The organism is Pseudorhodoferax sp. Leaf265, assembly GCF_001422365.1.
Lineage (GTDB): Bacteria > Pseudomonadota > Gammaproteobacteria > Burkholderiales > Burkholderiaceae_C > Pseudorhodoferax.
Genome location: NZ_LMMT01000040.1, coordinates 499,560 through 544,575, shown reverse-complemented (window position 1 = coordinate 544,575; position 45,016 = coordinate 499,560). Strand labels below are relative to the sequence as shown.

At 68.5% G+C, this 45,016-nt stretch carries 62 protein-coding genes and 1 pseudogene (1 of these 63 running past the window's edge); 16 read left to right on the top strand and 47 right to left on the bottom strand.

Going from position 1 to position 45,016, the window contains the following annotated elements; genetic code table 11:
- From ASF45_RS34025 to soxR, 5 genes and pseudogenes are all read right to left on the bottom strand, one after another.
- Positions 1-303: pseudogene (locus ASF45_RS34025) on the bottom strand (superoxide dismutase [Fe]); the annotation flags it as partial.
- A gap of 33 nt (positions 304-336) precedes the next feature.
- On the bottom strand, positions 337-1,752 hold the full coding sequence (locus tag ASF45_RS34020) for an efflux transporter outer membrane subunit (protein WP_056674334.1): 1,416 nt from the start codon (positions 1,750-1,752) through the stop codon (positions 337-339).
- Complete coding sequence (locus ASF45_RS34015) at positions 1,745-4,897, bottom strand: efflux RND transporter permease subunit (protein WP_082551422.1); 3,153 nt, start codon at positions 4,895-4,897, stop codon at positions 1,745-1,747. The genes ASF45_RS34020 and ASF45_RS34015 overlap by 8 nt, the downstream gene beginning before the upstream one ends.
- On the bottom strand, positions 4,894-6,057 hold the full coding sequence (locus ASF45_RS34010; protein WP_056674331.1) for an efflux RND transporter periplasmic adaptor subunit: 1,164 nt from the start codon (positions 6,055-6,057) through the stop codon (positions 4,894-4,896). Before ASF45_RS34010 ends, ASF45_RS34015 begins: the two co-directional genes overlap by 4 nt.
- Positions 6,058-6,212: 155 nt before the next feature.
- Positions 6,213-6,677 (bottom strand): redox-sensitive transcriptional activator SoxR, encoded by a 465-nt coding sequence (gene soxR, locus ASF45_RS34005; RefSeq protein ID WP_056674328.1) that lies wholly within the window; start codon positions 6,675-6,677, stop codon positions 6,213-6,215.
- 150 nt (positions 6,678-6,827) lie between these two features.
- Between soxR and ccoN the strand changes: the two genes are divergently transcribed.
- The 7 genes from ccoN (at position 6,828) to ASF45_RS33970 (ending at position 12,066) form a co-directional block, all read left to right on the top strand.
- Positions 6,828-8,264 (top strand): cytochrome-c oxidase, cbb3-type subunit I, encoded by a 1,437-nt coding sequence (ccoN, locus tag ASF45_RS34000; RefSeq protein ID WP_056674325.1) that lies wholly within the window; start codon positions 6,828-6,830, stop codon positions 8,262-8,264.
- 21 nt (positions 8,265-8,285) lie between these two features.
- The gene (gene ccoO / locus ASF45_RS33995; RefSeq protein ID WP_056674323.1) at positions 8,286-8,909 is read left to right on the top strand and encodes a cytochrome-c oxidase, cbb3-type subunit II; all 624 of its coding nucleotides are present in this window, start codon (positions 8,286-8,288) and stop codon (positions 8,907-8,909) included.
- Between the two features lie 11 nt (positions 8,910-8,920).
- Positions 8,921-9,058 carry a cbb3-type cytochrome c oxidase subunit 3 gene (locus ASF45_RS33990; protein WP_056674321.1) on the top strand — a complete coding sequence of 46 codons (138 nt, stop codon included), beginning with the start codon at positions 8,921-8,923 and terminating at the stop codon, positions 9,056-9,058.
- 9 nt (positions 9,059-9,067) lie between these two features.
- Positions 9,068-9,967, top strand: coding sequence for a cytochrome-c oxidase, cbb3-type subunit III (gene ccoP / locus ASF45_RS33985; RefSeq protein WP_056674318.1), 900 nt, complete (start codon positions 9,068-9,070; stop codon positions 9,965-9,967).
- 166 nt (positions 9,968-10,133) lie between these two features.
- On the top strand, positions 10,134-11,552 hold the full coding sequence (gene ccoG / locus ASF45_RS33980; RefSeq protein WP_056674315.1) for a cytochrome c oxidase accessory protein CcoG: 1,419 nt from the start codon (positions 10,134-10,136) through the stop codon (positions 11,550-11,552).
- A gap of 11 nt (positions 11,553-11,563) precedes the next feature.
- Positions 11,564-11,809 (top strand): hypothetical protein, encoded by a 246-nt coding sequence (locus ASF45_RS33975; protein ID WP_056674312.1) that lies wholly within the window; start codon positions 11,564-11,566, stop codon positions 11,807-11,809.
- Positions 11,810-11,820: 11 nt separating this feature from the next.
- A complete protein-coding gene (locus ASF45_RS33970) occupies positions 11,821-12,066 on the top strand; it encodes a hypothetical protein (protein ID WP_056674309.1) in 246 nt (81 codons plus the stop codon).
- Here the strand turns inward: ASF45_RS33970 and fnr are convergent.
- Positions 12,044-12,763 (bottom strand): fumarate/nitrate reduction transcriptional regulator Fnr, encoded by a 720-nt coding sequence (fnr, locus tag ASF45_RS33965; RefSeq protein ID WP_056674306.1) that lies wholly within the window; start codon positions 12,761-12,763, stop codon positions 12,044-12,046. The genes ASF45_RS33970 and fnr overlap by 23 nt on opposite strands.
- A gap of 115 nt (positions 12,764-12,878) precedes the next feature.
- On the opposite strand from fnr, the gene hemN reads away from it, so the two are divergent.
- From hemN to ASF45_RS33930, 7 genes are all read left to right on the top strand, one after another.
- Positions 12,879-14,288: an oxygen-independent coproporphyrinogen III oxidase gene (gene hemN, locus ASF45_RS33960; protein WP_056674303.1), complete on the top strand. Its 1,410-nt coding sequence runs from the start codon at positions 12,879-12,881 to the stop codon at positions 14,286-14,288.
- A 7-nt stretch (positions 14,289-14,295) separates the two neighbouring features.
- On the top strand, positions 14,296-15,006 hold the full coding sequence (locus tag ASF45_RS33955; protein WP_056674300.1) for a sulfite exporter TauE/SafE family protein: 711 nt from the start codon (positions 14,296-14,298) through the stop codon (positions 15,004-15,006).
- Between the two features lie 375 nt (positions 15,007-15,381).
- On the top strand, positions 15,382-16,587 hold the full coding sequence (locus ASF45_RS33950; RefSeq protein ID WP_082551421.1) for a porin: 1,206 nt from the start codon (positions 15,382-15,384) through the stop codon (positions 16,585-16,587).
- A gap of 12 nt (positions 16,588-16,599) precedes the next feature.
- Positions 16,600-17,022 (top strand): hypothetical protein, encoded by a 423-nt coding sequence (locus ASF45_RS33945; protein WP_056674293.1) that lies wholly within the window; start codon positions 16,600-16,602, stop codon positions 17,020-17,022.
- A gap of 34 nt (positions 17,023-17,056) precedes the next feature.
- On the top strand, positions 17,057-18,634 hold the full coding sequence (locus ASF45_RS37005; protein WP_056674291.1) for a methyl-accepting chemotaxis protein: 1,578 nt from the start codon (positions 17,057-17,059) through the stop codon (positions 18,632-18,634).
- A 32-nt stretch (positions 18,635-18,666) separates the two neighbouring features.
- A complete protein-coding gene (locus ASF45_RS33935) occupies positions 18,667-19,968 on the top strand; it encodes an HD-GYP domain-containing protein (protein WP_056674288.1) in 1,302 nt (433 codons plus the stop codon).
- A 77-nt stretch (positions 19,969-20,045) separates the two neighbouring features.
- Positions 20,046-20,366 carry a hypothetical protein gene (locus ASF45_RS33930; protein WP_156473296.1) on the top strand — a complete coding sequence of 107 codons (321 nt, stop codon included), beginning with the start codon at positions 20,046-20,048 and terminating at the stop codon, positions 20,364-20,366.
- A gap of 188 nt (positions 20,367-20,554) precedes the next feature.
- Here ASF45_RS33930 and ASF45_RS33925 read toward each other — a convergent pair whose 3' ends face one another.
- A complete protein-coding gene (locus ASF45_RS33925) occupies positions 20,555-21,421 on the bottom strand; it encodes a pirin family protein (protein WP_056674280.1) in 867 nt (288 codons plus the stop codon).
- Positions 21,422-21,540: 119 nt separating this feature from the next.
- On the opposite strand from ASF45_RS33925, the gene ASF45_RS33920 reads away from it, so the two are divergent.
- Entirely contained in the window at positions 21,541-22,443 is a 903-nt protein-coding gene (locus ASF45_RS33920; protein WP_056674277.1) for a LysR family transcriptional regulator, read from the top strand.
- 33 nt (positions 22,444-22,476) lie between these two features.
- Here ASF45_RS33920 and ASF45_RS33915 read toward each other — a convergent pair whose 3' ends face one another.
- The 21 genes from ASF45_RS33915 to ASF45_RS33825 all read right to left on the bottom strand — a co-directional run bounded on the left by ASF45_RS33915 (position 22,477) and on the right by ASF45_RS33825 (position 35,438).
- Positions 22,477-22,971 carry a flavodoxin family protein gene (locus ASF45_RS33915; protein ID WP_056674274.1) on the bottom strand — a complete coding sequence of 165 codons (495 nt, stop codon included), beginning with the start codon at positions 22,969-22,971 and terminating at the stop codon, positions 22,477-22,479.
- Entirely contained in the window at positions 22,968-24,416 is a 1,449-nt protein-coding gene (locus tag ASF45_RS33910) for a UdgX family uracil-DNA binding protein (protein WP_235581111.1), read from the bottom strand. The genes ASF45_RS33915 and ASF45_RS33910 overlap by 4 nt, the downstream gene beginning before the upstream one ends.
- Complete coding sequence (locus ASF45_RS33905; protein WP_056674268.1) at positions 24,403-25,677, bottom strand: putative DNA modification/repair radical SAM protein; 1,275 nt, start codon at positions 25,675-25,677, stop codon at positions 24,403-24,405. Before ASF45_RS33905 ends, ASF45_RS33910 begins: the two co-directional genes overlap by 14 nt.
- A 33-nt stretch (positions 25,678-25,710) precedes the next feature.
- Complete coding sequence (locus ASF45_RS33900) at positions 25,711-26,670, bottom strand: glycerophosphodiester phosphodiesterase family protein (protein ID WP_056674265.1); 960 nt, start codon at positions 26,668-26,670, stop codon at positions 25,711-25,713.
- A 44-nt stretch (positions 26,671-26,714) separates the two neighbouring features.
- Positions 26,715-27,680, bottom strand: coding sequence for a choice-of-anchor A family protein (locus ASF45_RS33895; protein WP_056674261.1), 966 nt, complete (start codon positions 27,678-27,680; stop codon positions 26,715-26,717).
- A 215-nt stretch (positions 27,681-27,895) separates the two neighbouring features.
- Positions 27,896-28,738, bottom strand: coding sequence for a cyclopropane-fatty-acyl-phospholipid synthase family protein (locus ASF45_RS33890; RefSeq protein ID WP_056674258.1), 843 nt, complete (start codon positions 28,736-28,738; stop codon positions 27,896-27,898).
- The gene (locus ASF45_RS33885; protein WP_056674256.1) at positions 28,735-29,544 is read right to left on the bottom strand and encodes a sulfite exporter TauE/SafE family protein; all 810 of its coding nucleotides are present in this window, start codon (positions 29,542-29,544) and stop codon (positions 28,735-28,737) included. Before ASF45_RS33885 ends, ASF45_RS33890 begins: the two co-directional genes overlap by 4 nt.
- Before the next feature lie 155 nt (positions 29,545-29,699).
- Positions 29,700-30,833 carry a tyrosine-type recombinase/integrase gene (locus ASF45_RS33880; protein ID WP_056674253.1) on the bottom strand — a complete coding sequence of 378 codons (1,134 nt, stop codon included), beginning with the start codon at positions 30,831-30,833 and terminating at the stop codon, positions 29,700-29,702.
- Positions 30,833-31,036, bottom strand: a complete 204-nt coding sequence (locus ASF45_RS33875) for an excisionase (RefSeq protein WP_056674251.1) — start codon at positions 31,034-31,036, stop codon at positions 30,833-30,835. The genes ASF45_RS33880 and ASF45_RS33875 overlap by 1 nt, the downstream gene beginning before the upstream one ends.
- A gap of 46 nt (positions 31,037-31,082) precedes the next feature.
- The gene (locus ASF45_RS33870; RefSeq protein ID WP_056674450.1) at positions 31,083-31,445 is read right to left on the bottom strand and encodes a hypothetical protein; all 363 of its coding nucleotides are present in this window, start codon (positions 31,443-31,445) and stop codon (positions 31,083-31,085) included.
- A 61-nt stretch (positions 31,446-31,506) separates the two neighbouring features.
- Positions 31,507-31,785 (bottom strand): hypothetical protein, encoded by a 279-nt coding sequence (locus ASF45_RS33865; RefSeq protein ID WP_056674248.1) that lies wholly within the window; start codon positions 31,783-31,785, stop codon positions 31,507-31,509.
- Complete coding sequence (locus ASF45_RS33860; protein WP_056674246.1) at positions 31,782-32,126, bottom strand: hypothetical protein; 345 nt, start codon at positions 32,124-32,126, stop codon at positions 31,782-31,784. The genes ASF45_RS33865 and ASF45_RS33860 overlap by 4 nt, the downstream gene beginning before the upstream one ends.
- Complete coding sequence (locus ASF45_RS35775; protein WP_156473295.1) at positions 32,123-32,275, bottom strand: hypothetical protein; 153 nt, start codon at positions 32,273-32,275, stop codon at positions 32,123-32,125. Before ASF45_RS35775 ends, ASF45_RS33860 begins: the two co-directional genes overlap by 4 nt.
- The gene (locus tag ASF45_RS33855) at positions 32,275-32,976 is read right to left on the bottom strand and encodes a hypothetical protein (protein WP_056674242.1); all 702 of its coding nucleotides are present in this window, start codon (positions 32,974-32,976) and stop codon (positions 32,275-32,277) included. The genes ASF45_RS35775 and ASF45_RS33855 overlap by 1 nt, the downstream gene beginning before the upstream one ends.
- Complete coding sequence (locus ASF45_RS33850; RefSeq protein WP_056674238.1) at positions 32,966-33,184, bottom strand: hypothetical protein; 219 nt, start codon at positions 33,182-33,184, stop codon at positions 32,966-32,968. Before ASF45_RS33850 ends, ASF45_RS33855 begins: the two co-directional genes overlap by 11 nt.
- Positions 33,181-33,855 (bottom strand): hypothetical protein, encoded by a 675-nt coding sequence (locus ASF45_RS33845; protein ID WP_056674234.1) that lies wholly within the window; start codon positions 33,853-33,855, stop codon positions 33,181-33,183. Before ASF45_RS33845 ends, ASF45_RS33850 begins: the two co-directional genes overlap by 4 nt.
- 4 nt (positions 33,856-33,859) lie before the next feature.
- Positions 33,860-34,087, bottom strand: coding sequence for a hypothetical protein (locus tag ASF45_RS33840; RefSeq protein ID WP_056674232.1), 228 nt, complete (start codon positions 34,085-34,087; stop codon positions 33,860-33,862).
- A gap of 34 nt (positions 34,088-34,121) precedes the next feature.
- Complete coding sequence (locus ASF45_RS33835) at positions 34,122-34,667, bottom strand: DNA N-6-adenine-methyltransferase (protein ID WP_056674230.1); 546 nt, start codon at positions 34,665-34,667, stop codon at positions 34,122-34,124.
- Between the two features lie 11 nt (positions 34,668-34,678).
- The gene (locus ASF45_RS35770; RefSeq protein WP_156473294.1) at positions 34,679-34,852 is read right to left on the bottom strand and encodes a hypothetical protein; all 174 of its coding nucleotides are present in this window, start codon (positions 34,850-34,852) and stop codon (positions 34,679-34,681) included.
- Between the two features lie 26 nt (positions 34,853-34,878).
- Positions 34,879-35,232, bottom strand: coding sequence for a hypothetical protein (locus ASF45_RS33830; RefSeq protein WP_156473293.1), 354 nt, complete (start codon positions 35,230-35,232; stop codon positions 34,879-34,881).
- 5 nt (positions 35,233-35,237) lie between these two features.
- A complete protein-coding gene (locus ASF45_RS33825) occupies positions 35,238-35,438 on the bottom strand; it encodes a hypothetical protein (protein WP_056674223.1) in 201 nt (66 codons plus the stop codon).
- Between the two features lie 97 nt (positions 35,439-35,535).
- On the opposite strand from ASF45_RS33825, the gene ASF45_RS35765 reads away from it, so the two are divergent.
- Entirely contained in the window at positions 35,536-35,736 is a 201-nt protein-coding gene (locus ASF45_RS35765; RefSeq protein WP_156473292.1) for a hypothetical protein, read from the top strand.
- Here ASF45_RS35765 and ASF45_RS33820 read toward each other — a convergent pair whose 3' ends face one another.
- The 19 genes from ASF45_RS33820 to ASF45_RS35750 all read right to left on the bottom strand — a co-directional run.
- Positions 35,737-36,318: a hypothetical protein gene (locus ASF45_RS33820; RefSeq protein ID WP_056674220.1), complete on the bottom strand. Its 582-nt coding sequence runs from the start codon at positions 36,316-36,318 to the stop codon at positions 35,737-35,739.
- Entirely contained in the window at positions 36,311-36,532 is a 222-nt protein-coding gene (locus ASF45_RS35760; RefSeq protein ID WP_156473291.1) for a hypothetical protein, read from the bottom strand. The genes ASF45_RS33820 and ASF45_RS35760 overlap by 8 nt, the downstream gene beginning before the upstream one ends.
- Positions 36,532-37,158, bottom strand: coding sequence for a DUF551 domain-containing protein (locus ASF45_RS33815; protein WP_156473290.1), 627 nt, complete (start codon positions 37,156-37,158; stop codon positions 36,532-36,534). Before ASF45_RS33815 ends, ASF45_RS35760 begins: the two co-directional genes overlap by 1 nt.
- Positions 37,155-37,466: a hypothetical protein gene (locus ASF45_RS33810; protein WP_056674215.1), complete on the bottom strand. Its 312-nt coding sequence runs from the start codon at positions 37,464-37,466 to the stop codon at positions 37,155-37,157. The genes ASF45_RS33815 and ASF45_RS33810 overlap by 4 nt, the downstream gene beginning before the upstream one ends.
- Before the next feature lie 58 nt (positions 37,467-37,524).
- Positions 37,525-38,004 (bottom strand): helix-turn-helix transcriptional regulator, encoded by a 480-nt coding sequence (locus tag ASF45_RS33805; protein WP_056674213.1) that lies wholly within the window; start codon positions 38,002-38,004, stop codon positions 37,525-37,527.
- Positions 38,004-38,669 carry a lambda exonuclease family protein gene (locus ASF45_RS33800; RefSeq protein WP_056674210.1) on the bottom strand — a complete coding sequence of 222 codons (666 nt, stop codon included), beginning with the start codon at positions 38,667-38,669 and terminating at the stop codon, positions 38,004-38,006. Before ASF45_RS33800 ends, ASF45_RS33805 begins: the two co-directional genes overlap by 1 nt.
- On the bottom strand, positions 38,669-39,427 hold the full coding sequence (gene bet, locus ASF45_RS33795) for a phage recombination protein Bet (protein WP_082551420.1): 759 nt from the start codon (positions 39,425-39,427) through the stop codon (positions 38,669-38,671). Before bet ends, ASF45_RS33800 begins: the two co-directional genes overlap by 1 nt.
- Positions 39,428-39,434: 7 nt before the next feature.
- The gene (locus ASF45_RS33790; RefSeq protein WP_056674207.1) at positions 39,435-39,689 is read right to left on the bottom strand and encodes a hypothetical protein; all 255 of its coding nucleotides are present in this window, start codon (positions 39,687-39,689) and stop codon (positions 39,435-39,437) included.
- Positions 39,686-40,006 (bottom strand): hypothetical protein, encoded by a 321-nt coding sequence (locus tag ASF45_RS33785; RefSeq protein ID WP_056674205.1) that lies wholly within the window; start codon positions 40,004-40,006, stop codon positions 39,686-39,688. The genes ASF45_RS33790 and ASF45_RS33785 overlap by 4 nt, the downstream gene beginning before the upstream one ends.
- 3 nt (positions 40,007-40,009) lie before the next feature.
- Positions 40,010-40,165: a hypothetical protein gene (locus ASF45_RS35755; protein ID WP_156473289.1), complete on the bottom strand. Its 156-nt coding sequence runs from the start codon at positions 40,163-40,165 to the stop codon at positions 40,010-40,012.
- Positions 40,162-40,431 (bottom strand): hypothetical protein, encoded by a 270-nt coding sequence (locus tag ASF45_RS33780; RefSeq protein WP_056674201.1) that lies wholly within the window; start codon positions 40,429-40,431, stop codon positions 40,162-40,164. Before ASF45_RS33780 ends, ASF45_RS35755 begins: the two co-directional genes overlap by 4 nt.
- On the bottom strand, positions 40,431-40,658 hold the full coding sequence (locus ASF45_RS33775; protein ID WP_056674198.1) for a hypothetical protein: 228 nt from the start codon (positions 40,656-40,658) through the stop codon (positions 40,431-40,433). The genes ASF45_RS33780 and ASF45_RS33775 overlap by 1 nt, the downstream gene beginning before the upstream one ends.
- A complete protein-coding gene (locus ASF45_RS33770) occupies positions 40,655-40,936 on the bottom strand; it encodes a hypothetical protein (protein ID WP_056674195.1) in 282 nt (93 codons plus the stop codon). Before ASF45_RS33770 ends, ASF45_RS33775 begins: the two co-directional genes overlap by 4 nt.
- 60 nt (positions 40,937-40,996) lie before the next feature.
- On the bottom strand, positions 40,997-41,188 hold the full coding sequence (locus tag ASF45_RS33765) for a hypothetical protein (protein ID WP_056674192.1): 192 nt from the start codon (positions 41,186-41,188) through the stop codon (positions 40,997-40,999).
- Between the two features lie 450 nt (positions 41,189-41,638).
- Positions 41,639-41,914, bottom strand: coding sequence for a hypothetical protein (locus tag ASF45_RS33760; RefSeq protein WP_056674189.1), 276 nt, complete (start codon positions 41,912-41,914; stop codon positions 41,639-41,641).
- Positions 41,915-42,287: 373 nt separating this feature from the next.
- Positions 42,288-42,638 carry a helix-turn-helix transcriptional regulator gene (locus ASF45_RS33750; RefSeq protein ID WP_056674183.1) on the bottom strand — a complete coding sequence of 117 codons (351 nt, stop codon included), beginning with the start codon at positions 42,636-42,638 and terminating at the stop codon, positions 42,288-42,290.
- Entirely contained in the window at positions 42,628-43,020 is a 393-nt protein-coding gene (locus tag ASF45_RS33745) for a DUF551 domain-containing protein (RefSeq protein ID WP_056674180.1), read from the bottom strand. Before ASF45_RS33745 ends, ASF45_RS33750 begins: the two co-directional genes overlap by 11 nt.
- 532 nt (positions 43,021-43,552) lie before the next feature.
- Positions 43,553-44,158 carry a PEP-CTERM sorting domain-containing protein gene (locus ASF45_RS33740; RefSeq protein ID WP_056674177.1) on the bottom strand — a complete coding sequence of 202 codons (606 nt, stop codon included), beginning with the start codon at positions 44,156-44,158 and terminating at the stop codon, positions 43,553-43,555.
- Positions 44,159-44,473: 315 nt separating this feature from the next.
- Positions 44,474-45,016 carry the 3' portion of a hypothetical protein gene (locus ASF45_RS35750; protein WP_156473288.1) on the bottom strand. The gene runs 120 nt beyond the window's last position, so the window shows 543 of its 663 coding nt (coding positions 121-663); its start codon lies off the right edge, out of view; its stop codon occupies positions 44,474-44,476.

The window sequence follows — 45,016 nt, the reverse complement described above, 5'->3', positions numbered from 1 at the left end:
CCACTTGGCGTTGATGGCATCGGCCAGCTTGCCGCTGGGCTCGCCACCGCCGGCGGGCTTCATGCAGTTCCAGAAGAAGGTGTGGTTCCAGATCTGGGCTGCGTTGTTGTAGATGCCGCCGCTGGACTTCTTGACGATCTGTTCCAGCGTCAGGTTCTCGAACTCCGTGCCTTTCTGCAGGTTGTTCAGGTTCACGACGTAGGCGTTGTGGTGCTTGCCGTGGTGGAACTCCAGCGTTTCCTTGGAGTAGTAGGGCGCCAGCGCATCGATGGCGTACGGCAGAGGGGGAAGTTGGTGTTCCATGGGGTTTCCTTTCAGGGTGGTGGGACAAGGGATTCAGGAAGGGACCGCGGCCTGCCAGCCGCCGCCCAGCGCGCGGAACAGCGTGGCCAGCGCGACCTGGTGCGCGGTGTGCACCGCGATCCAGTCCATCTGCGCCGCGAGCGCGCTGCGCTGGGCATCGAGGTAGCGCAGGTGGTCGTCGGCGCCGGTCTGCCAGCGCGCCTGCGCCAGGCGCAGGGCTTCGCGGCTGGTGTCGGCCAGCGCGCGCTGCGCGGCCTCCTCGCGCCGCAGCGTCTCGGTGGCCGCCAGCGCGTCGGCCACCTCGCGGAAGGCCGTCTGGATGCTCAGCTCGTAGGCGGCCACGGCCTGGTCCTTGCGCAGCAGCGCGAGGTCCAGGTTGGCGGCGTTGCGGCCGCCGTCGAAGAGCGGCAGCACGAGCTGCGGCGCGAACGACCAGCTGCGCTGCCCCGCGCCGAACAGGCCGGACAGGTCCGCGCTCGCGCTGCCGAACAGGCCGGTCAGCGCGATGCGTGGGAAGAAGGCCGCGCGCGCCGCGCCGATGTGGGCATTGCGCGCACGCAGGTGGTGCTCGGCCGCGCGGATGTCGGGCCGCTGCGCGAGCAGCTCCGAGGGCAGGCCCGCGCATAGATCCTGCCGCAGCAGCGGGCCGTCGCCGGTGGCCGGCACGCCGCCCGGATCGCCCACGAGCAGCGCGAGCGCGTGGCCGGCCTGGCGTTCCTCGCGCGCGATGCGCTCGTGCTGGGCTGCCACCGCATGCACGAGGCCCCGGGCCTCCTGCACGTCGAGCGCGGTGGCCGCGCCCGCCGCCTGCCGCTGCAGCACGAGGTCCAGCGCGCGCTCGCGCGCCTGCAGCGTCTGGCGGGCTAGCTGCAGGCGCTGTTGCGCGCCCTGGCGCGCCACAGCGGCCTGGACGACTTCGGCCACGAGGCTCACGCGCGCGCCGAGCGCGGCCTCCTCGGTGGCCAGGACCTCCTGCAGCGCAGCGTCGGACAGCGCACGCACGCGGCCGAACAGGTCCAGCTCGAACGCGGCCAGGCCCACGCCGGCCTGCAGGCTGCTGTGCACGGCGGGCGAGCCCGGCGCGCGCAGCTCCTCGCTCTGGCGCTGGCGCAGGCCCCCGGCCTCGGCCTGCAGGCCGGGCAGCTGCTCGGCGCGTTGCACGCGGTACAGCGCGCGGGCCGCCTGCACGTCCAGCAGGGTCTGGCGCAGGCTGCGGTTGTTCGCGAGCGCCCGCGCCACCAGCGCGCGCAGCTGCGGGTCGACCACGAAATCCTGCCAGGTGGGCGTGGCTGCACGGGAGGGCGGCGCGGAGGTCGCGGCCGCAGCCTGCCTGTCCCAGTGCGCGGGCAGTGGCGTGGCTGGGCGCTCGTAGGCCGGCGCGAAGGAGCAGCCGGCGGCCAGCAACGCGATGGCCAGGGCGGCGGAACGCAGCAACGGGTGCTCAGACATGGCGCATCTCCGCCTGCGTTGCTGCCAGCGCGAGCGCGCGGGCGCGCGGCGAGGCCGCCTGCACGCCATGGTCGCGCGCCAGCAGCGCGTAGACCGCGGGCAGAACGAACAGCGTGAACAGCGTGCCGACCAGCATGCCGGACACCACGACCACGCCGATCGCGAAGCGGCTCGCCGCGCCGGCGCCGCTGGCCACGAGCAGCGGCAGCAGGCCGGCCACCATCGCGGCCGTGGTCATGAGCACGGGCCGCATGCGGATCACGGCCGCCTTGTGCATGGCCGCCAGCGGCCCGAGACCGTCCTGGCGCTGGATGTCGTTGGCGAACGAGACCATCAGGATGCCGTGCTTGGAGATCAGGCCGATCAGCGTGACCATGCCGATCTGCGTGTAGATGTTCATCGTGGCGTAGCCCAGCCACAGCGGCAGCAGCGCGCCGCAGATGGCCAGCGGCACCGTGACCAGGATCACGAGCGCGTCGCGCAGGCTCTCGTACTGCGCGGCCAGCACGAGGAAGATCACCACGAGCGCGAAGCCGAAGGACACCAGCAGCCGGTTGCCTTCCTGCACGAACTGCCGGCTGTCGGACAGCCAGTCGATCTGCGCGCCCGCGGGGAGCGGCTGCTTGCGCAGAAAGTCCACGGCCTGGCCCATGGTCACACCGGGCATGGGCACGGCCGACAGTGTGACGGCGTTCATCTGGTTGAACTGCGGCAGCCGGTTGGCCTGGGGCCGGACCTGCACCTGCACCAGCGTGGCCAGCGGCACGAGCTGGCCCGACGCCGCGCGCACGTAGTAGCCCGTGAGGTCGCCAGGGGTGCGGCGCTGCGCGCGCGGCACCTGCGCGATCACGTCGTAGGAGCGGTCGAACCAGTTGAAGCGGTTGATGACGTTCTCGCCGACCAGCACGGCCAGCGTGTCGGCGATGTCGCCCATGGTCACGCCCATCTCGCCGGCTTTGGCCGCGTCCACCGTCAGGCGCGCCTGCGCGCTGTCGAAGGCCAGGTCGCTGTCCACGTAGGCGAACAGACCGCTGCCGCGGGCCGCGGCCTGGAGCGTCTGCAGGGCCTGGTGCAGCTCGGTGAACGCGACCGGCGCGCGCAGCACCATCTGCACGGGCAGGCCGTCGCTGCCGGCCGGCAGCGGCGCGGGTTGGAAGGCCGTGACGGCCGCCGCCGTGATGCTGCCGGCCTGCGCGTTGAGCTGTGCCTCGACCTGGCTGGCCGCCATCTCGCGCTGCGCCCAGGGCTTGAGCACCACGCCACCGAAGCCGTTGTTCTGCCCGTTCGTGCCGCTCGTGAAGAAGCTGTTCTGGTAGTCCGGCAGCTGGCGGAACAGGGCCTCGACCGCATGGCCCGCGCGCTCGGTGTAGTCCTTGCTGGCGTACTGCGGCGCGCGCGCCGCGACGAACACATAGCCCTGGTCCTCGGCCGGCGCGAGTTCGCGCTGCACGCCCAGGAACATCACCACGATGCCGCCGCACACGAGCACGCAGGCCAGCAGCACCGCCGCGCGCGCCGCCAGCGCATGGCCCAGCAGGCGCCCGTAGCGGTCAGCCAGCGCCTGCATGGCCTGCTCGATCCGGTGCGCGAGCCGGCCTCCCGACAGATCACGGCGCAGCAGAAAGCTGCTCATCATCGGCGACAGCGTGAGCGCCACCACGCCCGACACGATGACCGCGCAGGCCAGCGTGAACGCGAACTCCTTGAACAGCGCGCCGGTCAGCCCGTCCATGAGGCCGATGGGGGCGTAGACGGCGGCCAGCGTGACCGTCATGCCGACCACGGGCCAGACGATCTCGCGCGCGCCGACCAGCGCCGCGTGGGCGGGCGACAGTCCGTCCTCGATGTGGCGGTGGATGTTCTCCACCACGACGATGGCGTCGTCCACGACCAGCCCGATCGCCAGCACCATGGCCAGCAGCGTGAGCAGGTTCAGCGAGAAGCCGAAGGCCAGCATCAGCGCGGCCGTGCCGACCAGCGACAGCGGGATTGTGACCACGGGGATGGCGACCGCGCGCAGCGAACCGAGGAACAGGAAGATCACGACGACCACGATGAGCACGGCCTCCAGCAGCGTCTGCAGGACCTCGTCGATCGAGGCGTTGACGAAGCGCGCCGTGCCGAACACGTTGCCGACCGTGAGCCCGGGCGGCGCGGCGCGCTGCAGGTCGGGCAGCAGCGCGTTGACGCCGCGCACGATCTCGAGCGGGTTGCCGTCGGGCGTGGGGGCGATGCCGAGCGAGACCGAGCGTTGGCCGTCGCCCAGGAAGCTGCTGTCGTCGTTCTGGCCGCCGAGTTCCACGGTGGCCACGTCGGCCAGGCGCACCACGCTGGCAGGGCCGCGCTTGAGCACCATGTCGCGGAAGTCCTGCACGCTGCGCAGGTCGGTCGCGGCCGTGATCGGCACCAGCGTGTCGGCGCCGCGCAATGCGCCTGGCGCGGCCTGCACGTTGTTGGCGCGCAGCGCGGAGGCCAGGTCTGCGGCCGTGAGCCCGCGCGCGGCCAGCCGCACGGGGTCCACCCACAGCCGCATGGCATAGGTTTGGCCGCCCAGGATCTCGGCCGAGGCCACGCCTGGCACGGCCGTGACCATGGGCTGCACCACGCGCGCGATGAAGTCCGTGATCTCGGGGATGCTTTGCCGCTGGCTCGCGAAGTCCAGGTATTGCACGGCCGAGACGCCGTCCGTGATCTTGCGGATCTCCGGGTCGAAGGCGCCCTGGGGCAGTCGGTACTTGACCTGCTGCACCTTGGCCAGCACCTCGGTCATGGCGCGGTCGGCGTTGGCGTTGAGCACCAGCTTGGCCTTGACCTCGCTGCGCCCTGGTGTGGAGGTGGACGACAGGTACTCGATGCCGTTCGCGCTCGCGATGGCCTGGGCCAGCGGCGTCGTGACGAAGCCCTGCATGACCTCCTGCGAGGCGCCCGGGTAGCTGGTCGCCACGACGATGGTGGCGCTCTCCATCTGCGGGTACTGGCGGATCGGCAGCGAGAACAGCGCGGCCAGGCCGGTCAGCAGGATCAGGGCCGAGAGCGTGACCGACAGGATGGGTCGGCGGATGAACAGGTCGGTGAAGCCTGTGGATGAACCTTCGCGCCGCGCGCTGCGGTGCTGAGCACCTTGGGGCGGCCCGGCGGTGCTCATGGCTGGCCTCCGCCATGCGCGGCCGGGGCGGCCTGAGCTGACGCAGCCGCCACCACGCGCAGCGCGCTGCCGGGCTGCACGCGCAGCTGGCCCTCGGTCACGACCACGTCGCCGGCCGCCAGGCCCTGGGCCACGACCACGCGTTCGCCGATGCGCCGGCCCAGCGTGATGGGCACGAACTCGGCCTGGCCGATGCCGTCGGCCGACAGCGTGCGCACGCGCAGCGCCTGGTCGCCCGAGGAGGAGGTCATGACGGCGGTGGCCGGCAGCAGCAGCGCGCCGGCCTCGGGCGGCAGCTCCAGCGCCACCGTGACGTACATGCCGGGCCGCAGGCGGTGCTGTGCAGCGGACGCAGGGAACATGGTCGCCTGCACGGTCGCGCTGCGCGTGTCGCGGCCGACCTGGGGCTCGACCGCGCTGACGCGGGCCCGCACGGGCGCGGTGTCCGACGCGCCGCTGTGCAGCAGCAGCGACTGGCCCACGCGCACGTGTGCCAGCTCCTGCTGCGGCAGGTCGAAGTTCACCTGCAGGCTGGACAGATCGGTCAGGCTTGCGGCGGCGTCGCCGGGCTGCAGGTACTGGCCCAGGTCGATGCGGCGCAGGCCGAGCTCGCCCGCAAACGGCGCCTCGATGCGCTTTTGGCGGATGCGTGCCAGCAGCTGCAGCACCCGGGCCGCGCTCTGGTCGTGCTCGGCCTGGCGCTGCTGCAGAACCTCCTGCGCGAGCGCGCCCGTGGCCGCCAGCGCCTGGGCCCGCGCGAGCTGCTGGCGTGCGAAGACTTCCTGGGCCTGGGCCGCGGCGAGGTCGGCCTGCTCGGTCGCGTCGTCCAGCTGCACGAGCAGCTGGCCGGCCTGCACCGTGCGGCCGGCCTCGAAGCGGATCGCGGCCACGCGGCCCGCCACCTCGGCCGGCAACATGACCTGGCGCACGGCGCGCAGCTCGCCCAGGGCCTGCAGCGTGCGGGGCGCGACCTCGGCCTGCAGCGTGGTGGCCGCCACGTCGACCGGGGCGCCGCCGGACCAGGCGGGTGGGGTGGGTCGGCTGGCGCGCCAGGCGGCCAGCGCGGCGGCCACGAGCGCCGCCGCGACCGCGACGGTGGCCAGCGCCCTCCACGCGGCCGGCTTGCGGACGCGTGCGGCGTCCGGCAATGGTTCTTGCATGCGTTTCTCCCTGCCGCTGCAGGCGGGGCAACGGGCCCGGCACCTGGCGGTCGACCGCGTTTGTAAGACCTCAAGTGAACTTGAGGTCAAGCGACAAGGTTATTCGCTGTGGTGCCGTCGCGCCAGTGGCGCGTCGCCCAACGGATTGGCGCGACTCAACGCAGAGGGCGCTCCAGGATGCGCGGCCCCGGCCCCTGCTGGGCCAGCGCGTCGCCCGGGTTGCGCAGCGGGCAGTCCTTGAGCGAGAGGCAGCCGCAGCCGATGCAGCTGTCCAGCTCGTCGCGCAGACGCTGCAGTTGGAGGATGCGTTCGTCCATGGCACGGCGCCAGCGCGAGGCCACGGCGCGCCATTGCGCGGCCGTCACACGCACCTCGGGCCGGTACTCGCCCAGGGCCTGGCGCACCTCCTCCAGCGCAATGCCCGCGCGCTGCGCGACCTTGACGATGGCGATGTAGCGCAGCACGCCGGGCGTGAAGCGGCGCTGGTTGCCCTCGGTGCGCACGCTGCTGATGAGCCCCTTGGATTCATAGAAGTGCAGCGTGGACACCGCCACGCCGCTGCGCAGTGCGACCTCGCCCACGCTGAGGTAGCGCGGCTGGTCGGTGTGGGTTGTGGGCATGCCGTCGGTTCTCGGATCGGGCCCGCAGTGTAGGGCGCGGCCCGCGTGCCGCGCGGCACCTGCATGTCGCTTGACTTGCATCAAAGCGACCCTGCAGGCCCCGTCCGACACTGCCCCGCAGTGCTGAAAAAGCGTTCAAGAGAGGCAGCGATGAATCAATCGAGAAGCCCGGCCACGGTCTACAACGACGCCGTCGTGCGCCAGTTTTCCGTCATGGCCGTGGTCTGGGGGGTGGTGGGCATGCTGGTGGGGGTCGTCATTGCCGCCCAGCTGACCTGGCCGGAGCTGAACCTGGGCATTCCATGGCTCAGCTATGGCCGGCTGCGGCCGCTGCACACCAACGCGGTGATCTTCGCATTCGGCGGTTCCGCGCTGTTCGGCACGGCCTACTACGTGGTGCAGCGCACCTGCCAGACACGGCTGTTCGGCGGCTGGCTCGCATCGTTCACGTTCTGGGGCTGGCAGGCCGTGATCGTGGCCGCGGCCATCACGCTGCCGCTGGGCTACACCACGGGCAAGGAATACGCCGAGCTGGAGTGGCCCATCGACGTGCTGATTGCCGTGGTCTGGGTGTCCTACGCCATCGTGTTCTTCGGCACCATCGCCACGCGCAAGGTGCGCCACATCTACGTGGCCAACTGGTTCTACGGCGCCTTCATCATCGCCGTGGCGCTGCTGCACATCGTCAACAGCGCGGCCATGCCCGCGGGGTTCTGGAAGAGCTACTCGGCCTATGCCGGCGTGCAGGACGCCATGGTGCAGTGGTGGTACGGCCACAACGCCGTGGGCTTCTTCCTCACGGCCGGCTTCCTCGGGATGATGTACTACTTCATCCCCAAGCAGGCCGAGCGCCCGGTCTACAGCTACCGGCTGTCCATCGTCCACTTCTGGGCGCTGATCTTCACCTACATGTGGGCCGGCCCGCACCACCTGCACTACACGGCCCTGCCGGACTGGACGCAGTCGGTCGGCATGGTGTTCTCGCTGATCCTGCTGGCGCCTTCCTGGGGCGGCATGATCAACGGCGTGATGACGCTGTCGGGCGCCTGGCACAAGCTGCGCGACGACCCCATCCTGCGCTTTCTGATCGTGGCCCTGTCGTTCTACGGCATGAGCACCTTCGAGGGCCCGATGATGTCGATCAAGACCGTCAACGCGCTCAGCCACTACACCGACTGGACCGTGGGCCATGTGCACTCGGGCGCGCTGGGCTGGGTCGGGCTCATCACCATGGGCTCGCTGTACTACCTGATCCCGCGGCTGTTCGGCCAGAAGCAGATGTACAGCGTGAAGGCCATCGAGCTGCACTTCTGGACCGCCACCATCGGCATCGTGCTGTACATCGCCGCGATGTGGATCGCCGGCGTGATGCAGGGTCTGATGTGGCGCGCCGTGAACGCCGACGGTACGCTGACCTACACCTTCGCCGAGTCCGTCAAGGCCACGTACCCGTTCTACGCGGTGCGGCTGCTGGGCGGCCTGCTGTACCTGGGCGGCATGCTGGTGATGGCCTGGAACATGGTCATGACCATGCTCAACGCGCGGCCCGCCACAGTCGTGATTCCGCAGCCTGCGGCGGCCCACTGATCCCCACGCACGAGAACAACCATGTCGCAGAACCTCGACAAGCCCGGTGCGCACGAGCGCATCGAGACCAACAACTTCCTGATGATCGTGCTGATCCTGCTGGTGCTGCTGGTCGGCGGCCTCGTGGAGATCGTGCCGCTGTTCTTCCAGCGCACCACCACGGTGGCCATCGAAGGCGTCAAGCCCTACGCCGCGCTGCAGCTGGCCGGCCGCGACGTCTACCTGCGCGAGGGTTGCTACAACTGCCACTCGCAGATGATCCGTCCGCTGCAGGCCGAGACGCTGCGCTACGGCCACCATTCGCTGGCCGGCGAGTTCGTCTACGACCACCCGTTCCAGTGGGGCAGCAAGCGCACCGGCCCCGACCTGCACCGCGTGGGCGGCAAGTACAACGACGAGTGGCACCGCATCCACCTGATGAACCCGCGCGACGTGGTGCCAGAGTCCAACATGCCGGCCTACGCCTGGTTGGACAAGGCCGCCATCGACGGCGCGCAGCTGGCCGCCAACATGCGCGCCCTGCGCCGCCTGGGCGTGCCCTACACCGACGAGGAGATCGCCAAGGCGCCCGCGGACGTGAAGGGCCGGACCGAGATGGAGGCCACGATCGCCTACCTGCAATCGCTCGGCCTGGCCGTCAAGTGAGGAGCTGGACCATGGACATCAACACCCTGCGTGCCGTGGCCACCGTGGCCTCGTTCGTCGCCTTCGTCGCGATCTGGGCCTGGGCCTGGTCGCGCGCCAACCAGCAGTCGTTCGAAGAGGCGGCGCAGCTGCCTTTCGACCAGGAGTAAGAGGACACCATGAGCGATTTCACAAGCGGCTTCTGGTCCATCGCGATCATTGCCGTGACCCTGGGCGGCATCCTCGGCTGCATGCTGCTGCTGTGGGGCGCCGGCAAGGCGCGCGTCTCGCCGACCGGCGACAACACCACCGGCCATGTCTGGGACGGCGACCTGCGCGAGATGAACAACCCGCTGCCGCGCTGGTGGGTCTGGATGTTCGTCATCACCGTGGTCTTCAGCCTGGTCTACCTGGTGCTGTACCCCGGCCTGGGCGACAAGCCCGGCACGCTGAACTGGAGCTCGGTGGGCGAGCACGCGGCCGACGTGGCCAAGCACAAGGAGGTCACGGCGCAGGTCTACGCGAAGTACGCCGGGATGCCGGTGCCCGAGATCGCCAAGGACCCTCAGGCCCGGGCCATCGGCGAGCGCCTGTTCATGAACAACTGCGCCCAGTGCCACGGCTCGGACGCACGCGGCAGCAAGGGTTTCCCGAACCTCGCGGACGGTGACTGGCTGTGGGGCGGCGAGCCCGACAAGATCGCCGAGACCATCGCCAAGGGCCGCATCGGCACGATGCCGCCCATGGCCGCGGCGGTGGGCACGCCCGACGACGTGCGCAACGTGGCGCACTACGTGCTGAGCCTGTCCAATGGCCCGCACGACTCGGTGCGCGCCGCCTTGGGCAAGGCCAAGTTCACCGTCTGCGCCGCCTGCCATGGCAGCAACGGCAAGGGCAATCCGTTGCTGGGCGCGCCCAACCTGACCGACAACATCTGGCTGCACGGTTGGGGCGAGGAGGCCATCGTCGCGATGGTCAACAACGGCAAGACCAACCAGATGCCGGCGCAGGAAGGCAAGTTCAGCGCGGAGCAGATCCGCGTGCTGGCGTCCTACGTCTGGGGCCTGTCGAGCCGATGACCACCCCCAGTCTGCGCGCTGCGTGCTCCGCCAACCCCCTCAAGGGGGCGCCGCCAGCGGCCTGGCAGAGCCAGTTCCGCGGCGGCCGCTGGCACGGCCTGCTCCGCGGCCTTCTGCCCTGTGCATGGCACCCCTGGCCCGTGGCTGACAGACGGCGCTGCCTGGCATGACGACACCACGCAAGGTCATCCCCATCCAGCCCGAGCCCGAACTGGGCCCGCTGTTCGAGGCCCAGAAGACGGTCTACCCGCGCACCGTCGCGGGCTTCTTCCAGAACTGGCGCTGGGCCCTGGTCTGGTTCACGCAGCTGGCCTTCTACGGCACCGCCTGGCTGCAGTGGGGCGAGCGGCAGGCGCTGCTGTTCGACCTGCAGGCGCGGCGCTTCTACATCTTCGGCCTGGTGCTGTACCCGCAGGACTTCATCTACCTGGCGGGCCTCTTGGTGATCTCTGCACTGGCGCTGTTCCTGTTCACGGCCGTGGCCGGCCGGCTGTGGTGCGGCTTTTCGTGCCCGCAGACGGTCTACACCGAGATCTTCCTGTGGATCGAACGGCGCATCGAGGGCGACCGCGGCGCGCGCATGAAGCTCGATGCGGCCCCCCTGTCGATGGAGAAGTTGGTCAAGAAGTGGTTCAAGCACATCGCCTGGGTCGTCTTCGCGCTGTGGACCGGCTTCACCTTCGTGGGCTACTTCACGCCGATCCGTGAGCTGGCGATGTCCTTCATCACCACGACCATGGGGCCGTGGGAGGTCTTCTGGGTGCTGTTCTACGGCCTGGCCACCTACGGCAATGCGGGTTTCCTGCGCGAGCAGGTGTGCAAGTACATGTGCCCCTATGCGCGCTTCCAGAGCGCGATGTTCGACCGCGACACGCTGATCGTGAGCTACGACAGCGCGCGCGGTGAGCCGCGCGGCAGCCGCCCGCGCAACGCCGACGCGGCGGCGCGCGGCCTGGGTGCCTGCATCGACTGCACGCTGTGCGTGCAGGTCTGCCCGACCGGCATCGACATCCGCAAGGGCCTGCAGTACGAATGCATCGGCTGCGGCGCCTGCGCCGACGTCTGCGACGGCGTGATGGACAAGATGGGCTACGCGCGCGGCCTCGTCAAGTTCACCACGCAGCAAGGCCTGGCCCGGGGTTGGAGCCGGGCGCAGATCTGGCGCAGGGTGCTGCGCCCGCGCGTGCTGGTCTATGCCGGCGTGCTGCTCGCGATCTCGCTGGGCCTGGCCATGAGCCTGGCGTTGCGCACACCGTTCAAGGTGGACGTGGTGCGCGACCGCGGCGCCATGGCCCGGATCGTGGCTGGCGGTGCGGTCGAGAACGTCTACCGCCTGCAGATCATGAACGCCACCGAATCGCACCAGCGCTTCGCCATCGGTGCGAGCGGCCTGCCTGGCCTCGTCGTCACCTCCGAGCCCGAGGTCGACGTGGACGCCACCGCCTCGCGCTGGGTCGCCGTGCGGCTGCAGATCCCGCAGCAAGGAGCGGTCGCGGGCGGCTCGCACCCCATCCGTTTCGAGTTGCGCATGCTGGACGGCGGTGCCCGTGTCAGCGAGAAGTCCGTGTTTTTGATTCCCCGGTGAAGGAGACCTCGATGCAGGAACAACACGCCCCGGTCGCGCGCCCCTGGTGGCGCTACGGCATGGTCTGGATGGTGATCGGCGGCCCGCTCGCGGTCGTCGTGGCCGGCATCGCGACGGCCGTGATCGCGTTCCATGGCGCCGACCCGGTGGTCGCGCCGGCGCCCGCCCAGGTGGCCGCCGAAGAGGCCTTCGACCTGCAGCCCGCGATGGCCGGGCGCAACCACGCGGCGACCGGCACCGTGCCGGCGCGGCGCTGAGGAGGGGGGCTGTGGCGGCGCGCCGCCTGATGTGGATCGCCTGGCCGGCCTTCCTGGCCGCCGGCGTACTGGAAATGCTGGTGTTCGCGCTGGTCGACCCGCACGACCTGCACTGGCTGGGCCGCGCGCTGGACTGGTCGGCGATGTCGGTCTACACCGCGAGCTTCTTCGCGTTCTGGGCGGTGGCCATGGCGGGCAGCGCGCTCACGCTGCTGCTGGCCACGCCGGAGGCGCTCAGTGGCAGACCTGGGGATTGACGATGCGCTGCAGCGCGTCGGCGTCGACGATGCGCAGGTGCCGCTGCTTGACCTCGACGATGCCTTCCTCGACGAACTTGGAGAAGGTGCGGCTCACGGTCTCGAGCTTGAGGCCCAGGTAGCTGCCGATCTCCTCGCGCGTCATGCGCAGCACGAGTTCGCTGCGCGAGAACCCACGCGCATGCAGGCGCTTGACCAGGTTCAGCAGAAAGGCGGCCACGCGCTCCTCGGCGCGCATGCTGCCCAAGAGCAGCATGACGCCGTGCTCGCGCACGATCTCGCGGCTCATGATCTTGTGCACGTGGTGCTGCAGCGCGTTGACCTCGCGCGAGAGCTCCTCGAGCCGGTCGAAGGGCATCACGCAGACCTCGGCGTCTTCCAGCGCCACGGCGTCGCAGCTGTGCTTGTCGTTGACGATGCCGTCCAGGCCGATGATCTCGCCGGCCATCTGGAAGCCCGTGACCTGCTCGCGGCCGTCGTCGGTGGCAACCAGGGTCTTGAAGAAGCCGGTGCGGATCGCGTAGAGCGAAGTGAACTTCTCGCCACTGTGGAACAGGGTGGCGCCGCGCTTCACGGACTTGCGCGTCGCCACCACTTCGTCAATGCGCTCCAGCGCCTGCTGGTCGAGCTGCATGGGCATGCAGAGCTCACGCAGGTTGCAGTTGGAACAGGCGACTTTGATGGTGTGCGGGTGCATGGCGTCCTTTCATGACGTGGCGCAAATTGTCTCAAACCTTCGCGAGCAAAGGCTTGATCTGGGTCAAGGTCTGGACGGGTCGTCGCAGGCAAAGTCCAGATCCAAGGATTTCCCCATGACGATTTCTCTGGCTTGCCCCGCCGCATCCGCGATTCCCACCGACGTGCTGCAGCGCTTCGACCGGCCTGGCCCACGTTACACCTCCTACCCCACGGCCGACCGCTTCGTCGAGGCTTTCGGCCCCGACAACCTGCAGCAGGCGCTCCTGCAGCGCCGCCATGGCGGGCCAGGGTGGGCGCTGCCGCTGTCGCTGTATGTGCACATCCCGTTCTGCGAGTCGCTGTGCTACTACTGCGCATGCAACAAGATCATCACCAAGCGCCATGAGAAGGCTGCGCCCTACCTGGACTATCTGGCGCGCGAGATCGATCTGTACGTGGCCGCGCTCGGCGAAGGCCAGCCGGTCTCGCAGCTGCACCTGGGCGGGGGCAGCCCGACCTTCCTGAACGACGACGAGCTGGCCCGGCTCATGGACCTGCTGCGCCGCCGCTTCGCGCTGGCGCCGGGGGGCGAATACGCCATCGAGATCGACCCGCGCACCGTGGATGCCGGCAGGCTGCAGCGCCTGGCCGGCCTGGGCTTCAACCGGCTCTCGTTCGGTGTGCAGGACTTCGATCCCGCCGTGCAGAAGGCCGTGCACCGCGTGCAGCCCTATGCACAGGTGGAGCAGCTCGTGCACAGCGCGCGCGGGCTGGGCTTCGAGTCGCTCAACGTGGACTTGATCTACGGCCTGCCGCTGCAGACCCCGGCCTCGTTCGCGCAGACGCTGGAGCAGGTCGTCACGCTGCGGCCCGAGCGCATTGCGCTGTATGGTTATGCGCACCTGCCCGAGCGCTTCAAGCCGCAGCGCCGCATCCATGCCGAACAGTTGCCCGATGGCGCAGCGCGGCTGGCCATGCTGGGCGCGGCGCTGGCACGCTTCGAGGCGGCCGGCTATGTCTATGTGGGCATGGACCACTTCGCGCTGCCTGGCGATGCGCTGGCCGTGGCGAAGCGCCAGGGCCGGCTGCACCGCAACTTCCAGGGCTACAGCACGCAGCCCGATTGCGACCTGATCGCGCTGGGCGTGTCGGGCATCGGCAAGATCGGCGCCAGCTACACGCAGAACGCCAAAACCATGGAGCAGTACTGCGACCTGCTGGACCAGGGTGCGCTCCCCGTGGTGCGCGGGCTGGCGCTCACGCGCGACGACCTGTTGCGCCGCAGCGTGATCATGGCGCTGATGTGCCAGGGCGCGCTGCAGTTCGAACCCGTCGAGCTGGCCTGGCTGATCGACTTTCGCCAGTACTTCGCGGCCGAACTCGCGCAGCTGCAGGCGCTGCAGGACGACGGCCTGGTGCAGATCGACGCACAGGGCCTGCAGGTCACGGCCACGGGCTGGTACCTGGTGCGCGCGGTGGCCATGGTGTTCGACCGCTACGTGCAGGCCGACCGCACGCGCGCACGCTTCTCGCGCATCCTCTGAGCCCCCCATGGCCGCCAACCTCGGCATGACCGCGTTGCTGATGGGCCTGGCCGGCGGACCGCACTGCGCGCTGATGTGTGGCGCGGCCTGCGCCGGCGTAGCCCGCGCCGGGGAGCCGCACGGCAGCCGTGCGCTGGCGCAGTTCCATGCCGGCCGGGCCGCCGGCTATGCGGCCATGGGCGCGCTGGCCGCCTGGTCCATGCAGGGCCTGGGCTGGCTGGGCGGCGCCAGCGTGGCCTTGCGGCCGCTCTGGAGCTTCGTGCACCTGGCCGCGATCGCGCTGGGGCTGGTGCTGTTGCTGCAGGCACGCCAGCCGGCCTGGCTGGAACGCCAGGGCCGGGCGCTGTGGCAACGTGCACGGGCGCTGGCGCCGCGGCGCGGCGGCAGTTTCCTCGTGGGCCTGGCCTGGGCGCTGATGCCGTGTGGCTTGCTGCAGGCGGCGCTGCTGACGGCGGCGCTCGCGGGCGATGTGGCCCATGGTGCGGGCGCCATGCTGGCCTTCGCGGCCGGTTCGGCGCTGTCGCTGTGGGCCGCGCCCTGGCTGGTGCTACGCCTGCCGGCCCTGGCAGGCGGGCCGCGCGGCGTGCTGGCCGGCCGCGCCGAGGTGCTCTCGGCCTGGGGCACGCGCCTGGCTGGCCTGGCCTTGCTGGGCAGTTCGTCCTGGGCACTGTGGCACGGCCTCGTGCACGCCCAGGCGCCCTGGTGCCTGCCGCGCTGAGCGGCTGCGTTCCCCCGCGTCCCTTCCCCGGCAGTTGGGCCGGCACGACCGCCCCCACATGGCATGCACGGGCCGGCTTGCGCGGCTCGTACGCATTCTGTCTACGACCGGCATGGTGGAGGCGACAGCCGGCCGGTGGATGCGTGTCCGCGATCGGCGATCCACTTCTAGGATGCATGCACGAAGGGAATTCCAAGAAACAGAACACACACGATCTGCTGCCTTCCGTCGAACGCGCCGGCCGGCGCCCGCCTGTTCCACAGCGCCCGCCGGACTGCGGGAGCGGTGCCCACCGGGCACCGACCACCGCTCCCGGTGCTGCCTGCAGAGCCTGGTGCATGCCGTGCAGCGCCCAGTCCATCGAAGGAGTTCGCCATGAGATTTCAGCTTCGGGTGGCCGCGGCCGCCGCGCTCGCGAGCCTGGCCACCAGTGCCCAGGCGCAGTCCGAGTCGATCTTCAGCCTGTCCGGTTTCGGCACCGTGGGCGTGGTCGGCACCGACAGGGACGGTGCCGAGTACGTGATCCCCAGCCAGATCCGCGGCGCCGACAAGTCCTGGAGCGGTGAGGTCGACAGCAAGCTGGGGGTGCAGCTGGGCGCCAAATTCAACAACCAGTTCTCGGCCACGGTGCAGGTGCTCAGCAAGCAGAACGGCCAGGGCAGCTTCACACCGGGCATCGAATGGGCCTTCGCCAAGTGGCAGGCCACCCCCGCACTGGCATTGCGCGTCGGCCGCATGGGCGGGCCCTTCTTCGCGGTGTCGGACTTCCGTGACGTGGGCTATGCCAACACCTGGCTGCGCCCGCCCATCGATGTCTACGGCCAGGTGCCCGTAAGCCACTTCGACGGTGTCGACCTGAGCTGGCAGACCAGCGTCGCCGGCAAGGCGCTGACGCTGCAGGTCTTCGGTGGCAAGAGCTCCTCGCATGTCGAGCACACCAAGGTCGAGATCGATGCGCTGGTCGGCGTCAACGCGACCATCGAGCTGCTGGACGGCCTGAGTCTGCGGCTGGGCCATGCGACGGGCAAGCTGACGGTGCACTCGGACCCGCTCAACGACCTGGTGGGTGTGCTGCGCCGCACGCCGTTCGCCGGCGTCGGTGACCAGCTCGATCCGAACGACAAACGGGCCAGCTTCAGCGGCGTGGGGCTGACCTACGACCAGGGCAACTGGATCGTGCTGGCCGAGTACACGATGCGCAGGATGCAGACCTTCATCCCCGACACCACCGGCTGGTACACGACGGTGGGCTACCGCGTCGGCAAGTTCACGCCCTATGCCACGCTGTCGCGCCTGAAGACCGACGACAGCAACGTCGACAACACCATTCCGGCCTCTGTGGTGCTGCCCGGCATGCAGGCACCGCTGCGGGTCTATGTCGATGGCGCGACGGCGGCCCAGAGCACGCCGCAAAAGACCATCGCACTGGGTGTGCGCTGGGATGCGATGCGCAACGTGGCCGTGAAGGCGCAGTTCGACCGCATCAAGACCACGGGCGCCGGCCAGTTCTACAACGCCGATCCGAGCTTCGTGAACAAGCGCGTCAACGTCTACAGCCTGGCTGTGGACTTCGTGTTTTGAGGAGGGCGCAGCATGAACTGCATCAAGGTCTTCGCCCTGCTCACGCTGTCGGTGGCGGCCGGTGTCGCTCAGGCCCAGGTGGCCGTGGTGGTGGGCGCCAAGAGCGCCACGGCGGCCATGACGGCCGACCAGGTCGCAAGCATCTTCCTGGGCAAGAGCAACCAGCTGCCCAGCGGCGCGGCCGCGGCTGCGGCCGACCTGCCTGAGAGTGCCGCGGTGCGCGAGCAGTTCTACACCAAGGTCACGGGCAAGTCCTCGGCCCAGGTCAAGGCCGGCTGGTCGCGGCTGGTGTTCTCGGGCAAGGCCACGCCGCCCAAGGAACTGGCCAGCGCGGCCGATGTGAAGAGCTTCGTGGCGGCCAATCCGGACGCCATCGGCTACATCGAGAAATCGGCCGTCGATGGGTCGGTGAAAGTGGTGTTGAACGTCGATTGACGGTGCCCAGCGGTGGTCCGTCCTGGAGGTTGGCATGAATCTGAAGACCCGCATCGCATTGCTGCCCGTCATGGCGGCCTTGCTGTTCGGACTGGGCATCGCCGTGGTGCTGTTCTTCGCGACGCGCACACAGGAGGCGATCGACCACGTGAGCGAGGTGGCCTATCCCTACCTGGATGCCTCCAACCGCTTCGCCAGCCAGCTCGAAGGCCTGGGCAACACCGTGCAGAGCGCGGTGGCCGAAGGCGAGAAAAGGCGGCTGGAGGAAGCGGCCGAGCGCGCCACGGCCATGCGCAAGACGCTGCGGCAGATCCAGTCCATCGCCGGCAAGGCCGAGCCGGGGGCGCAGCTGGAGCGCGACTTCGAGGTCTACTACGCCGCGGCGGTGGAGACGGCGCAGCTGTTCCTGGGCATGAAGCAGGGCGACCAAGCCGGCGCCATCCCGCGCATGCAGGCGGCCCTCAAGCGGCTGGAGGCCGAACTGGGCCAGATGCAGGGCGAAGCGCGCTCCAGCTTCGATGCCGACCTGGCGCGGGCCGAGGTGGGCGTGCGATCCGGCGTGCTGGCCACCGTGGCCAGCGGCCTGGTGGTGGTGGCGGTGCTGGCCCTGGGCTCGTGGCTGCTGATCGCCAGCATCTGGCGTCAGCTCGGCGGCGAGCCGCAGTACGCGTGCGATGTCATGCGCCAGATGGCCGAGGGCGACCTGTCGCAGCCCATCGACGTGGCGCCCGGTGCCGAGGCCAGCCTGCTGGCCGCGGTGCGCGACATGGCGCAGGGCCTGGCCGCCATCGTGGCCAACGTGCGCGGCGGCACCGATGCGATGACGATCGCCTCGCGCGAGATCGCGGCCGGCAACCAGAACCTGTCCGAGCGCACCGAGCGCCAGGCCGGCTCGCTGGAGCAGACCTCCGCGCACATGCAGCAGCTGACCGAGACCGTGCGCCAGAGCGCCGATGCGGCGCGCCAGGCCAACCAGCTGGCCGGCTCGGCCGCCAGCGTGGCGCAAAAGGGCGGCGCGCTGGTGGGCCAGGTGGTCAGCACGATGGAGGAGATCAGTGCCAGCTCGCGCAAGATCGGCGACATCATCGGCGTGATCGACTCCATCGCGTTCCAGACCAACATCCTGGCGCTGAACGCGGCGGTGGAGGCGGCGCGCGCCGGCGAGCAGGGCCGCGGCTTCGCAGTGGTGGCCAGCGAGGTGCGTTCGCTGGCGCAGCGCAGCGCAGCGGCGGCGCGCGAGATCAAGGCCTTGATCGGCACCAACGTGGCCCGCGTGGGCTCGGGCGCGGTGCTGGTCCAGGACGCCGGCGCCACCATGGGCGAGATCGTGGCCAGCGTCCAGCGCGTGTCTGACATCATCGGCGAGGTCACGGCGGCGTCGAACGAGCAGAGCCAGGGCATCGCCGACGTGAACCAGTCCATCGTGCAGCTGGACCAGATGACGCAGCAGAACGCCGCGCTCGTGGAGCAGGCTGCCGCGGCGGCCGGCAGCATGGAGTCGCAGGCAGGCAAGCTGCAGCATGCGGTCGAACGCTTTCGGCTCGGGGCGATGGCGGCACCTGTGGCGCAGACCGCGCAAGCCGTGTCGACCTATGCCATGGCCACGACATAATGTTCTGATGCCAGGCCGCGTGCTGTTTCGCCATGGATGACAAGGGCTCGCAGTTGATCGATGTCGGTCAACTCCGGCGCGGCCTGTTCATCCAGCTCGACCTGGGCTGGATGGACCATCCCTTCCCGCGCGGCAGCTTCAAGATCACGTCGAGCAACCAGATCCGCACCATCCGTGCGCTGGGCTTGACGCAGGTGCGCTACTTCCCCGACCGCAGCGATCCCGAGGAGCCGCCTTCGGATTTCGGCGGTCTCTCCGGCACCGGCGATGTGCGCTCCGAGGACGCGGTGCAGGACCGGCTGCAGGCCGAGGCCCGCGCCCTGCAGGCGCAGCGGCAGCAGCAGCTCGCGGCCCAGCAGGCCAACCTGCAGCAGTGCGAGCAGCGCTTCGGCGAAGTGGTGCAGCTGTACCAGCGCGTGGTCGAGGAACTGCCCGCACGGCCCGTCGCCATGCGCGAGCAGTGCGAAGCGCTGGTGGCCCGCTGCGTGGCCGAGATCCTGGTCGATGGCGAGGCCACGATCCGCCTGTTGTCCGAGGGCACGGGCGAGAGCCAGGCCACGCACCCGGCCAACACCATGGTGCTGGCCCTGCTGCTGGGCCGGGCCCTGGGCCTGCCCGCGCATGGCCTGACCGAACTGGGCATCGCCGCGCTGCTGCACGACGTGGGCAAGCAGCAACTGCCGGCGCGCCTGCGCATGCGCGACGAGCGCTACACGCCCGAAGACATGGCCATCTACCGCAGCCACGTGCGCGAGAGCGTGAAGACCGGCCGGCGCATGGGCTTGTCGGCCTGGGCGCTGCAGGCCATCGGGCAGCACCACGAGATGGCCGATGGCAGCGGCTTTCCCGCCGGTGTGCAGCGCGAGGACATGAGCACGGGTGGCAAGGTGCTCGCGCTCGTGAACCGCTACGACCGCCTGTGCAATCCACCCGCCCTGGCGCCGGTGCAGGCGCTGACGCCGCACGAGGCGCTGGCGCTGATTTTCGCGCGCCACAAGGCCTGCTTCGACGCCGAGGTGCTGGGCGCCTTCATCCGCATGATGGGCGTGTACCCGCCGGGCTCGGTGGTGCAGCTGGCCAACGAGCGTTATGCGCTGGTGGTGTCGGTCAATTCCACGCGCCCGCTCAAGCCGCGCGTGCTTGTGCACGACCCGGCCGTGCCGCCCGACCAGGCTCTCATCCTCGACCTGGAATCGGTGCCGGAGCAAGGCATCCGCCGCAGCCTCAAGCCCGCGCAACTGCCCGCGAGCGCGCGTGCCTACCTGGCGCCGGTCGCGCGCGTGCGCTGCTTCTACGAACACCAGCCGCCGACGCGGTCCCCCGTGGCGGCCTGAGGCCCCACATGCCGATGCGGCCCTGGCCCACACGGCGGCGGGGCGCAGCGGTGCACCCTTCCTCCATGCGCTGCCATGTGGCCACTGTTGTCCTGCTCGCCCCGCTCGTGGGTGCGGGATGGGCCTGGGCCCAGGCCAACGCGGTCGAGCAGATCTACCAGAGCGACCTGGCGATCTGCAACAGCGGCCAGTTGTCGGCCCCGGCGCGCGAGGCCTGCGTGCGCGAGGCGGGCCGTCGGCGCGACGCCGCGCGCGGCGGGCCGCCGCCGGAGATTCCGCAGCCCACGCCGGATGGCCGCGCCACCGTGGTGACGCCCGAAGGCGCGGCGCCACCGCCGACCTCGTCCGACGCCGTGCCTTCGCGCGATGGCCGGGCCAATGTCGTGCCGGCCCGCTGAGAGCGTGTGAAGAGATCGCTTGATCTCACGCAAGGCCCCGGTGCACGCAGTGTCAGCAACCCAGCATTTCTCGCGGGATCTCGCCGTGCGGGCCGGGGCGCCCAACCAACCCCTTCACAAGCGCAGCGGCACCGCAGCGCCTGCGCTGCGCACGCGGCAGTCGGGCACGCTGCGGATCCAGGGCGTTGTCAGGCAGCCATCCGGCCGAAACGGCCGGCGTTGAAGTCGGCCATGGCCTGCTGGATCTCGGCCTGGCTGTTCATCACGAACGGGCCGTAGCCCACGATGGGCTCGTCGATCGGTTCGCCCGACAGCCACAGCAGGCTGGCGTCGCCGTTGGCTTCGATGGCCATGCCGCTGCCGGCGCGGTCCAGGTGCACCAGCTGCCCTTCACGGGCGATGGTGTCGCCGTTGACCTGCACCGTGCCATGCAGCACCACCAGCGCGAGCGTGTGGCCCGGCTGGGCGTCGAAGCGGGCCATGCCCCCCTGGACGAGGCGGATGTCCCGCACGTCCATCGGCGTGAAGGTGCGCGCCGGGCCGCGTTGCCCCTCGAAAGCGCCGGCGATCACCCGCACCCGGCCCGCGCCGTCCGGCAGCGCCACCGAGGGGATCTGTGCATCCAGCAGAGTCTGGTAGTGCGCGTCGGTCATCTTGTCCCTGGCGGGCAGGTTGACCCAGAGCTGCACCATCTCGATGGTGCCGCCGCGCGCGGTGAAGGCGCGCGAGTGGAACTCCTCGTGCAGGATGCCGCCGCCGGCCGTCATCCACTGCACGTCGCCCGGGCCGATCAGGCCGCCGGCGCCGGTGGAGTCGCGGTGCTCCACCTCGCCCTGGTAGACGATGGTCACGGTCTCGAAGCCGCGGTGCGGGTGCTGGCCCACGCCGCGCGGCTGCGTGGCCGGCGGGAAGGGTGTCGGGGCTGCTTGGTCCAGCAGCAGGAACGGGCTCAGGTGCTTGCCCAGGCCGTCGTAGCCGAACAGCGAACGCACCGGAAAACCATCGCCCACCCAGTGCGGGCGGGGAGCGCTGTAGACACCAAGAACCTTCTTCATCTGCAACTCCTTGCATGCTTCGCCAGGACACCGGTCCTGGCCGATGAAGAGAGAATAGGATTCGAACACTGGTCTCGGTAGTGGCCAATATTTGCCATCAGCGTTCTATTTGGTGAACGATGCAAGACCTCAACGATCTTTACTACTACGTGCAGGTGGTGGACCACGGCGGCTTCGCGCCGGCAGGCCGGGCGCTGGGCATGCCCAAGTCCAGGCTGAGCCGGCGCATTGCGCTGCTCGAGGAGCGCCTGGGCACGCGCCTGCTGCAGCGCTCGACGCGGCGCTTCGCGGTCACCGAGACCGGCCAGACCTACTACGGCCACTGCAAGGCGATGCTGGTGGAGGCCGAGGCCGCCGACGAGGCCATCGCGCTGACACATGCGGAGCCGCGCGGCGTGGTGCGCATGAGCTGCCCGGTGGCGCTGCTGGACCTGCACGTGGCCGACATGGTGGCGGCCTTCCTGGCCGCGCATCCGCGCGTGGAGCTGCACCTGGAGGAAACCAACCGCCGCGTGGATGTGGTGGGCGAAGGCATCGACGTGGCCATCCGCGTGCGCCCGCCGCCGATCGAGGACAGCGAGCTGGTGATGCGCGTGCTGGCCGAGCGCGGCCAATGCCTGGTGGCTTGCCCGCGGCTGCTGGCCGGCACGGTTCCCGCGGTGCCGGCCGACCTGGCGGGCCTGCCGAGCATGGACCTGGGGCTGCCGCAGCACGAGCACGTGTGGAACCTGATCGGGCCCGACGGCGCGCAGGCGGCCATCCGCCACCGGCCACGCCTGGTCACGCGCGGCATGGTGGCGCTGCGCGCGGCGGCGATCGCCGGCGTGGGCGTGGTGCAGCTGCCCTCGACGATGGTGCGCGAACAGATCGCGCGCGGCGCGCTGGTCCACGTGATCCCGGGCTGGGCGCCGCGGCGCGAGATCATCCACGCGGTGTTCGCCTCGCGGCGCGGGCTGTTGCCTGCCGTCCGGGCGCTGGTGGATTTCCTGGCAGACCGGTTCCAGGCGCTGGACGAGGACTGAAGCGGGGCTGCCAGGCGCGCGCTGGCGGGCGTTTCAGAAGACGCCCAGCGCCAGGCCCGCGGCCAGCCCTGCGCCCAGTTCCTCGGCGCGCTGCAGGTCGGCCGCGCCGATCTGCTTTGGCGCGAGGATCTGCGCGGGCGTCTGCGCATGGGTGCAGACGATCAGCGGCTCGGCCGCGGCCTTGAGCCGCCAGCCCGTCGCGATGCGCGCAATCTGCCGCGCCGCGTTGCTGCCGTCGCTGCCGGCGCAGACGAGCGTGGCATAGGGCCGGCCCTGGATGCGGTCCAGCACCGGGTAGTAGCAGCGGTCGAAGAAGTCCTTCATGAGGCCGGCGATGGCGGCCAGGTTCTCGGGCGTGGCGAACAGGTAGCCGTCGGCCGCCAGCAGGTCGTCGGGGCCGGCGTCCACGGCCTTGAGCAATCGGGTCTGCACACCTTCTTCGGTCTGCGCGCCCCGCAGCGCCGCCTGTGCCAGCTGCGCCGTGCCGCCGGTCAGGCTGTGGTGGACGATCAGCAGCGTCTTCTTCATGGGGCGGCCATGATAGGCGCGGCCGCGCGCAGGTCGGCCAGCCAGTCGGCGAAGGCGGACTCGGGGTCGGGCGCGTCCATGCGCAGCAGTGCAGCCGGGTGCAGGGTGACCAGGACGGGCAGGCCATCGGCACGGTGCAGCCATTGGCCGCGCGTCTCGCCGATGGGCACGGCACGGCCCAGCAGCGCGCGCGCGGCGGTGGCGCCCAGCGCCACGGCCGCGCGCGGGCGCACCAGGCCGATCTCGCGCTCCAGCCACTGGCTGCAGATGGCGACCTCCTTCTGCCCGGCGGTCTTGTGCAGCCTGCGCTTGCCGCGCAGTTCGTACTTGAAGTGCTTGACGGCATTGGTGAGGTACAGCGCCCCGGACGGCCAGCCCAGCTGCTCCAGCGCACGCCGCAGCAACTGGCCGGCCGGGCCGACGAAGGGCTGGCCGCGCAGGTCTTCCTGGTCGCCCGGCTGCTCGCCCACCAGCATGAGGGCCGCGCCCGGCTGCCCTTCGCCGTGCACGGCCTGGGTCGCGTGCTGGCCGATCGGGCAGGCGCGGCACTGGGCCGTGGCCAGGCGCAGCGCGGCCAGCGTGTCCGGCGCGGCGGTCTGCGGCGGGCGCTGGTCCAGGCGCAGCGCGATGGAGGCGACCGGCCGGCGGTGTTGCGGGTCGCTGGCCGCTTCTTCGACCATGCGGCCGCTGCGTTGCGCCGCCGCGTGCATGAGCGGGGAGATCAGCTGGGCTTCGGGCAGGTTCTTCCAGTAGCGGCGCGGCATCTCCTTTTGCATCATCGCGGGCTTGAGCCGGGCCGGGTTGAAGATGTGGGCGTAGTAGGTCAGCCACAGCTGTTCGCCGGCATCGGGGCCGGGCGCGTCCTCGCGTCGCGCGCCGGGCCCGAAGGCCAGTGTCTGGCCGTCCCACTGGGCGCTGCGCTCGGGCGTCAGGATGGCCCAGTGCATCTGCGCGAAGCGGCGCGCGAAGAAGGGCGCCGTGGCGCACAGGGTGTGGTGCTCGGGTTCGAACCAGGCCACGTGCCGGCCACCGTGCAGCGGACGAAAGCGCACGAAGGCCGTCATCTTGTGCATATCGCGCCGCACCGCGCGGGCCATGCGTTCGGCCAGCAGGCGGTCGGCGTCGAGCGGGTCCTCGCGCAGGCCGGGTTCGGCCAGCAGGCGCCAGACGAGGCGGTACAGCAGCGCGAAGCGGCCTGGGTCGCGGTGCAGTGCGGCGTTCTCGAGCAGCGCGACCATGTCGGCCGGGAGGCGCAATGGGGCGGCAGGGGCGGCGTCGGGCGCGTGCGGGCCGTCGTCAAACAGGTCGCCTGCGTCGGCCAGCTGCCATTGCACGGCCTCGGGCGGCAGCTGCTGCGCAACGAGGCGGCGCACCGCGGCCTTGAAGCTGGCCAGGTCGTCGGGCGCGGCCAGCCGCACCGTGTGCACCCGTTCAAGTGTCCGCATGGGCATCGAACAGCGAGGCCTGGCGCGGTGGGGGCCGCAGTCGGGCCGCCAGCTGCGCACTGTCCAGCCCGCGCGCGGTGGCGCCCGGCACGCTCACGAAGGGCAGCAGCTTGCGCAGCGGCACGCCCAGGCGGCCCAGGTCGTCCACGCGCAGCACGCGCAGGCGGCGTGCCGCGAGCAGGCGGTCGACCGACTTCACGCCCAGGCCCGGCACGCGCAGCAGCAGCTCGCGCGGCGCGCGGTTCAGGTCGACCGGGAAGCGCTCGCGGTGCGCCAGCGCCCACGCCAGCTTGGGGTCGATGTCCAGCGCCAGCATGCCGTCGCTGCCGCCGGCGATCTCGTCGTGCGCGAAGCCGTAGAAGCGCATCAGCCAGTCGGCCTGGTAGAGCCGGTGCTCGCGCACCAGCGGCGGCGCGGCCGGCGGCAGCTGGCGCGAGGCGTCGGGGATGGGGCTGAAGGCGGAGTAGTAGACGCGGCGCAGCCGGTAGGACCCGTAGAGCGTGGCGCTGGTGGCGAGGATGCTGCTGTCGGTGGCGGCGTCGGCGCCGACGATCATCTGCGTGCTCTGGCCGGCCGGCGCGAAGCGCGGCGCCTCGGCCGGCCGGGGCCGCGCCGCGGGCAGGGTGGTGGGCCGCGCGGCCGCCTGCTCGCCCCTGGCGTCGTCGATGTGCACGCGCAGCCGCGCCATCGAGCGGCGGATGGCCCGGCCGTCCTTCTCGGGCGCCAGCGCCACCAGGCCTTCGTTGGTCGGCAGCTCGATGTTGATGCTCAGGCGGTCGGCGTAGCGGCCGGCGCGGGCCAGCAGCTCAGGATGGGCCTCGGGAATGGTCTTGAGGTGGATGTAGCCGCGAAAGTCGTGGTCCTCGCGCAGGCTGCGGGCCACCTCGACCACGAGTTCCATGGTGCGGTCCGGGCTGTGGATGATGCCGGAAGACAGGAACAGGCCCTCGATGCAGTTGCGCCGGTAGAAATCCAGCGTGAGCTGCACCACCTCCGCGGTGGTGAAGCGCGCGCGCGGCACATTGCTGCTGACGCGGTTGACGCAGTACAGGCAGTCGTACAGGCACCAGTTGGTCAGCAGCACCTTGAGCAGCGAGATGCAGCGGCCGTCCGGCGCGTAGCTGTGGCAGATGCCTGCGCCCTCGGTGGAGCCGATGCCGCGCCCGCCCACCGAGTCGCGCGTGGTCGTGCCGCTGGACGCGCAGGAAGCGTCGTACTTGGCGGCGTCGGCGAGGATGGCGAGCTTGCGGTCCAGTTCCATGGCAGCGCCATGATACTGGGTAAAAAAACAGTATCAACGGAAGTGGCTTTCCGCCGCACGCGCCCGCAGCGCGAGGTCGGGGTAGTTGCTGAACACGCCGTCCATGCCCCAGCCCATGAACTTGCGGTACTCGGGCAGGGCGCTGGCCGCACGCGCCTCGTTGAAGGTGTAGCCGTGCACCGTGAGGCCGGCCGCGTGCGCCATCGCGATGAAGCTGCGCGACATGCCTTCGCCGCGGATGTTCACGCCGACGCCGCTTGCGAAGCCGGCGATCTGGGCCAGGTCCATGGCCAGCAGGCGGTTGGCCGAACCGCTGAGCAGCACCAGGCGATAGCCCAGGCCCAACGCCTGCTGGCGCCGGCCGAGCCCGCGCACCGTGTCGGCGTCGAAGGACTGCAGGAAGACCTTGTCGCTGCCCACGTAGCCCGCCGCAGACAGCACGTTGAGCAGGTGGCTGGCCAGGCGCGGGCCGGCCTGCTTGGCTTCGGGATACAGACCGATGGCGCGCGCGCCTTCGGCCTCCAGCCGGCGCGCCAGCCCGATGATCTCCTCCAGTGTGGGCACGCGTAGCGGATGGGCGCTGCTGGGCCTGAAGCCGGCCACGCTCAGTGCGGCGCTGCCCTGCGGCCGCATGGTCAACTGGCGGATTTCTTCCAGGGAGAAGTCGGCCACGCGCCAGCCGCCGTTGCGCGCCTCGAAGCGGGTGGCGGCGTCGGTGGTGCGCTCCAGCGTCGCGTCGTGCATGGCCACCAACTGGCCATCGCGTGTGAGGTGCAGGTCGGGTTCGATGCAGTCGGCGCCCATGCGCACGGCCAGCTCGTAGGCGGCCAGCGTGTGTTCAGGCAGGTAGCCGGAGGCGCCGCGGTGGGCGATGACCAGGGGCGCGGCACCGTCGCGCGTGGGCCAGCGCTTCGTGCGCTCGGCATGCACCGGCAGGCAGCTGGCCGCGGCCAGCGCCAGCGCGGTGCGGCGGGAAACCAGGGGAGTTCGCATGGCCCCATGTTAGGGCACGGCCTGCGGCGCCCCCGCCAAGGGCTTCAAGCCACCAGCTTGCGCCGGCGCGTGGCGACGCAGAGCATGCCCAGGCCGACCGCGAACAGGGCCAACTGGCTGGGCTCGGGCACCTCGGCCACGGCTTCGCCTGGCAGTGCGGCCCCCGGTGTCAGATCGGGGCGCTCGGGCTGGAGTGGCTCGGGCAGCTTGTAGGCGGCCACCTCGGTGGCCTGGAAGCTGCGCGTGCCCGGCAGCGTCAGCTGCGCCTGCCAGTCGCCGACCACCACGTTGCCGCCGATGGTGCCGTTGCCACCCTTCACCGTGGCGTTGGGCGCCAGGATGCTCGCGTCCAGCGCGATGCCGGCGAAGGTGATGCTCTGGGCCTCGTAGAAGTTCAGCAGCACGTTGTAGCCGGACAGGCCGCCCAGCATGCCGTTGGACAGCGTCAGGTGGCTGCCGCCGATGTTGAAGATGAGGGTGCTGCCGTACGCCAGGTTGGCCAGGTTGCTCCAGCCGTTGCCGGTGAAGTCGCTGGCCGTGAGCTGGAACACCTCGACGGCGCTCTGCGTGCCGGACAGGTGCAGGCCACCCCACTGGCTCTGGCTGCTGCCGGTGGCGCTAAGGCCCGCCAGGCCGCTGGACAGGCTGCCCATCTGCTGGGCCAGGGCTGCGAAGCCCAGCGGCGCCTCGCCGGACAGCCATTGGCCGTTGATGCTCATGCCCTTGGTGTCGCGCGTGCCGCCGACATAGGCGTTGCCGGCGATGGAGCCATTGCGGTAGCTGAGGTCGCCGCCGACGACCAGGCTCTTGCCGTTCAGCGCGAAGCCATTGGCCGCGAAATCGCCCGCGACGGCGACGCTGCCGCCAATGCTGTTGTTGTTGCTCTTGAAGTCGCCGAAGCTGACCAGGCTGTAGGCGTTGGCCAGACCCAGGTCGACCGGCGCGGCGAAGACCGTCGAGGCACCGAGGAGGGCGGCGGAACCGAGCAGAAGGCGAGACGATTTGAACATTCTGAATCCTGAAACCCGTGCCGAAACCGGCGTAAAACTGAGCGAGTGAGCAGGATTGTGTTCAGCAATTCAAACAATTTCTGTTGCCGCCGGAGGGGCCGCGGGCAAACTGCCGAGTAGTTCACGGCGCCATGCGAATGGCCTGCGTTTTGCGCAACTACGTCACACCCGAGGCTGCGGCTGCGGCGCAACAGCGGGGGCGGTTCGCCCAGGGATCAGTCCGCGCAGCCTGCGCCGCTGGCGCGCGTGAGCGCTGCGCCCTTGAGCAGGCCCAGTGCGCCATCGGCCTGCGCCAGCACCAGCTGGTCGCCCTGCAGACGCAGCTGCATCTGCGTGCGCGCGCTCGGCAGCGAATGCAACGTATCGCCCTGGATGCGGCCCTCGTATGCGCGCACGCGCTGGCCGCGCGTCATCGTCGCCGTGAACTCCTGGAACTTCTGCTGCACGGCGAACTGCGTGCCCTGCAGCATGCCAGCGCCGCACCACAGGCCGTCCACCTGGGCCGGCACCGTCCACAGCTGTACCTTGCTGGTCTTGTCCAGGCCCACCTTCTTGTCCGGCACGGGCAGCACCGTGGTCTGGTCGGGCTTCCAGTCGCCCATGTCCCAGTCGTGCGAGACGATGCGCGTGCCGGGCTGGAGCGCCAGCAGGCGCGGGCGCAACGCCAGGTTCACATCGGGCAACAGGTACATGGTGATGACGCTGGCGCCGGACAGGTCGGTCTGGAAGATGTCTTCCACGCGGAACTGCGCGCGCCCGGCCACGCCGGCGATGCGGGCGTTCTCCTGGCTCTGGCGCACCAGGTCGGGCACGATCTCCACGCCCAGGCCGCTGGCGCCGAAGCGCTGCGCGGCCACGATCACGATGCGGCCATCGCCCGAACCCAGGTCGATCAGACGGTCCTGCGGGCCGACCTGCGCGATGCGCAGCATCTCCAGCGTGACGTTGTCGGGCGAGGTGACGAAGGGAACTTCTTCGAGTGCCTGGGCGGGCGCGCCGAACAGGGCGGCGGCGGACAGGCCGATGGCGGCGATGCGTGAGCGGAGCAGTGCGTTCAAGCGGTCAGACCTTTGTAGAGCATGTAGGCGGCCAGCAGATACAGCATGCCGGCGAACACGCGCTTGAGCATGGCCACAGGCAGCGCATGCGCGGCGCGCGCGCCGTAGGGCGCGGTGAAGAAGCTCGCCAGCGCGATCACGGCCAGCGCGGGCAGCCAGACATAGCCCAGCGCGCCGGGCGGCAGCTCGGCCACACCCTGGCCGGCCACCAGGTAGCCCGCCACGTTGGCCACGGCGATCGGAAAGCCCAGCGCCGCGCTGGTGGCCACCGCGTTGTGGATGGCGACGTTGCACCAGGTCATGAAGGGCACGCTGACAAAGCCGCCGCCTGCGCCCACCAGGCCCGACAGGAAGCCGATGGCACTGCCGGCGGCGAGCCGGCCCGCCGTGCCGGGCAGCTGGCGCGTGGGCTTGGGTTTCTTGTCCAGGAACATCTGCGTGGCCGAGAAGCCCACGAACAGGCCGAAGAAGATCGCCAGGTAGGCGCCCTTGAGCAACGCGAACACTCCCAGGCTGGCCACCAGACTGCCCAGCACGATGCCGGGTGCGAGCGTTTTGACGATGTCCCAGCGCACCGCGCCGCGCTTGTGGTGCGCGCGCACGCTGGCAATCGCCGTGAACATGATGGTGGCCATCGAGGTGGCGATCGCCATCTTCACGGCGAGGTCGGCCTGCACGCCCTGCCTGGACAGCAGGAAGGTCAAGAACGGCACCATCAGCATGCCGCCGCCGATTCCCAGCAGGCCCGCCAGAAAGCCACTGCCCACGCCCAGCAGCACGAGCTCGATCACCAGCACCAGCGACATGGAAAGGGGGGCGGGGAGGGAGAGGAAAAAGGTGTCTGCAGATGCCAGCAAACAGGCAACAAGCAGACGCTACAGAAAAAATAGCGCCGCGCTGAGCGCCATGGCGCCTCGGCGGCGCTATTTTGTCACGAGCGTCGGATTCGTTTAAAACCCGTTCAAAATTTGTCCAAAACGGTTTGCGATTCGGGGACCGGGACCATGACGCGGACTGACTGCCGGCTGCGTTCGTCGGAATACAGGTCGGTCATCTTCACGTCCTTGTGCCCGGCCAGCGCCTGGGCGAACTCCTTTCCGTACTGCTCGGTGTAGAGGCGGATCGCCAGGCTCCGGATCTCGTGGAAGGTGGGCGGAGTTCGCCCTTCGGCCGTCTTGATCCCTGCGGCGTCGCGCGCGGCCGCGAACGCCTCGCTGAGCGTGTCGTCGTCCACCGGGTCGCCGGCGTCGTGCCGGCCGCCCTTGGTCCGGTGATGCAAGAGGTAATGGCTGAGCAGGCCCGGCGTTCTGCAGCTCTTGATGACCTCTGAAAGCGTCCAGCCGACCGCGTCCAGCCGCAGGGAGATGGGGATGCCCAACTTCGTCTTGCCGCCGGATTTGCCTTGGTCAACCTGAAGGTGACCGTCAACCACGTCGGATCGCTTCATGGCTGCCACGTCCTGCCGTCGCTGGGCGGTCAGCAAGGCCAGTTCCATTGAGCGCTTGCCCCAAGGCTTCTTCTGCGCCGCGTGGATGGCCATGAAGGTCTCAAGCGTCAACCGTTCGCGCCTCACCTCAGACTTTTTGGCCCGGGTGGCGGTGACCGGGTTCTGCCCGACCTTGAGGTGCCCGCGGGTCTCGGCTGCCCGGAACAGCTCCATGCACGACGCGCGGATCAGGACCGCCATGCGAGCCCTGCCGGAGTCGGTGTAGACCTCCAGAACGTCGGCGATCATCTTCGGCGTGATGTCGCACACCGGCAGGTGTCCCGCCCGCGCGCGCAGCTCGCGGAATGCCGCCTTGTGATTCGACATCGTGGACTTCGACAGACCCGGCGAGATCCGCTCAAGCCACTCGTCCATCCAGGCGGCCAAGCTTGGTGCGTCGCTGGTGGCAAGGCGCTCGAGCAGCGACTTCGACTGTTCGGCCGCGCGTTTGGCGAAGGCTGCGCGTGCTTCTGTGATGGCGTGCGCCCTGTCGCGACCCAAGCCGAAGGTCTTCCCGCTGTCGCCGTCCCGGTAGTAGAAGTACCCGGCCGCGTTCTGGTAGAGACCCTCTGGCCAGTTGCGCCGGGTCGCAGATCGCGGCCGGCCCATCAGGCGGATGCCTTGCGGCGACGGCGAACCGGTGCGACGTAGCGCGCGTCCGGATCGACGTAGTAGGAGCGGCCGTGGCGCTGCGGCGCGGGCTGAATCAGGGCATCCCGGGCCCACTTGCGGAGAGTGTTGATGCACGGCTTCATGGCGGCGCTGTAGGTCTGTTCGGCCCACTCGGTCAGGGGCACCAGGGGTTTCTTCATGGGATTCTCCGGTCGAAAAAAAGCCCGCACGGGGCGGGCTCGGGGTTCATCGGAAAGAGACCACGCGCGCCAACTCGGTGTTGACGCCGCCGGCCGCTCGATAGGCCTCCCACATGCTCCGGTGGGTGGCGCAGTAGTGCGTGTTGGGGCCGATCTCGGTCGAGTGCGCTGGGCACATCGGCCGATCGCACGTCGCGCCTTCGCCGACCGGGAAGTCGCAGAGGAAATCGCCGAAGTCGGCGCAGTCCGCGCAGTGGTCGCCCAGGTCTCCGCAGATGTGCATGACCTGGCCGGCCGTGTGCGACTTGGCATGTTGGTAGTCGGCCCATGTCCCCGTAAAGCCGATCCGCTGCCAAAGCTCGTAGTCGGCTTGGGACGGCCCGGACACGCGGTGCAGATAGCACGGCATCTTCGCCTCCAAAAAGAAAGCCCGCTATCTGCGGGCTCGGGCTCATCTGGCCTGGGAGCGCTTACGGCGCCCACAGCGCGCGCACGCGCTCCCAGGTCTTGCGGTCGCAGTCATGGCCGAGCGGCTTGTATTCGCGGCCTTCTGCGCGGGCCTCATCGTCTCGTTTGAACTCCTCCTCAAGGTCGCGCTGCACGATGGTCCGCACGCGCTGCGGGAATTCGTGCCAGTGCCGGATCAGCCAGCCCGCGCACACATCGGGCATGTACGTCATCCGGCCGCAGCTGTAGCGGAATGCGGCCACGGCGAGCAGTCCTTCGTCCTCGGTCCATGCTGGGTTCATGGAGAATCCGTTGCGGCGAGGGAGAGGGTGGGACGGGCCAGGGCACGGATGGCTGCCCTGGCGCGATCCCCGAAGTGCATGGCCGCCACGTACTCGCCGTTGATGGGCGAATCCGATCTGGCCAGTTCCGACTGGAGATCGGAGATGGCGTGCCCGGCTAACTTCAGCGCCTCCCGCTCCCGCTCATCTGCCACGGCCTGGGCGTAGGAGTGGATCTCGGCGGTGATGTAGGCCATCTGGGCATCCTCGGCTGGGCCCGAGCACTGCGCGGCGCCGCGGATGAGCGGTAGCAGGGCGCCTGGCAGGGGCGGCATGCTGGGGGTCTGGTCAGCGGTGCTCATGGCTTTTCTCCAGAGGTGGCGGCCTCCCGTGTGTGCCACGCGGTTGCGTCCGGGCCGATGTAGAGGTGGTAGTCGATCAGGTCTGTCTGACCCAGCAGCATTGCCGCCAGATGGAACAGCCCGAAAATGGCAAGCGCACGATCCAGCATCACGCACCTTCCTTTCCATGTGGCTGCTCTGGGGGTAGAAATCCCGCGCGGGCCTCATCGACCTTCGCACGCAGGTCACTCGTTGGCTGTTCGTCGCCTTCGGCCAGCGGGGGCGCCGCGCAGAAGAGATCGCCGGAACCGTAGCGCCTTGGAACGCGCACCATGACCACCATCTGTTCAAGCCAGTTCAGGCGTTCGGTGTCCGGGTTTGGAGCGCCCCATTTGCGCATGGCGGTCTTCTGGATGGAATCCCACTGTTCCACCGGATAGTGCCTCGTGTCGTCTTTGTCAACGGTGGCGTAGGTCATCCGGGTGCCGGGTTTCCTGCATTCGACGAACCACGCATCGGCATCGGCCTCTGCCACCACCTGTGCCTGGGGATCGAAAACCGGGGCGGTGTAGAGGATTCGCGTCTTGTGGATCGCGTCGGCCGCGCACCGCTCGAACGCCTCCAGATCCACATCGAACCACGCAACCGCGCCGCTTGCTGGAAGCGACACCAGCACCTGCCGAACCGGCGCTGCCACTGGCGCAGATGCGAGCGCATTCCAGCGCGCGACCGCTTCGTCCTTCGTATCGTGCTCCACGAGGATGCCGCAGCTGTTGCAGCCGACGCGGAAGATGTCGGTCATGTCGCGGCGCCTGGACTTGTGCAGGTTCTCGCTGCCGCACACCCGACAGGGGATGAGGTCACGTTGCATGGGAATCTCCTGGGGTGGCGACGTACGCCAGTTCCCACTTGGGGTGGAACGGCATGGTGTGCTTGATGCCGTCGAGCTGGATGTTGAGTCGGCCGCCGCTGGCCGACCGGATGGTGCCGAATTCGCGCTCCCCGCAACCGGTGTAGAGCACGCGGCCGCCGCGCTTGGCCGGGACGCCATAGGTGCGCCGGACGTAGGCCATGCTCATGGCTTGTCCTTTGCTGTAGCTGCGGCGACCGGCAGTGGCATCCAGCGCAGCGGCTTGGCGCTGACGGACCAGTGCCGTTCCTCGTGTTCGTTCCATTCGTACCAGCCAGCGGGGCAGTACCACTCGTCGTCGTCCTCAGCGTACTCGCCGAAATCGTCGTCATCGCCGCCGCCGACCGGGAGCGTCTTGGCGGCCACCCACATCGCGCGGATGGGGTACTTGCGGCCGATGTCCAGCAGGACGGGCATCTGGGGCTCGGGCAGGCCCTGGGCCACGTCGGTCCAAGCGGCCGATGTGTAGCCCTCGGGGGTCGAAACGGCGGCGGGCTGGTCGTCGTCCGGGTCGAACGAAGACTGCGGAAGGCCGTAGCCGACGAAAGAGAGCAGGTGCTGCGCGGCGCCGACGACGGCTTGCGTCTCGGGCTCGTTCAACTCGCCCTTGCCAGACACCCACTGGTCCCCGATAGACAGCGCTTCCTCGCCGTCGATGAGAACGACGACCGCCCAGCGCGCCGGCATCTCGGGGTACTCCGGTGGTGCGGACAGCAGCCGCGTCTCGGTGAAGTATGCGGCATCGAGGTCGGGCCGCCGCACCTCGCTGAACATCTTGTGGCCATAGCGCTTGCTGGCGTAAATCCAGCCGGCTGCGCCTTGTTCTGTTTGGTTGGTCATGGTGTCAGCTTTCGCGCTTGAAGTAGCCCGGCTCGCCGCGGCACCACGGGCAGGTGTTGAGCATCAAGCCCTTGTCCTTTCGGCCGGTGGCGTAGGCCACGCCCAGGAACCGCTGTTCGGTGGTGTCGCGGCTCACGGTCCAGACGGACCGCAGGCCCTTGGCGTTGTACGGGTCCGCGCGCTGGGCCATGGTGCCGCACATGGTGGTGGCGGTGCAGGTGCTGGTGGTCATGGTGTTTTTGATGGGGGTCGGCAGAGGATGGGAATCAGGAGCCCGCGCGGCGCACGACGGTGCCCAGGGCCGCCAGCGGCGACAGGTCGACACCGAAGCCGATCAGCGCGGAGCCGTGGCTGGCGGCCTCCTGCCTGCCGTTGTCACGCAGCACGCCGAAGCGAAGCCGCGCACGTACGAACAGCACGCTGGTGCTGGAGGCCATCGCCTGCTGGAACAGCCGCGTGTCCGTGTGCGACGGAATCAGCAGCACGACCTTGGCGCCGGCTGCGCCTGCCTCAATGCAGCGCGCGATCCAGCGGCCACGCGTCTCGCCATAGGGCGGGTTGCACCAGATCGTGGCTGCATCCCACGGCAGCGCTGCACCGTCCATCGGCAGGTGGTAGTGCATGGCGGCTCCGGTTGGGTTGTCAGGCTCGGTGCAAGGGTCCAGGCCGATGCCGCCCAGCAGCTCCCGCACCGGCTCCAGCACGTAGGGTGGCGTCAGCATGGCTTGGCGGGCGTGGTGGTCCGGCCGGCGGCGCTTGGCGTTGTCGAAGCGGTGCGATGCGACCGACCGGGGTTGTTCAGTGTTTTCCATGTGTCAGCGGATCAGTCGTTGCCGCCCCACGACGCAATCTCTGCGTCTGCGGCGGTTTCGGGGTTCCTGGACTGGTGGGCGGGCCAGGCAGTCGAGGCCACGTCCACCGCAGCGTCGTCGTCAAGATCGGAGCGCTGCATGAGGCGGTCTGCGAAGCGGCGCAGCCATTCGCGGTTGGTGAGCATTTCGATCCTTCAGCGGGGAGGGTGTGTCAGCCGGTGCCCTGGCCGCTCGCCTTGGCGATCAGACGGTCTGCCTTGCGGAGAAGTGGGTTGGCGCGGACCTCGGCCATCAGGTCGTCATGTGGCTGGTCGGGGTTCTTTGCGTCGGCCGCGTTCGTGAGCAGGTCGCGCAGCTCCGACCTCGCCTCGATCATCCAGTCGTACATCTCGGCGGCAGTGGACAGCAAGCGGCCGTTGGCGATCTCCTCTGCGTCGTTTTTGCCGCACGGCCATGCAATGGCCTGGCCGGTGTGATCGGACTTGACGCCGACGGTCAGCTCGCCATTGGCGCAGCGGAAGTCGGTCACGAAGGCCCAAGGGCCGCGGGTGTGTGGGGTGCTCATATGGATCACAGATGAACGATGCGAGCGGGGGTGTTCTGAATGCAGACACCAGCGGAGCCGGCCCAGTAGCTCAGCGTGGCGTGGTTCTTGGCCAGCGAGCCCTCTGCTTCGGCCTGGGTGCGGTAGGAGGCGAGGACGGCAACGCCCGCGAGGATCACGAAGCGGCGGCCTTGCTTGGCGATGGTGAGGCTGTGGGCTTGGGACATGTCGATCTCCGGTTCGTTGCGTTGAATTGATTGTCGGGCAAACAATTCAACGGCGCAAGTGTTTTCTGTCGGGCAAACAAATCACCTAGAATTCGGCATGGACGAACCAGAGCAACCCCGCAAGCGAGGCCGCCCGGCCGGCTCGACGACCTCAGACCGAACGGCACGCATTGACGCGCGCGTGTCAGAGGAGCAGCTGGCCAAGTACAAAGAAGCAGGCGGCACGCCGTGGCTCGTCGCGCTGCTCGACCGGTACACGCCAGCCAAGCTGCGCTCCCTGGTTAAGGCCAAGGACTGATCAGCCATTCCCAGCACCCTCCGCTGGTGATGGGACGGCCGGCAGGAGGCCGATGCGGCCGTCGAGGATCGCGGCCTTGATGGTGTTCAGCTCCCAGCTGTAGCAGGTGCAGTCCACGTAGACCCGCAGGCCGTCGCGGTAGTCATGGCCCTTGCGCTTGATGAAGGCGTCGGCCGCGTCGCGGGTGAAGTGCTGGCAGACGAACTCCCAGTCCTCCACAACGTGCAGCAGGTGCGCTTCGGGGATGAGCTTCGCCAGCGCCTCGCGCATCTCGTAGCTGTCCGCTTCAAGGAACGAGCCGCCAGCCGCCTCGTTGTACTTGGCCTGGGTCTCTTCATCCTTGTCGGCGAAGAAGTCCGCGGGCGTCTCGGTGTGGCCGTCGCAGTAGATCTGCCGAATGTCCGAGTTCTCCTCGGGCACCTCGCGCCACACCCGCTTCTCTACCAGAAACGTGGCGTCGGCGGTGTAGTGCCGGCTCACGCCTTCGCCCTTTACGTCGTGGTGCAGGCGGGCGACGAAGTCGGCCCAGGTCTCGGCCGTGAGCCCCGCGCCGTTTGCCAAGGTAGTCTTCTTGTCAGCCATGTGCACCTCCCGAGGGTGGGAATTGATCGGCCCGCTCCAAACGACGGGCGCGCTTCTCGGCCCGACGCGCGCTCTTGCCGCGGACGCGCGGCACGTCGTTGCGGATGGGCTCGGGCCGCTGGCCCTCAAGCATGGGCCGCCGCAGCGGGGCGTGCATCGAGGACGCGACCAGCAGCGCCGCAGCGGCGCCGGACAGCAGTGAGGTTCTGCGCATCACGCACCTCCCTGTGCCTGGGCGGCGCGGGCAGCGTCGATCTCACGCTCGAATCGCTCCGCCACGATCCCGTTGAACTCTGCGGGGTCATCGGGGTGCACGACGTAGCCGCCGAAGTTGTCCATGCGGACGCAGCGCTTCGCGTGGCGCCAGCGCGGTGCATCCTCGGCATCCTGGCTGGGCGCAGCCGCAGCAGCACCAGGGGCTCCGAGACGCTTCCAGTGAGTCACCGTGCACGGCGAGGTCACATGGCCGTTGTACTGCTCGTATGAGCTGTACTGCCACCCGGACCGAGTGAGATGGGCCTCGCAGCAGTAGTCGGTCGGCCTGGGATGGACGAGAACATCCTCGTACATGTCAGGCACCTGCTGCTCTACGCTGACCCAGCCATCACCTGCCTGGTGATCTCCTGCCATCGGAGGAGCGGCAAGCGCGGCGGCCATGCGGCGTGCGATGGTCTGGCATTCGGCATCGCTCACGCGCTGGTCGTTGTCGTCAAAGCCAGGCTGCACCTGAGCCGACCAGCGATTGACGCCGTCAATGTTCAGGGCATAGACGGTGGCGCCGGCGACGCGCACCTCGCCATTCCCACCATCTTCCTCAGCGGGTCTTGTCGTGGTGGTCATGCGGATGCTCCCTCGACCAGCGACAGGACTGCACGCGCCGCTTCAGCCGCCTCGTTGAACGACAGATGGAACATGGTCCAGTCCTTGTCCGCCTTGTGCTCGGCCGCTTCCTTGATCAACTCCGCGATGCGCAGCAGCTCGGGCGTCGCGGCGATCTTCCGCGCGTGCTCGTCGCTGATCTCGACCCAGGCCGATCCGGCGTATTCATCGGCACGCAGAATGTCTTCGCCGCCGCAGGACAGCGCCTTGTGGTAGCCGGATCCGGAGCGGGACTTCTCCCACTCCCACGTCGCGTGATGTGTGCTCATGCTTTCGATCCTCAATCGGTGCGGGTAGAAATGGCTGCGGCAAGGGTGGCGAGGGGCATCACGCGGCCTCTGCCAGGGTGCTGGCGTTGGCGGCGGCCGTCATCAGGTGGCGATGCGTTCTCGGAGCAAGTCCGTTCCACACATTGACCGCAGGCATCGCCGTGGGGTCTGCGGCCTTCAATCTCGCCTTCTTGATCCGCTTTTTGGCTGCTTCCGCTGCGCCGTTGCGCTCCCGATACCTGCGGTTGGATGCGCGCCTGCGAGCGGCGGCGTCAACCCTTGGTTTCTTCGCGTCCTCTCCACCCTTATCCGAGTAGATCGGGAGGTCCGGCATGCGCCTGCCTACGGAGACGCGGTAGCCTGTGATTCGAAGAAGCTTGCCGGGGTAGCGTTCGCGCGCCTTGCCGATGCATGCGGTGATGCCACGTCCATCAATGCCCATGTGCTCGGCCAGTTCGCTGGTGGTCATCGGGCCGACATCGGACAGGGCGGCCAGGATTGCGGCGCGCAGTGGAGCGGGTTGATTGCTCAGCTTCATCACGCCACCGCCTTTGCCTGCTGGTCGTTGGCGGCGCGCAAGCGGGCCTCGTTCTGCATGACCAGGCCACGGAAGGCCAGCAGGTCCGGCTCCATGGCCTCGATGTAGGCATCGTCGCGCTCGATCCGGCGCCAGTACAGCTGCCGGCCGATAGACTCCAGGGCCGGGCAGTACAGGCAGAAGTGCCAGAACTTGCGGCCCGTGATCCACATGCAGCCCTGCACCTGGTCGATGAACTCGCTGATGTCGTCGGCCAGCAGCACATCGCGCAGGCCTTCGGGGGACACCAGGCACTTGTACTCGCTGCCCCCTTCGCTGCCGATCAGCCCGTCGGCGCTGGCGCCGAACCAGCGGTCATCGGTCATCACGAACCCGGCGCGTTGCACCAGCACACCGACCTGCGTCTCGTGCTCCGTGCGCGCGGCCGGCTCCAGCTCGTGGCCGCGGCGCATCTGCCACGTCTCAAAGCCTTCATCCAGGGGCTGGCCGCTGATGCGCTCCACCGCCAGGCGGAAGGCGTAGTTCTTGGCCTTCTCGGTGAAGTCGCCCTTGTTTGGGCCGGACTTCAAGCGCTCGCGCGCCACCTTGAACATGCTCGCAGTGATTGCGCCGGCCCGCGCCGCATGCCAGGCCTCTGACCCTTGTTCGCAGTTGACGATGAGCATCACTCGGCTCCTTCCTGTTCGGGTGGGTTCTTGGGCTCCACATCCACCGTGCGGGCGTCTGCGGTAGTGGCCGCCGCCTTGAGCCGTTCGTGGTGCGCGGCCAGGGCCTTGCGGCTGACGGGGCCGGCTTCTTCCCAGAACTGCTGGTAAGCCTGCACTCCACGTGCGGCGGCAGCTTCGGCCGCGCTCACCAGTTCGGGCGCAGCCACGGGGGCGGGCTTCTGCGCCGGCTTGATCTCGCCCGTGTCGGCGTCGATGATCCGTTCGGCCTCGTCCTGGTCGTAGATGCCGCCGTAGCCGAACGCCAGGCGAGCGCACTGGATCATTGCCTTGTGCCGCAGCATCCGGCGCGGGTGGCTCTTCCAAGGGCCGACGCCATCGCGCCGGCACTCGGCCATGAACTCGGTCACGCAGATCGGGTGCTTGCGGTCCTTGCGGTGAATGCGGCAGGTGCAGCCCTCGTCGTCCTGCTCGAAGTCCATCCCGTCGAACTCGGGGTGGCTGTTGATGATCCGGCTCCAGCCGTCCACACCGACCACCGGCACGATGCCGTTGTTGCGGTCGGGGAAGGCGTAGATTTCCTTCGTCCAGGGGTTCAGGCCGTACTGGTTGGCGACGATCAGCAGCGCAGTCATCTGCGCGTCGCTGACCTGGCCCTTGAAGGCAGTGGCCTTGAGCGTTTCCATCAAGCCGGCGCCATCGCCCATGTCCAGGCGGGCCGCCAGCTTGCTGGTCAGTGTTACGAGTGCAGTGGTCATGTCGTCCTCAAGAGAACAGGCTTGCGATCAGCCAGGGCAGTTCGGGCACGGCCACGAGCACGCCAGTTGCCAGCAGAGAGCCGGCTGCGATCAGCATGTAGGCGGTGCGGCCGGTGGAGATGGGCAGACGGGGCTCATCCGGGATGCGGCAGGCCTCGGGGCAGGGGCACTGCGCCTTACCCTGCTGGCACGCGCCGGCAGTGCATGCCGGCTCGATGTGGGCGCGGTGCAGGGAGGTGAGGGGGATGGTCGGGGTGGTCATGGCTGGGGCTCCTTGGTCGTCCGCATGAGGTCGATGAGGCGCTTGGTGCGCAGTTCGTTGGCTGCTGCCACGTCCTGGCCAAGATCGCGAAACTGCAGGCGCGTCCGCGTCTTCTGCAGCGTGTAGCCCCGCTTCGCCATCCACCACAGGAAGATGTCGATCACGTAGCACTGGCCGGCAACCCAATCCACCGTCTTGGCATACTCATGGCCCTCCACGTTCACCGTCGCATGGATCGCCTTGAACACGTCTTTCTGGTCGTGGAAGTCGCGCAGAGGTTCGGGCAGGTACTTGCCGCTCTTGAGCCATCCGTCCATCCCTCACTCCCTCGCCGCAACCGCGGCATTGATTGCATCGTTGTGGGAATCGGCAGATGCCTGGGCGGCGTCCACCTCGTCATATTCCGGATCGACTGAAGCGGCACCGATGGCCACGCAGACGGCAGCGGCGATGAGCCAGATGCGGAAGGTGGTCATGCGGCCTCCTTGATCTGCTCCAGCAGCAGCGCGCGGGCTGCGGGCTTCATGCACTCCAGCGCCGTGGCTGCGGTGTCGCGCAGCTGGGCCTCGGTCATTTGGAAGCTGGTTTCAAGACGGTTGTTGTGGGCGTACGTGCGGCCCTGCTCGATGGCCTGGATCGGCAGCACTACGACTTGGGGGATGTCCATCTCGTGCTCCTTTTTCTTGCGCGCCCAGAACCGGTCGCGCTCGTCGTTGTGGAAATTGCGGGGTAGGGACTGCATCAGGGCATCGCCATCCACCGAATGAGCGCATGCGATGCGGCGCCGTCCAGTTCCGTCTTGGCCTGGGCCACAAGCTCACCAAGCCGGTCGTATCGGAAGCGCGCGCGGTCGCCGTCGATCAGGTCGAGCAAGCGCTGAGCGCGCTGCACGCAGGCCTGCAGTTCGTCCTCTTCCTCGTCGTCAAGGTCGAGCTCGTGGAGGAGCTGGCCGGGAATGCGGGCGTTCATGGCTCGGCCTTGGAGCGCGCGGCTCTGACTGCGCTCAGCAGCACCTTCACTGCCGGCTGGATCTCGGCGTCGTGGTCGTCGGTGTACTTCGTGCCTGCAATCACCGCGATCTGCTTGCCGTGCATGAGCGGGTCTTGCACTCGGAGCACATCCCGCTCAACCAGATCCAGCACCGGCCCAGCGCTCTCGGGCGTATCGGTAAGGCCTGCGCCCGGCTCGGCGGTCTGCATGAACGCGAGGGCTTTGTTCCGCTCGCAGGTGGCGAAGGTGAAGTGCATTGCTTGCTCCAGGCGTGAAAAAGCCACCGCATGGGTGGCTTGGTTGAGGTGGGGGAGGGGTTAGAGGCCCGCTGCGTACTCGGTGGGGCTCCACCACTCTTCGGACATGTACTCTTGCTGGTCTTCGGTTTCCCGCCAGCATTCGCGCGTCCAGTCGGTGCCGTCGTGCCATGTCCAGGCTTCTTGCCCGTCAGCATCCTTGGCATAGACGCGGCTACCTTTCGGCGCTTGATCCATGGGCTTCCAGTCCATGCGCTCTCCTTGATTGGTTGATGCCCGCCTGCCGCCGATCCGCACAACTGGTTGCCCGAAGGCGCTGGACCAGAGGCGGCAAAGGTCTCGGCTGGTTTCGATCCTTTTTCCCAACTCATCGACAGGTTGCTGTCAGAGGTTGTTTTGCCCACGGGGACCTAAGGTCGTGGGCTCAGGTGGACATCAGGTAGAGGGGCCGGTGCTGATCTCCGGCTTGCTGTCGCGGTGATGTGAGTCCGGTCTGCCGTGGCCCCGGCGCGGGGGTTTGTGCCACTGTTCTCTCGCCTCAATCGGGGTTGCCTGTTTCCCGGTTTTTGACAGAAGGCCGGAACCTTCCTTGCCTTGGCGGATACCTCCGCTTGGCCGCAACCCAGTGTCTCTGACACCTTGCGCATCAGCCTGCGCATTCCCTCTACCTGATGGCCCTCTCTTGGTAGAGGGCGGGGTGGGTTAGGCCGCCAAGGCCACGAGGTAGCCGCGGCGCTTGGTCGGCAACATGCTGGTGCCCTTGTTCTTCGATGCGTTCCAGGTGTAGTCCGCAACACGGACTTGCGCGCCTTTGAACACACCAACCAGCAGCTGCGACCACTTCTCGGCGGCGTCGATGCTCAGGCAGGTGATATGCACGTTGCAGCAGATCGCGCCGAACACCTGGATTGACTCATACGGGATGCCGGCCGACTCCAGCTTCGACTTCATGTCGGCCAGCAGCTTTTGCTTGTCCATGGTGTTCCTCCTATTGGTGGTTGAAGCCCGAGGGGGCGGGGTGGTTAGAAGGGGTACATGGGGTCTTCCATGGCGTCTTCGGGCAGTCGTCTGTTCAGTTGCATCCAGACTTGGACAGCTGTCGGCGGCATGCCGTGGTCATGGGTCCAGTTAGCAGCCCATGCGGCGTAGTCCCTTAGGACCTGAGGGTCAACTTCTGGCACTTCGGACAGGTCAGCCCCAAGCGCATCACGAAGCGCGGCGAGCGTTACTTCGTCGTGTGAGTCTGTCCACCCGCAGAGGTCGCCGTCCGTGAGCATGGCGATGGCCTGTCGGATGCATCGAACACGCGCTGGCTCGCGGCTCGCCGGTTGACCGCTATCGGTGTTGTGGGTCATCGCTTCCACCTTTTGCCGACCTTGGCGTTCGTGATCGCCGAGATGGCCGCTACGAATGCTTCTAGGGATTCGGCGCACAAGTCGGCGACTCCCTTGGGGTCCATGCGGCCGATCAGGCCGCCGGGCGGGCGGCTGGGTCTAGATGGCTCGTCCTTGACCAACGTCATCAGCTCTACGCCGAGTGCATCAGCGATGGCCATTGCTGAACGCATCGGCGCCGTCTCGAACATGCCGTTCAAGTAGCGGCTCACCGTGGACTGGGTGACCTGAGCGCGCCGGGCCAGCTCAGCGGAGCTGATTCCCTTGGCTCTCATCAGGCGCCTCAGCTGCTCGGGATCAATCCGCATTACCCGGCTCCGGAGGGACCGGCATCCAGTGGGTGATCGTGTGCCGCACGTACCCGTCAGAGGATGAGGATGTCCAGCCGCCAGCAGTGATCGAGGCAACCTCAAATGCAGCGCTGCCATCGTTGCGACGGCACAGGCACAAGACTTCAACGTTGCGGCCGGGCTGCACGTCTTCGATGCTGAGCCAAGTGGGCTTCGCTTCGGTCAGCTGGATGAGGGTTGCGTTTGTCTTGTCAGACGCCAGCAGCGCCGCGACGTTGTTTGCGGCCTTCAGGCTGCGGAATAGCCCGATGCTGTCCGATCCCGCAAACCGGGAATCGCTCATGTCGTGCCGCACCTCGTAGCGAACGACTTCGCGCACGCGGAATGTGTCCTGTCTCATGTGCTCTCCTTGAAAACCACAGCCCTGCACGCAAGGCTCTGGTTTGCGCCCTGTTGCCAGGGCCATCGGTCGTTGTTGCTATTGGCCTCCCGGAATGCCTCACCGCCGTATAGAACCCAGCGGATGGATTTCGCGGTACTGTGGTTGCTCGCCTGCTGCCGGCTCAAGTCCGGCATGCATGCGGCGCCCTATCTCGTTCGCGTTGCCTGATCCCATCTAGGGGCAGAGCGCTACTAGCCTTCGCACCGACGACCTCTTCTATCCCGCTGCCGCCCGCGGTGCCCTGCGTTTACCCAGCCGTGCGTGCTGCATGAACTTGAGCGGCTCGGACGATCCCGTGGCGCCAACACAGACCGGCCGGAGGGCTTGGGTGTGCGTTGGACCACACGATACCCTTAGGTATTGTTTTTGTAAATACCCTCAGGTACTTTCCGTACAATTTTTTTTGCGGACGCCATGTCGCGCGACCGTATGGCTTCACCCGGCAAAAAAAAGCCACCTGAAGGTGGCTTGAATTTGGCGTGGAGGGTGGCTACTGCGTTCGCGCGCCCTTGCGTCGGCGCGCCCAGAGCAAACCGGCGAGGCCGGCGCCGATGAGGGCTGCTGGAGAGGGCTCCGGGACGCTCTGGCGAACTGACGTCAGCTCCATCGACGAAAAGGCCGGGTTGCCACTACTGCCAATTACGTAGAACTGGATGCCTGGAGTGAACGTGTACGTAGTGAAGGCGCGATCCCATGCCGCGAGCTGCGATTCAAAAGGCCCAGCAGACGCGATGTCTACCGCGGCGGAGATCGATAGGGACAGCGCGCAATCTGTGGCTGGCTCGATCCCGGCTATGTGAACGGATCGCGCGGTCGTATGCAGGGTCGCGATCCCCCGGCCGCTGCATCCGCCCACCGCGGGCACCCGCCACCTGAACGTGGCCGCAGTGGTCGAATATCCATAGCCTTCTTCCCAGCGATCTGGGGCAAGTCTCTGAGTGTCTATGCCGATCCATGCGGAGAAGGGGATCTTGTCACCGGTCTCCGGATGGTCGGTAAGCCCGTTAATTGTCCAGGCGATGTAGTTGGGCACATATCCCGCTTGCGCGCCGATGCACGCCCCAGCGAGCGCAAGCGCTGCCGCAATCTTTTTCATTCCGTCTCCTTGTGCGCGGCGTCGTGGCCCGCCGGCTTGGCGAGCAAGTGTGTTGCGGAATGTAAGCCTGGGACGTCATAGCCTTCCACAGAATGGTGGACGTTTGGCGGTACGGCGTGCTGTGCGCGGATCGCGAGAGCTCAGGAGCGCGCAGACCCACAAAGGCTGATCACGCCCAGCAGGGCGGGGACCATGCCGTCTTGCGGTGCCCGCGCATACCTGCCAGCGCTCGCGCACATGTGGTTTCCCTCGTCGTCAAGCGTGACGTACATGAGCCCAGTCAATTCCCCGGCGATCGCCCGCAGTCGCAGGCGGTCAAGCTTTTCCACTACGTCGAGCTGATCGGCCCTCTTCGACAGCCCCAGCTCCAGCACTTGTCCCATGTGTCTGCCCCTCATCGTGTAATTCGCGAGGAATCGTATCCAAATGTTTCTGGATATCCAGTCGGGTTTCGTACGGTTCTGGGGTCAAGCGGCCAGCAATGGGCATGGAGTTGTCCGAAAGCAACGGCAGAAATTGACGTAGGTCAAGTTTTCTTAGGACGTCGGGATCGCTAAACATCACTCGGAGCAGTGTTCGCAACACGGTGGCCTGCTCTGCGTTCAGGCTGCTCGCCAATTCGCCCACCAATTGGCCCACATCCTCGACATATGCAGCGACGTATTCACTTGACAGGGCTGGCGGCTGCTGCGTGATGTGTCGCAAGGGAACCGGGCCGGTCGACTCAGCGCCGATGGCAAGGCGGGCCTCGGTCTCCTCCATTTCCCAGAAGCCTCTCGGCAAGCCGAACGCACGAACGCAGGCGGCCTGAATGTCGGGGCCGATGCCCTTAGCTCCCTTCTTGTCGCGTGGATAGAA

Coding starts and splice junctions, on each gene's coding strand:
- ASF45_RS33805 (WP_056674213.1), bottom strand. CDS start 38,004: ATGAAGCTGAGCAATCAACCCGCTCCACTGCGCGCCGCAATCCTGGCC.
- ASF45_RS33905 (WP_056674268.1), bottom strand. CDS start 25,677: ATGGAACTGGACCGCAAGCTCGCCATCCTCGCCGACGCCGCCAAGTAC.
- ASF45_RS33810 (WP_056674215.1), bottom strand. CDS start 37,466: ATGAGCACACATCACGCGACGTGGGAGTGGGAGAAGTCCCGCTCCGGA.
- ASF45_RS33840 (WP_056674232.1), bottom strand. CDS start 34,087: ATGACCACCAGCACCTGCACCGCCACCACCATGTGCGGCACCATGGCC.
- ASF45_RS33815 (WP_156473290.1), bottom strand. CDS start 37,158: ATGACCACCACGACAAGACCCGCTGAGGAAGATGGTGGGAATGGCGAG.
- ASF45_RS33825 (WP_056674223.1), bottom strand. CDS start 35,438: ATGTCCCAAGCCCACAGCCTCACCATCGCCAAGCAAGGCCGCCGCTTC.
- ASF45_RS35770 (WP_156473294.1), bottom strand. CDS start 34,852: ATGCTCACCAACCGCGAATGGCTGCGCCGCTTCGCAGACCGCCTCATG.
- ASF45_RS33870 (WP_056674450.1), bottom strand. CDS start 31,445: ATGCCGTGCTATCTGCACCGCGTGTCCGGGCCGTCCCAAGCCGACTAC.
- ASF45_RS33745 (WP_056674180.1), bottom strand. CDS start 43,020: ATGAGACAGGACACATTCCGCGTGCGCGAAGTCGTTCGCTACGAGGTG.
- ASF45_RS33800 (WP_056674210.1), bottom strand. CDS start 38,669: ATGCTCATCGTCAACTGCGAACAAGGGTCAGAGGCCTGGCATGCGGCG.
- ASF45_RS33760 (WP_056674189.1), bottom strand. CDS start 41,914: ATGGACAAGCAAAAGCTGCTGGCCGACATGAAGTCGAAGCTGGAGTCG.
- ASF45_RS33845 (WP_056674234.1), bottom strand. CDS start 33,855: ATGACCAACCAAACAGAACAAGGCGCAGCCGGCTGGATTTACGCCAGC.
- ASF45_RS33860 (WP_056674246.1), bottom strand. CDS start 32,126: ATGAGCACCGCTGACCAGACCCCCAGCATGCCGCCCCTGCCAGGCGCC.
- ccoO (WP_056674323.1), top strand. CDS start 8,286: ATGTCGCAGAACCTCGACAAGCCCGGTGCGCACGAGCGCATCGAGACC.
- ASF45_RS33830 (WP_156473293.1), bottom strand. CDS start 35,232: ATGAGCACCCCACACACCCGCGGCCCTTGGGCCTTCGTGACCGACTTC.
- ASF45_RS33875 (WP_056674251.1), bottom strand. CDS start 31,036: ATGAAGAAACCCCTGGTGCCCCTGACCGAGTGGGCCGAACAGACCTAC.
- ASF45_RS33950 (WP_082551421.1), top strand. CDS start 15,382: ATGAGATTTCAGCTTCGGGTGGCCGCGGCCGCCGCGCTCGCGAGCCTG.
- ASF45_RS33920 (WP_056674277.1), top strand. CDS start 21,541: ATGCAAGACCTCAACGATCTTTACTACTACGTGCAGGTGGTGGACCAC.
- ASF45_RS33990 (WP_056674321.1), top strand. CDS start 8,921: ATGGACATCAACACCCTGCGTGCCGTGGCCACCGTGGCCTCGTTCGTC.
- ASF45_RS33750 (WP_056674183.1), bottom strand. CDS start 42,638: ATGCGGATTGATCCCGAGCAGCTGAGGCGCCTGATGAGAGCCAAGGGA.
- fnr (WP_056674306.1), bottom strand. CDS start 12,763: ATGCACCCGCACACCATCAAAGTCGCCTGTTCCAACTGCAACCTGCGT.
- ASF45_RS33910 (WP_235581111.1), bottom strand. CDS start 24,416: ATGCGGACACTTGAACGGGTGCACACGGTGCGGCTGGCCGCGCCCGAC.
- ASF45_RS33785 (WP_056674205.1), bottom strand. CDS start 40,006: ATGGACGGATGGCTCAAGAGCGGCAAGTACCTGCCCGAACCTCTGCGC.
- ASF45_RS33865 (WP_056674248.1), bottom strand. CDS start 31,785: ATGAACCCAGCATGGACCGAGGACGAAGGACTGCTCGCCGTGGCCGCA.
- ASF45_RS33835 (WP_056674230.1), bottom strand. CDS start 34,667: ATGGAAAACACTGAACAACCCCGGTCGGTCGCATCGCACCGCTTCGAC.
- ASF45_RS35760 (WP_156473291.1), bottom strand. CDS start 36,532: ATGCGCAGAACCTCACTGCTGTCCGGCGCCGCTGCGGCGCTGCTGGTC.
- ASF45_RS33975 (WP_056674312.1), top strand. CDS start 11,564: ATGCAGGAACAACACGCCCCGGTCGCGCGCCCCTGGTGGCGCTACGGC.
- ASF45_RS33955 (WP_056674300.1), top strand. CDS start 14,296: ATGGCCGCCAACCTCGGCATGACCGCGTTGCTGATGGGCCTGGCCGGC.
- ccoP (WP_056674318.1), top strand. CDS start 9,068: ATGAGCGATTTCACAAGCGGCTTCTGGTCCATCGCGATCATTGCCGTG.
- ASF45_RS33880 (WP_056674253.1), bottom strand. CDS start 30,833: ATGGGCCGGCCGCGATCTGCGACCCGGCGCAACTGGCCAGAGGGTCTC.
- ASF45_RS33855 (WP_056674242.1), bottom strand. CDS start 32,976: ATGCAACGTGACCTCATCCCCTGTCGGGTGTGCGGCAGCGAGAACCTG.
- ASF45_RS33780 (WP_056674201.1), bottom strand. CDS start 40,431: ATGCAGTCCCTACCCCGCAATTTCCACAACGACGAGCGCGACCGGTTC.
- ASF45_RS33770 (WP_056674195.1), bottom strand. CDS start 40,936: ATGCACTTCACCTTCGCCACCTGCGAGCGGAACAAAGCCCTCGCGTTC.
- ASF45_RS33885 (WP_056674256.1), bottom strand. CDS start 29,544: ATGTCGCTGGTGCTGGTGATCGAGCTCGTGCTGCTGGGCGTGGGCAGT.
- ASF45_RS35765 (WP_156473292.1), top strand. CDS start 35,536: ATGGACGAACCAGAGCAACCCCGCAAGCGAGGCCGCCCGGCCGGCTCG.
- ASF45_RS34010 (WP_056674331.1), bottom strand. CDS start 6,057: ATGCAAGAACCATTGCCGGACGCCGCACGCGTCCGCAAGCCGGCCGCG.
- ASF45_RS33945 (WP_056674293.1), top strand. CDS start 16,600: ATGAACTGCATCAAGGTCTTCGCCCTGCTCACGCTGTCGGTGGCGGCC.
- bet (WP_082551420.1), bottom strand. CDS start 39,427: ATGACCACTGCACTCGTAACACTGACCAGCAAGCTGGCGGCCCGCCTG.
- ASF45_RS33820 (WP_056674220.1), bottom strand. CDS start 36,318: ATGGCTGACAAGAAGACTACCTTGGCAAACGGCGCGGGGCTCACGGCC.
- ASF45_RS33850 (WP_056674238.1), bottom strand. CDS start 33,184: ATGAGCATGGCCTACGTCCGGCGCACCTATGGCGTCCCGGCCAAGCGC.
- ASF45_RS33790 (WP_056674207.1), bottom strand. CDS start 39,689: ATGACCACCCCGACCATCCCCCTCACCTCCCTGCACCGCGCCCACATC.
- ccoG (WP_056674315.1), top strand. CDS start 10,134: ATGACGACACCACGCAAGGTCATCCCCATCCAGCCCGAGCCCGAACTG.
- ASF45_RS33765 (WP_056674192.1), bottom strand. CDS start 41,188: ATGGACTGGAAGCCCATGGATCAAGCGCCGAAAGGTAGCCGCGTCTAT.
- ASF45_RS34015 (WP_082551422.1), bottom strand. CDS start 4,897: ATGAGCACCGCCGGGCCGCCCCAAGGTGCTCAGCACCGCAGCGCGCGG.
- ASF45_RS37005 (WP_056674291.1), top strand. CDS start 17,057: ATGAATCTGAAGACCCGCATCGCATTGCTGCCCGTCATGGCGGCCTTG.
- ASF45_RS33775 (WP_056674198.1), bottom strand. CDS start 40,658: ATGAACGCCCGCATTCCCGGCCAGCTCCTCCACGAGCTCGACCTTGAC.
- hemN (WP_056674303.1), top strand. CDS start 12,879: ATGACGATTTCTCTGGCTTGCCCCGCCGCATCCGCGATTCCCACCGAC.
- ASF45_RS33925 (WP_056674280.1), bottom strand. CDS start 21,421: ATGAAGAAGGTTCTTGGTGTCTACAGCGCTCCCCGCCCGCACTGGGTG.
- soxR (WP_056674328.1), bottom strand. CDS start 6,677: ATGCCCACAACCCACACCGACCAGCCGCGCTACCTCAGCGTGGGCGAG.
- ASF45_RS35775 (WP_156473295.1), bottom strand. CDS start 32,275: ATGCTGGATCGTGCGCTTGCCATTTTCGGGCTGTTCCATCTGGCGGCA.
- ccoN (WP_056674325.1), top strand. CDS start 6,828: ATGAATCAATCGAGAAGCCCGGCCACGGTCTACAACGACGCCGTCGTG.
- ASF45_RS33740 (WP_056674177.1), bottom strand. CDS start 44,158: ATGAAAAAGATTGCGGCAGCGCTTGCGCTCGCTGGGGCGTGCATCGGC.
- ASF45_RS35755 (WP_156473289.1), bottom strand. CDS start 40,165: ATGACCACCTTCCGCATCTGGCTCATCGCCGCTGCCGTCTGCGTGGCC.
- ASF45_RS33915 (WP_056674274.1), bottom strand. CDS start 22,971: ATGAAGAAGACGCTGCTGATCGTCCACCACAGCCTGACCGGCGGCACG.
- ASF45_RS33895 (WP_056674261.1), bottom strand. CDS start 27,680: ATGTTCAAATCGTCTCGCCTTCTGCTCGGTTCCGCCGCCCTCCTCGGT.
- ASF45_RS34020 (WP_056674334.1), bottom strand. CDS start 1,752: ATGTCTGAGCACCCGTTGCTGCGTTCCGCCGCCCTGGCCATCGCGTTG.
- ASF45_RS33900 (WP_056674265.1), bottom strand. CDS start 26,670: ATGCGAACTCCCCTGGTTTCCCGCCGCACCGCGCTGGCGCTGGCCGCG.
- ASF45_RS33935 (WP_056674288.1), top strand. CDS start 18,667: ATGGATGACAAGGGCTCGCAGTTGATCGATGTCGGTCAACTCCGGCGC.